Here is a 56,747-nt window from a genome sequence, read left to right as displayed (position 1 = left end):
TTTGGCTTCCGGATCTTCGGTTTGCAGCAGGGGACGGTCATGGCGGGACTGCCGGGTACGTCTGAGCTGGAAGTCCAGGCTGGTTCGCAGGTAGATGACATAGCCACGCTCGGCCAGCAGGCGGCGGTTCTCCGCGGTCACCACGGTGCCACCGCCGGTCGCCAGGACCAGCGGCTCCAGCTGGGTCAGCTCGGCCACGGCCTTGCGCTCCCGTTCCCGAAAACCTTCCTCGCCCTCAAAATCGAAAATGGTGGCGATATCCACCCCGGTGCGTTCCCGCAGATAATCGTCGGTGTCCTGGAATGGATAGCCCAGCCGTCTGGCCAGCTCCCGCCCGATGGATGATTTTCCCGCTCCCATGGGACCAATCAGGAATATCCGCCTCGGTGTTTCCATGCCAAACCTCGAAAGCCTAGGGAAAAGCCGCCCGGGGGCCCTTTCTGTTCATGGGGCTGTGACCAGGCGGGCAATGGCAGCACGGTGCCAAGCGATGATAATGCCGAAAAAAAAACGGCCTGCCCAGTGGGCAGGCCGTTGTCATGGTGACGCGCTTAGCTGTCACTGCCGCAGATGGTCAATTCCTGTTCGAATATGAAGCCTTCGCCACAGCTATTGCCGGGTGTGGTAACGGTAATGGTCCCCACATCGCATTCGGTGGTGTCGTCCTCATTGGACTCCGAGAGAGTGAACTCGACAGCAATGGGACCATCCTGATTGGTATTCCCGATGGTTATCGTGTCCTGTCCCAGAACTCGGCCGTAACCGGTATCAAATGCAACGGTGCTGCCACTGGGCAGCGGCTGCATTTCCGGGCCCCAAAGCTCGATTTCCAGAGGACCACTGCCCACCACATAGGTGGTCGGGAAGGCCATGTTCACAACCCGGTTGTCGGCCAGGACCATGACGCCGGAGACGCCGATGGGCGCCTGCGGAGAACCACAATAGTCGTTCTGGAACGTCTCACGGTCACCATCGTCTTCAATGCCTGCACCGCAAAGGGCGCCATCGAACAGCTCATTGGCCTCGGTATAGCCGCCGCCGTAATAGTTCCAGTGAAAGCCATCCACACCCGGTTCGTACTCACCGCTTTCATTGTCGTCGCGGAAGGGTTCGCCCACATCGATCCAGCCAATATCCGCATTCCCCTCCGGATCATTGGGGTCGAAGTCCCCTTCATGAGGGCCCTCTGCGGCTTCCGCCGGACCAAACAGGCCGTCCCCGGTCCGGTCGATAAAGCTTTCCTCGCCCTCCAGATAGGCGAGTACGGTGGAACGGGCAGGCCAGCTTGCCTGACTGGTCCAGGTCACGACGCAGGTTCCGTCGACCGTCATGCAGTGGGGCTGGATGCGCCCGCCTTCGGTGGAGAAATTGATAACCGTGCCGTCAATCACCGGATTGGAGAAGCGGTCCCGGGCATGAACGGTGATTTCATATTCCTCGCCAACACAGCCCTGGACCGGGGGGTTCAGGCTTTCAAAGGCGATGGATACCCCCTGTTGTTCCGCAATCCCCGTACTGATGCTGAGCAGGGATGACTGGGAAGAAACCGTGGTATCCACCACCTGCGCATTGACCCGGACCGGCGTGGCCACCGTCCCCGAGATGACCTGGGTGCTCACTTCGCCCTGATCATTACTGACGGCAGAATCGTTGGAAAGCTCTATTCCGCCCACGCTGGTACTGAGGGTGAACTGGACTTCCCGCCCGGGCGTTGGGTTACCGTTGACATCCTCCACCCGGAAGCGAACCGTGGATGTTTCGCCGATCTCCGGGACACCCATTCCTCGCAAGCCGATCAGCTGAGGGTCGGCGCTCATGAACACCAATGAGCCCAGGTTGGCCGCTGCAACCTCAACGCTGGCGCTGGCGGACAGCGTGCCAACGCCATCGATGCTTGCCTGGGCGGTAATGGTGTCCTCGCCTTGACAGCCCTCGGCCGTGTAGGTGGAGGAGAACTCGCCGCCATTGGTGGCGACCGGGCTGGTCAGACTGGCCAGACCCTCATCGGCGCAGTTCGAGGTCAGCTCAACTTCAAACTCGTCGTCCGGGACATCACCGTCTTCGGTAAGGATTCGCCCGCTAATGCCGGTGGAGCCTCCGGCTGCGATCGAGCTCATGCCCAGTGTCAGTTGGCCGGCTTCGAAATCCTCACCGTCGCCACTGCCCATGACCAGGCCACCCGCGCTGGGATCGCCGTTATCATCGCCATTGTCATCGCCATTGCCGTTCTCTTCGCCATTGTCGCCACCGGCCTGGGAGATGCTTCCCTCGTCATTGTCACAGGCAACCATGGCCAACGCCCCCGCAAGCAACAGGGCCAACAGAATTCGCTTGATCATCTTCCCTACTCCCCATTCGGATTGCGCTGGCGGTGCATCCGCCAGAAAAAAGGGCGCCACGCGGTTCATATCCCGTTGGCGCCCCTGTCTCTTCGTCTTTCCTCCCACCCACACCGCCCATGGGCGGGGCCGAAACAGGTTTTATCAGTCTAGCCGATTACTCCACCCGAGCGTCATCCTTGAGCAGCTTGGGCGTCACGAAGACCAAGAGCTCGGCCTTGCTGGCACTGCGGGTGGTGGAACGGAACAGCATGCCCAGGCCCGGGATGTCGCCCAGAATGGGCACCCGGGATTCACCTTCCTGGCGCTGGGTCTCGTAAATGCCCCCAAGCACCACGGTCTCGCCGTTGTTCACGGCAGCCTGGGTGCGCACCACCCGGGTATCGATGCTGGGCACGAAGCCACCGGTGGCACTGGGCACCTCTTCACCAATGGTGTCGTTGCTCACTTCCAGGTCCATGATGATGCGCTCATCCGGGGTGATTTGCGGGGTCACGGTCAGTGACAGCACCGCTTCCTTGAATTCCGTGGTGACCGCGCCGGCACCAGTGCCTGCCTGGGCGGACTGGAAGGGAATCTCCACGCCCTGCTGGATGGAGGCTTCCTTCTGGTCGGCGGTGATCACCCGCGGGCTGGAAATCACTTCACCGCGGCCCTGGGATTGCAGCGCGGACAGCTCCAGGTCCACCAGGTAGTCGGAATCCAGGATGGCCATGGAGAAGCGCCCGGCGGGGGATGCCACCGGCAGGTTCACGTTCAGGCGGTCCTGCAGGTTGGGCACGGTCACCGGGAAAGGCTGGCCGGTGTTCTGGATGTTGTCCAGCCCGGACCGCATCATGGTGTCTGCGCCGCTGAGGCCGCCCGAAATGGTGAGCAGGCCATCATCACCACGCTCCCGGGCATGAGTGACGCCAAAGCGCGAACCCAGTTCCCGGTTGAAGTCGCTGGTGGCGACCACGATGCGGGATTCGATCAGCACCTGGCGGACCGGGATGTCCAGGCGGTTGACCATGCGCCGGACGTCGGTCAGGCGGTCATCGGTATCCTGCAGCAGCAGGGTGTTGGTGCGGTCGTCCACGGCCACATTGCCGCGCTCGGACAGCATCTGTGAGCCTTCCGAGCGAATCAGCTGGGCCAGATCCGCGGCTCGGGCGTAGTTCACCTGAATGAACTCGGAGCGCAGCGGTACCAGTTCCTCGCGGGCCTGACGGGCCTGCAACTCCTGCTGCTCACGCTGGGCGATCTCCTGAGCCGGGGCCACCAGGATCACATTGCCGCTCTGGCGGGTATCCAGGCCCTGGGTCTGGAGAATGATGTCCAGAGCCTGGTCCCAGGGCACGTTCTGCAGGCGCAGCGTGACGTTGCCGGTGACCGAGTCGGCCACCACGATGTTGAGATCGGTGAAGTCGGCAATCAGCTGCAATACCGCACGCGTCTCGATGTCCTGGAAATTCAGGGTCAGGCGTTCGCCGGTGTACTCCCGCTCCTCGCGTTCTTCGATTTCCCGCTCGGTCAGTGGCCGGAATTCCAGGGCAAACTGTTTTTCCGACTGATAGGCCAGTTGCTCGTACTCACCGCTCAGGCGGATCTCCATCTCGACCCCATCCGGCCCATGGCGGGTGTCGATGGTCTGCACCGGGGTGGCAAAGTCCAGCACATCCAGTCGGCGCTCCAGTTCCCGCGCCACTTCCGCGCTCTGGAAGGTCACCCGGACCCTGTCGGCGGACTCGTCGATATCAATGGGGATGCGTTCATCGCTGAGCTCGACGAGGATTCGACCTTCGCCCTGTTCACCACGGCGGAAGTCCACATTGCGGACCCGCAGATCCCGGGCTCGACGGTCGTCCAGGCGGGGCTCATCGGCATCATCCTGGACAAAGGGGCTGACATCCGGACCGTCCGGCGCCGCCAGTTGGTCCCGGCTGCGCCGGTCACCGACGGTAATGTGAATGTCATTGCCTTCGGTGGTGACGCTGTAGCCCTGCGGGGCGGAGAGGCCGATCACCACACGGGTCCGGTCCTGGGCCTCGGCAACCATGATATTGCGAGTGGCGCCCACGCCGATATCCTGGCGGCGTTCACGCACACCCACTCGGGTGTCGGCCAGGTCAAGAACGATGCGCGCCGGCTCATCAATGGTGAAGCTCTGCGGCTCGGGGGCCGGTTCGCTCAGCCTGAGGCGAATTTCAACGCGGTCGCCGGGCAGGGTGGAGACAGTGATGTCTTCCAGGCGATTCTGGCCCTGTGCCATCGCCTGGCCGACGAATGCCAGCAGCATCAGGCCAATCAGGCCGACGACGCTGAAGTGTGCAGTCTTGCGTTTGATCCCCATGGTCTTCCTCTCCTGTCCGGTCAATCGCTCAGGCTCAGGCGACGTTCACGTTCATTCCACCCGCCCGTGCCGTCCGGAACCAGTTCTCTCAATGTGACGTGGCTTTCGGTGATGGCGATGATCTCGCCAAAATTCTCGCCCATGTGATTGCCCATACTGACCCGATGCACCACGCCCTCGGGGTCGCGGACGAGTGCGTAAAGCTGTCCACCCATCTCCAGAATCCCCTGCATGCGCAGGCCATCAAGCGGATAGCGCTCGAGGTATTCGCGGCGTCGATCCAGGTCCGGTGTCGGTCCCTCGGCGGTTGCGGTGTCATCCGGGCGCAGGCGGTCATCGGGCTCGAAGGGCGAGCGCTCGCCCGCCACGCCATAGCTGAACCCCTCGTAGGGCTCGATTTGTGGAATCGGCTCGATTTCACCGCCCGGGCGCTGATTGATTTCGTTGATGTAGCGCTCCAGGTCGTCCATATCCCGTTCACAGGCACTCAGGGCGAGGCCGGTCACGGCCATGCCCATGGCCAGCAGGGCACGAGTCTTGGGTGTCCGTTTTTTGCTCACGAGCCACCTCCGTCATCGTCGCCCAGATAGCGATAGGTTCTGGCAATCATTTCCACTTCCAGCTCACCGTCATCCTGTGGCCGGATCTGAATGTTGTGCAGGGTCACGATTCGCGGCAGTTTGGCCACGTCATCGGCAAACTGGCCGAACTCGTGGTAGCTGCCGCGCATGCGCAGGCGATAGGGCAGTTCCGCGTAGAAATCGCGCTCCACCTCCGCCTGGGGCTCGAACAGCTCTGACTCCAGGCCACTGGCGGTCGCGGTCTCCGAGATATCCACCAACAGGCTTTCCACTTCGGCCTCGCTGGGCAGTTGCCGCAGCATGGTGCCGAAGGATTCGCGCATTTCCTCCAGCTGATCCCGGTAGTCGTCAAGATTGGCCGCTCGCTCCTGCCGCAGTTCAAAGCGGGAGCGCAGATCGGTCTCTTCCCGTTCCAGGCGTTCGAGGTTTTCCAGCTGATCCTGAACCAGGAAGAAATAACCACCAACCAGCACGGCGACAATGATGATCCCCACCAGGACCAATCGTCCGGCGACTGGCCATTCCGCCATATCGGCGAAGTCGATGTCCCGGAGGTCATTGATATCGATTTCGTTGAGCTTGCGGAGATCCATGATCAGTTGTCCTCCGTGCCCGGGGTGACCTGGACCGCGCGAATGGTGAAGGTGCGCAATCGTCCTTCACCGTCCCGGCGCGGACGATCCCGCTCGATCACCTGCAGGCGGGGCTGGGCCAGCCAATCGGCCTGGTCGATGTTGCGCATATAGGCCGATACGCGGGCCTGGGATTCTGCTACCCCGCGAATGGTCAGGTTGGCCCCGCTCTGGGTGACCTCGGTCAGGTAGACACCGGATGGCAAGGTCCGCACCAGGTCGTCAAAGAGGCGGACGCCATCGGGCCGGCTCTTCTGCAATTCCTCAATGATCTGCATGCGTGCCAGCAGTCGATCCTTGGTTTCCTGAAGGTCCTCGATCTCGGCAATCTTTTCTTCAAGCTGCCGGATCTCGCTTTGGATGCGGTCATTGCGAGACTGCTGGTGGTCTATCCAGCCACCCACCGTATGGTGGGCGTAGAACAACAGCAGGCCGCCGAGGATGGCGGCGCCCCCCAGTTGGGTTCCAAATTCTTTCTGCTTTTCCCGGCGGGCTTCCTCACGCCAGGGCAGAAGATTGATTCTCGGCATCAGTCAAAACTCCTGAGCGCGAGCCCGCAGGCGATCATGAGCGCCGGGGCGTCTTTCTCGACGTTCTGCGCCCGGGCCCGGGACGAAAGTTTCATCTCCCCAAAGGGGTTACCGATCACGGTCGGCACCTCCAGCCTTTCCTGGATCATCTGATCCACGCCCGGGATGGCGGCGCAACCACCGCAGACGATCACCTGGTCCAGTTGCCCGCCGCCGGCGTGGGAAGACAGATAAAACTGCATGGAGCGGTTGATCTGCTGCGCCATGTCGTCCACGAAGGGTTCGAGGATGTCGGTCTCATAGTTGCCGGGCAGCCCACCTTCCTTCTTGGCCTTGCCGGCCTCTTCAAAGGACAGGCCGTAGGCGCGCATGATTTCCTCGGTCAGCTGTCGGCCACCGAAGTTCTGGTCGCGGGTATAGGCCACCTTGCGGTCGTTGAGAATGCTGAAGGTGGTGGTGGTGGCGCCGAAGTCCACCACCGCAATGGTCTTGTCCAGACCGTTGTCGGGCATCTGGTGAGTCAGCAGGCTACAGGCGTTCTCCATGGCATCCGATTCGATCTCCACCACTTTGGCTTGCAGGCCGGCGGCCTCGAGTACCGCCTGACGGTGTTCAACGTTCTCGCTGCGGGTGGCGGCCAGGAACACGTCCACCATGTCCGGGTCCGCCTCGGAGGGGCCCTGAACCTCAAAATCGTAGGAGACTTCCTCCAGAGGGAAGGGAATGTACTGGTCGGCCTGCAGCTCCACCTGCTCTTCCATCTCCTTGCCGGAGAGATTGGCTGGTAGTGTGATCACCTTGCTGATCACCGAGGCACCGCCAATGGCAACGGCTGCCAGCTTGGTTCGGCTGCCCGAGCGTTTGACGGCTTTGCGCACGGCATCGCCGGTGGCATCCACATCGACAATGACCTTGTCGGTGATGGCATTCTGAGGCATGGGCTCCGCCGCGTAGTGATCCACACGGTAGCCGGCCTTGGTCTGACTCAGCTCAATCACCTTCACCGAGGAGGTGGAGATGTCGAGGCCGAGCATTGGCTTGGCGCGTTTTGAGAACACTGCTTTTTTCCTTTCTCAGACGGCAACTTGGCGGCAGAACATGGCCCAGAACATTAAGACCTGAATTGAACTATATATCAATGTGCCGTCAAATCAAATGCGGGTTTATGCGCTTCTATTCCGCACCCCCTGCTGCCGCAGGCTGCGAAGACCAGGCTTGGGGCTCTTTTAAGAAGCAAATAAGCCCTTGAAAATAAAGGGAAAGAATCCCATATATCGAGGGGGCTGGAAGTCCGCGCCGGGGGCCTATTCGCGCATCCGGGCGTCAGGACTTAAAATATGAATCTTGCGGCAAAATGCCGGATTTCTGGTGATTTTTTCCTTCGGGGACATAGATGCAGCGTTTTCTCAAGATCCTGGTTTTTCTGCTCGGTGCCGGTTTTACCCTGTTCGTGGTGGCCATCGGGGTGGTTGTCGGCACCTATCTCTATATTGCCCCCGATCAGCCTGATGTCGAAGTCCTGCGTGAGGTGGACTTCAAGGAGCCCATGCGGGTCTTTAGCCGTGATGGCCGTCTGATCGCCGAGTTTGGCGAGGAACGGCGCCGTCCGCTTCGCTATGAGGAATTCCCGGAACGCCTCAAGCAGGCGGTGATTGCCGCCGAGGACGAGAATTTCTTCCGCCACCGGGGCGTGGACTTCCGGGCCATGCTGCGGGCCTCCTATTATCTTGTCACCACCCGCTCAATGGCCCATGGCGGTGGCTCCACCATCACCATGCAGGTCGCCCGCAACTTCTTCCTGACCCGAGACCAGACCTTTGGTCGCAAGATCCGGGAGCTCTTTCTCGCCTTTGAAATCGAGCGAGAGCTGAGCAAGGAAGAAATCATGAGTCTTTATCTCAACAAGATCTTTCTGGGGCACCGCGCCTTTGGCGCCGCCGCCGCCGCCGAGGTCTACTACGGCAAGGACGTTTCCGAGCTGACCCTGGCGGAGAAGGCCATGATTGCCGGCCTGCCCCAGGCCCCATCGCGGGCCAACCCGGTCAGCAACCCGGAGCGGGCCGTGGATCGGCGGGCTTATGTGCTGGGTCGGATGCTGACCCTGGACCTCATCAGCCAGGAGGAGTACGCCGAGGCCGTGACGGCGCCGGTTACCGCCGGCCTTCACCGCGCCCAGGTGGAAGTGGATGCACCCTTCGTGGCCGAGATGGTCCGTCAGGAAATGGTCCGTCGCTATGGCGACGCGGCTTACGAAGACGGTTTTCAGGTTGTGACCACCGTGGATGGTCGCAAGCAGCCGGCGGCCGTCCGCGCGCTGCGCAACGGCCTGCTCGCCTATGACCAGCGTCATGGCTGGAGAGGCCCCGTCGGCCAGGTCCAGGTCCCCGACGATCCCTCCGACCAGCAGGCCTGGGCCTCGACCCTGGCTTCCTACTACCGTATCGGTGGTCTCGAGCCGGTGGTGGTTGCGGCCGCCGGGGAGACAGGTTTCGAAGCCGTCCGGCGCAATGCCGACCGGGTCACGGTGGACTTTTCCACCATGGAGTGGGCCCGCCCCTTCATCAATCGTAATCGCCAGGGCTCGGCACCAGAGCGGGCCGATGAAGTGGTCATGCCCGGTGATGTCGTGTTCCTGAGTCAGGATGAGGATGGCTGGGCTCTGTCACAGGTGCCGGAGGCCCAGGGCGCGGTGGTCGCGATCAATCCGGAAGACGGCGCCATCGAGGCGCTGGCCGGCGGTTTCGACTTCCGTCACAGCCAATACAACCGGGCGGTACAGGCCCTGCGTCAGCCGGGTTCTGCCTTCAAGCCCTTCATCTACTCCGCCGCCCTGGACAGCGGCTTTACGCCGGCGACCCTTGTTAATGATGCCCCCGTGGTCGTGGAAGAGGCCGACATTGATCATACCTGGCGGCCCACCAATTACACCGGTCGTTTCTTTGGTCCCACGAGACTTAGAGAGGCACTGGTTCATTCACGCAATCTGGTGTCCGTTCGGGTCCTGCGGGATGTGGGTATTGGCCGGACAGCCGGGCACCTGCGGTCTTTCGGTTTTGATGACCGCGCCCTTCCCCGCGACCTGACTCTGGCACTGGGCACGGGTGAGTTGACCCCCTTGGATCTCACCCGTGGTTATGCGGTTTTTGCCAACGGTGGTCATCGGGTGGAGCCCTGGTTCATTGAGCGCATCATGGATCGCCGGGGCGAGCCCCTGTATCAGGCCCAGCCGGCCGTGGTCTGTCCCGAGTGCAGTGTCCCGGGCCTCGAAAACGGGCTGCCGGAAGAACTGCAAGCCGAGGATGCCAGCGATGCCTGGCAGCCATCCCTGCATGAAGATGAGCTCAACCCGGAATCACCCATCAACCTGGCTGAACGTGTGATCAGCCCGCAGAACGCCTATCTCATTGATAGCATGCTGCAGGATGTGGTCCGCCACGGCACGGGCCGCTTCGCCCGCCAGCAGTTGGGCCGCAATGACCTGGCGGGTAAAACCGGTACCGCCAACGAGTATCGCGATGCCTGGTTCAGCGGTTACACACCGGATCTGGTGGCCACCGCCTGGATCGGTTTCGACCGTTCTCAGCCCCTGGGTAATCGGGAGGGTGGCGCCCGTGCGGCGCTGCCCATCTGGACGGAATTCATGGGCGCGGCCCTGATTGGTGCCCCCGAGCGGACTCTGGATGAGCCGCCGGGTCTGGTGAGAGTCCGCATCTCCCGGGATACCGGTCTGATGGTGGGGGCTGATCATCCCAACGGCATGTTCGAGATTTTCCGCGAGGGGCAACTGCCCGAACGGGAAGATAGCAGTGATGAGGACAGTCCGGGGGCGGATGATCTCTTCTAGGCGCCAGCGCCCGACTGGCCAGGCTTTTTCATGAGTAGACGGCGGCCGCCCGCGCCGCCGTCTCTACCGTTCTTCTGGATTTCTTGCACTCCCGCTTGCTTTTCGGGTGCCGAAACCGGTATTTCTGTAAGCAGTTTCCATCCAGGGAGGTCGTCTCTTCATCCCATCCAGTCGCGTCACCAATCCCGCCCTATTTTTTCGGCCCGATCGAGGGGGTAACGATGACCAGACTCAGCACTGACAAGCGAAGCGAGGAAATCCGTCAGCGCATGGCCCAGGAGGCCGCCCGCATCCTCGCCGAGGAAGGGGTGCGTGATTATCTTCTGGCCAAGCGCAAGGCATCCGAACGTCTTGGTCTGGAGCGCAGCCAGCTTCGACGCATCATGCCCACCAATGTGGAAATCGAATCAGCCCTGAACGAACATCTGCGCCTGTTTCATGGCGAGACCCAGCCGGATCGTCTGCGGGAGCTACGCGAGACAGCGATTGAGGCGATGAAACTGCTGCAGGATTTTTCGCCTCGTCTGGTGGGGGGTGTACTTGATGGCAATGCCACCCTGCACGCCGACGTCAGCCTTCATGCCTTCGCCGACATGCCGGAGTCGGTCTATATGTTCCTGATGGACTCGGGTATCCCGGTGGAAACGGAGGAGCGTCGCCTTCGCCAGTCCAATGGCAAGCACGAAAATTACCCGGTCTACAGCTTCATGGCCGGGGATGTCAGCCTGGAAATCACTGTCTTCGGCCTCCACGAAAAAGGCCACGCCCCCCGCAGCCCCATAGACGGCCGGCCCATGAAGCGGGGCAATCTTGCCGCGGTGGAGGCCTTGCTGGAGGAGTGAGTCATCCTCAGGGCCTCGATTGTTGTATCGCCCTTCGTTAGCGGTGACGGGGTGTGCCGGCTTAGGTTTGGTGGTGGTCACCTGTGCCGTGCTCGGAGAGAGTTTGGTTAAGTCTTATGGCTTAGTCCCTTCCGGTGGCTTTTAGTCGCGAATGAATTCGCTCCCACGGTGCCAATAGCTTATGCCGAGGCCGCCGCGGGAGCGGATTTGTCCGCGAATAAACGGCCTGAATCGAAGGTAATCTGCTCGAATATCTGAATAAGCCTTCAGCAGGCACAGTCCAGGTGACCCCACCACAGGTAGGCCTTGGAGGTGACAGGGCTTTCCAGGACTGTGGGCGACAGGATGTCGCCCACAGAGTCCCCAGGGATGGGTTCACGACGTTCCTGGGAAGCCCTGTCGCCTCCAAGGCCGGGACGCAAACGTCACCGTCATCGAAAGGCACTGCAGCGGTCGAAGCCCTCAGCACAAAAACCTAAGCACAAAAAACGGGCGGCCAATGGCCGCCCGTTCCTGTTCTGCTGTCGGACCGCGATTACTTCCGGCGATCCAGGGGCACGTAATCCCGCTGGGTCTCGCCAACATAAAGCTGACGCGGACGACCAATGCGCATGGCCGGGTCACCGATCATCTCCAGCCAGTGGGCCGTCCAGCCCACCGTGCGGGCAATGGCGAACATCACCGTGAACATGCTGACCGGAATACCCAGGGCCTTGTAGATGATGCCGGAGTAGAAATCCACATTCGGGTACAGCTTCTTCTCGACAAAGTAATCATCGTTGAGCGCGATGTGCTCAAGCTCCATCGCCAGCTCCAGCAGCGGATCATTCTCCTTGCCCAGGCGCTTGAGCACCTTGTGGCACATCTCGCGAATGATCTTGGCGCGGGGGTCATAGTTCTTGTAGACCCGGTGACCGAAGCCCATCAGCCGGAAGGGGTCATTCCTGTCCTTGGCCTTCTCCAGATACTTGGGAATGTTCTTCACATCCCCAATCTCATTGAGCATGTCCAGCACCGCCTCATTGGCGCCGCCATGGGCCGGGCCCCAGAGCGCGGTCACACCCGCCGCGATGGCCGCATAGGGATTGGTGCCGGTGCTGCCGGCAAGGCGCACCGTGGAGGTGGAGGCATTCTGTTCATGATCCGCATGCAGAATGAAGAGCAGGTCCAGCGCTTCCGCCGCTACCGGGTCGGGCGAATAGGCTTCCGCCGGGACCGAGAAGAACATGTGCAGCAGGTTGGAGCAGTAGCCCAGATGGTTCTGGGGATACATGAAGGGCTGACCGATGGAATGCTTGTAGGCCGCCGCCGCGATGGTCGGCATCTTGGCGATGATGCGGTGGGCAAACACATCACGCTGTTCCGGGTCCCGCATGGCATTCTGATCGTGATAGAAGGCGGACAGGGAGCCGACCACGCCGGTCATCATGGCCATGGGGTGGGCATCATAATGGAAGCCGTTGAAGAAGCGCAGCAGCGATTCATTCAGCATGGTGTGATAGAGAATGGACTGCTTGAAGCCCTCCAGTGTTTCCCGGCTGGGCAGTTCCCCGTACATGAGGAGGTAGGAGACCTCAAGGAAGCTGGACTGCTCCGCCAGCTGCTCAATGGGGTAGCCACGATAGAGGAGTTGGCCCTTCTCGCCATCGATATAGGTGATGGCGCTCTTGCAGCTGGCAGTGGAGGTGAAACCGGGGTCGTAGGTGAACACGCCTTGCTGACGATACAGCTGGCCAATGTCCACGGTGGCTGGCCCCAGGCTGCCTTCCCGGATGGGCAGATCAACGCTGTCCTCGTTGTCCGGCATGCCCAGCTTGCAGGTCTTCTCGCTCATGGTTCTCTCGCTCCTGTGGAATCCTGGTACCCGATCCTGGGCGCGGTCAGGCCGCCCGGCGTGCAGGCATTCAGCACGCAAACGCAAGAAGAAGGCGGCTTGCTGGTTCGAGCCCGGATCGATTGTCGGGTGCACGCATGGAGAAAGACGCAGAGGCGTCCAGTGTGCCACCCCCGCGACCCGGCCGAAATCGATGACGAAGGGGAACCACGTCGGCAGTGCGGAACCCTCGGGCGTCAGCGTCTGCGCGACTGGCGCGCAGGTCTCCCCGGGTCGGGCGCCCGATTATAGGGCAGATGAGCTGGGAATGACAGGCAGGAAGCAACCACCGGGCGGCTGGCGCCCGGTGGTCAAAAGGATCAGGCGGACTTGCGACCGTACTTGCGGCGGAACTTGTCCACGCGGCCGGCGGTGTCCATGATCTTCTGCTTGCCGGTGTAGAAGGGGTGGCAGGCGGAGCACACTTCGACCTGGAGGTCCTTGCCGAGCGTGGACCGGGTCTTGAAGGTGTTGCCGCAACTGCAAGTCACCGTCACTTCGTTGTATTCGGGATGGATATCCGCTTTCATGGCGTTGAAACCCTGGCTGAATCAGGGGCACAGACCGTTGTCGGCACCCGGAAAACTGGAAACGCGGCATTCTAAACCTCCCGACGTTCCGCCGCAAGGCCTGTGGCTATATACGGTCCCCGGGCGCTTAGCGTCACTAGCTTGAGTGGTGTTTGACTTATTGCGGGCAAGTCCACGGCAAGGCAGGGAAAATCCGGTTTTCCACAAAAGCTGTGGATAACTGTGTGGAAGAACTGGGTCAAACCGTCGCAAATGCCCGTGCGGGCAAGCCCTTCCTTATTTCGGTCACTAAATGGCCACCAGAAAAAACACTGATATTTCAGTCAGTTGGCATTCCCGAGTGAATGCAGTCTGCACAGGCTGCGCAGGATCTTCAGGCCGCCGGAATGGACGATAAGGATGTGAATAAAATGCCAAGGCTGGACCTAATGGGCCCGCTCGGCCGTCACTTGCCAGCCCCCGCTGCCGTCCGGCTGAGCCTCCAGGTTCATGGGGTGGCAGCAAACCGGGCAGTCTTCCATCCATTGACCGGCTTCCGCATCCGCATCAATGAATATTTCCACCGCTTCCAGGCACCAGGGGCATTGCAGGCTGACGGTGGCGAACTTGCTGCTCATGGGCTTATGTCCCTTTCGGCAGAAAACGGGCCTGACATTCATTGAGCAAATCCAGACCCCGTTCACTGGGCCGCCAGTGCTCACCGGAGGCATCTGTCTCCATCAGGCCGTCGGCCGCCAAGGAGCGCAGACCCGGGCGGGCCAGATCGGGATCGAGCCCGGTTCGCTCCCGGAACAGCTCGAGACTGAAGCCGTCAACCAGACGCAGGGCATTGAGCATGAACTCGAACAAGCGGTTGTCGGTGGACAGGGCGTGGCGAGATACCTCGGCCCCCGCGCCCGCAGTCAGACTCATGAAGCGTTGTGGTACCCGGTGCTTGCGATAACGCCATATCTCGTGACCATCACTGACCTTGCCGTGGGCGCCGGCGCCAATGGCGAGATAGTCGCCGAACTGCCAGTAATTGAGGTTGTGCCGGCAGGCCGAGCCGGGGCGGGCCCAGGCGGAGATCTCGTAGCGCTCCAGGCCGGCGGACTTCATCCGCTCGCTGCAGGCCTGCAGCATGTCCCAGCGCTGATCTTCATCCGGCAGGGCCGGCGGCTGGCTGTGGAAGATGGTGTTGGGTTCAAGGGTGAGCTCATAATGGGACAGGTGGTCCGGCGCCAGTGCCAGGGCGGCTTCCAGGTCGGCCACCGCCGCCTCCGGGCTCTGTGCCGGCAAGCCGTACATCAGATCGAGATTCAACCGCTCGATACCGGCCGCGCGGGCGGCGTCTACCGCTTTCCGCGCCTGCTCGGCGGAATGGATTCGGCCGATGGCTTGCAGTTGCTGATCATTGAAGCTCTGCACACCGATGGACAGGCGATTGACCCCCACCTGGCGAAAATCGCGAAAGCGGGCGGCTTCGGCACTGCCCGGATTGGCTTCAAGGGTGATTTCCGCCGACTGCGCCAGACCGATTCGTCGGTCCACCGCTTCAAGCACGCTGCCGATCGCCTTGCCCGAAAACAGGCTGGGCGTGCCGCCGCCAATGAAAACACTCTCGATTCGCCGCCCACCGGCTCGGTCGGCCTCCAGGCCAAGGTCCGCTTCAAGTGCCGCGACATAGTCCGCTTCCGGCACCGGGCCGCTCAAGGCGTGGGAATTGAAATCGCAATAGGGACATTTGCGCTCACACCAGGGCAGGTGAATGTAGAGGCCCAGGGGCGGATTGAAAGGCGCCGTCATATCGTTGGCACGCTGGGGGGCAGAAATATTACTCATTCAGTTTCGCTGCGCAGCAGGCGCTGAAGCAGGGCCAGGGCCTGGCCCCGGTGGCTGAGCCGGTTCTTTTCCGCCGCCGGCAGCTCCGCCGCGGTGCGATCCTCGCCGTCGGGGAGAAAGACCGGATCATAGCCGAAGCCACCATCCCCCCGCGGCTGCTCGATGATTCGCCCCTGCCATTCCGCCTGGGCAATCAGCGGCAGCGGGTCGTTCACATCTCGGAGCAGGGCCATCACGCAGACAAATCGTGCCTGTCGGCCATCGGCGGGGACCCCGTCCAGGGCCTGGAGCAGCCGCTGGACATTGTCGCTGTCGCTGGCATCGGGGCCGGCATAGCGGGCGGAACGGACGCCGGGCGCGCCGTCCAGGCAATCCACGCACAGCCCGGAGTCATCGGCGAGCGCCGGTCGACCACTGTAGGCGGTGGCATTGCGCGCCTTGATCAGGGCGTTTTCCAGGAAGGTAGCGGCGGTCTCGTCGGCCTCGGGTGTCTGAAAGTCCGATTGCGCCATGACCTGGATGCCGAAGCCTTCCAGCATCCCCTTCAGCTCACCCAGTTTGCCCTGATTGTTGCTGGCCAGGACCAGTTCACGAATCGCCATGAAAAACCTCGTCCACCCTTGCTTGTCAGGAGGCCTGTTCCAGCGCCTGGCGCTGGTGTTCCTGCAGTTCTCGAATCCCCTTGTCGGCCAGGTCGAGCATGGCGTCCAGCTCGCCGCGGCGAAAGGCGTGGCCTTCGGCCGTGCCCTGCACTTCGATGAAGGCACCGGCCTCGTTCATGACCACATTGAGATCGGTTTCCGCGCCGGAATCTTCCGGGTAGTCCAGGTCCAGCACCGGGTGGCCGTCAACGATGCCGGTGGATACGGCGGCAACCTGGCCGTGCATGGGGTTTCGCTTCAGCGCCCCGTTTTCCAGCAGTGTGTTGACGGCGTCTTTCAATGCCACCCAGGCGCCTGTTATGGCGGCGGTACGGGTGCCACCATCGGCCTGCAGCACATCGCAGTCGAGGATGATGGCCCGCTCACCCAGGGCCTCCAGGTCCATGACCGCCCGCAGGGAACGCCCGATCAGGCGCTGAATCTCCAGGGTGCGCCCGCCCTGCTTGCCACGGGCCGCCTCCCGGTAACTGCGGCTGCCGGTGGCGCGGGGCAGCATGCCGTACTCAGCGGTGACCCAGCCGCGACCGCTGCCCCGGAGAAAGCCCGGAACCCGCTCGCTGACACTGGCGGTGCAGATGACCTGCGTGTTACCGAATGTGGACAGTACCGAGCCTTCGGCGTGCATGGTGAAATGGCGTGTCAGACTGATGGGCCTGAGCTGATCGGCTGTGCGGCCGTCATGTCGCATTGACTACTCCTGGTGATTGCGTGTGTCCATTACGTTGATGCTTCACGTGCTTATTCGCCGTGCCAGCGCACAGCGACGGCGGTGATATTGTCGCTTTCCGGGGCCGCGTTGGCTTCCGCCTCCGCTGCCAATTCGTTCAGGCAGGCATCCAGATCCTCCGCCGCGCACAGGCGGTCGGCGACCATCTCCATGTCCAGCGCCCCCCAGAAGCCGTCACTGCAGAGCAGCACCACATCCTGGGGCCTGAGCCGCAGGCGGCGCCTCAGTCGCAAGGCCGGTTCCCCTTCGGGGCCGCCCAGGCAGGAGTCCACCAGATGACGCATGGGGTGGGCCTGGGCTTCTTCATCGCTGATCTGCCCCCGGGTCAGCAGTTCGTCAACCACGCTATGGTCCCGGCTGCGTCTGCGGATCCGGCCGTCCCGGAACAGATAGGCGCGGCTGTCCCCGGCGTGCACCCAGCGCACCGTGTCGCGACTGAGCAGGGCCAATACGCCGGTGGTCCGCGGGGCCTGATCAATGCTGAGGCCCGCGGCCAGCTCTTCCACCTTGCGATGGGCCCGGTGCATGGCGTTCTCCAGAAACTTGACCGGTGCACGCACCAGTTTCCCGGAAGACTTGAATGCCGCTGTCCAGGCGCGCACGGCCGTTTCGGCCGCCAGGGCGCCGTCCTGGTGGCCGCCCATGCCGTCGGCCACGCCCAGCATGACCGCCCGGTCACCCACCATCAGGGTGTAGCGGTCCTGATTGCTCTTGCGATGCCCGGTTCGGGTCACATCGGCGGTCTCGATTTCCAAGGACATTGCCCTTTCTGCTGATACTGGCCGCAGGCCCCGGATCCATCAGGCCACTCCGCCCCGGCGGAGCGCATGGTCTGGCCGCCCGCGCTGGCGTATAATGCCCGGTTTCTCCACGAAATTGCCTATTGTATCAAGCCCGCCGCGCCGGGCTGTTACGTTCGGTGCCCAGGGGGCCTGTCCATGCTCAACAGTATGACCGGTTTTGCGCGCAGCGAAACCCGCAGTGACGCGGGTTTGCTGGTATGGGAGCTGCGCAGCGTCAATCATCGCTACCTGGAAACCAGCTTTCGCCTGCCGGAGGCGCTACGGGCTGCGGAGGGGGAGTTCCGCAAGCAAGTGGAAGCGGCCCTTGCCCGTGGCAAGCTGGATGCGGTCTTGCGCCTGGAGACGGGTGAAGCCGAGACTGCCGGTCTGGAGCTGGATACGGCGGTTGCGGACGATCTGACCCGGGCGGTGGCGGCCATGGCCGAGCGCCTGCCAACGGCCCGCCCCCCCAGTCTGGGGGAATTGCTCAAGTGGCCGGGCCTGGTACGACGGCCGAGCCCGGATCCCGAGGGCTTGAGCCGTGATGCCCAGACGGGCCTTGCCGCCGCCCTGGAGGAGCTCAAGGCCTACCGCGCCCGGGAAGGCGCTCGCACCGCCGAGATGCTGGAAAGCCGCTGTCAGGTGGTGGAGGCCCAGGTGGATCGGGCGCGTGAACGGGTGCCGGCGGTGCTGGCCGGGCTGCGGGAACGCTACCGTCGCCGCCTGGAGACCCTGGACATCGAGGCCGATGAGCAGCGACTGGAACAGGAGCTGGCACTGGTGGCGCAGAAACTGGACGTGGACGAAGAGCTGGATCGGCTTGGCAGTCACGTGGCCGAGTTGCGCGAGGCCATGCAACGCAGCGAGCCGGTGGGCCGGCGTCTGGACTTTCTGATGCAGGAATTCAACCGGGAGGCCAACACCCTGGCCTCCAAGAGTCAGGATAGCGAAGCCACGGCGGCAGCGGTGGAGATGAAGGTCGCCATCGAGCAGATGCGTGAGCAAATTCAGAATGTGGAGTGAACGCGGGCATGGCTAGGGGCAATCTCTGGGTAGTGAGCGCCCCCTCGGGGGCGGGCAAGACCTCCTTGGTGCGGGCGCTGATGGACCGCGAAGCCGGGCTGCGTTTTTCCATTTCCTACACCACCCGCCCGCCGCGGGAAGGGGAAGTGGATGGTGAGGACTACTGCTTTGTTGACGAGGCCCGATTCCGGGAGATGATCGAGGGCGGTGAATTTCTGGAGCATGCCCAGGTCTTCGGCAATCGCTATGGCACCGCCCGCGCCCAGGTGGAGCGTGAGCTGGAGAGTGGTTGCAGCGTCCTGCTGGAGATCGACTGGCAGGGTGCGGAGCAGGTCCGGCGCATGATGCCCGAAGCTCGTAGCATTTTTATCCTGCCGCCGTCCCGCGAAGAGCTGGAAAGTCGGCTGCGGGGACGCGGGACTGACAGCGATGCGGTTATCGAACGGCGTCTGCGCGAGGCTCATGCCGAATTATTGCAATGGTCGAATTTCGATTATGCGATCATCAACGATGATTTTGATCGTGCCCTGCAAGACCTGCGCGGCCTGATTCATGGCCGTGGGGAGGGTCTGGAGGCGGATCGTGAGGCCGTGCGGTCGCTGGCCGACCGCCTGCTGGCGGACACGCCAGCCTGAATCCGGGCGGCCGCCGCGCCGCCCATCTGTCGCGGCAGACTTGGTTTCATCCGGGACTGCCCTAAACTTTTAGTGTAGACACAGAGTCTTAGCATCATGGATGCTTGGATTGACCTGAGGGCTCTGACAATCAGCCGAGAGAAGAGGACGACATGGCTCGAGTAACCATTGAAGATTGTATTGAGAAGTGCAGCAACCAATTCGAACTGGTGCTGCTGGCCACCAAGCGTGCCCGTCAGCTGGAGCGGGGCGCCGATGCCCTGTTGCCGTTGGAAAATGACAAGCCCACGGTAGTCGCCCTGCGCGAGATTGCCGACGGCCTGGTGGATCGGGAAATGCTGGAAGAGCAGGAAGCCCGCGAGGCCAGTGAGGCCATGGCCGCCGAAGCCGCCGCAGCCGCCGAGGAAGCCAGTGAGGCGGCAGCCAAGCAGGGGGACCAGGACGCCAGTCACTGATCCATCTGCCGACAGGAGTGCCGGAATGAGTGATGCCGCCGCCAAATATGTCTCGAGTCGCCGGGCTCGGCGGGCGGTGGGCATCGACGATCTGCTGGGCCGCCTGCGAAGCTATCTGCCCGAGGATCAGGTGGAAACGGTGGAGCAGGCCTTCCAGTTCGGTGCCGAGGCCCATGAGGGGCAGCGGCGCCTGACCGGCGAGCCTTATATCTCCCATCCGGTGGCGGTGGCGGGGATTCTGTCCGAACTGCGGATGGACTATAAGACCCTGATCGCCGCCATTCTCCACGACGTCATCGAGGATACCCCCACCGCCAAGGAAGAAATCGCCGAGCGATTCGGTGAGGACGTGGCCCAGTTGGTGGATGGGGTCAGCAAACTGACCCAGATCCGTTTCCGCTCCAAGGCCGAGGCGCAGGCGGAGAATTTCCGCAAGATGCTCCTGGCCATGGTGGAGGATATCCGCGTCATTCTGGTCAAGCTGGCCGACCGCCTCCACAACATGCGCACCCTGGGCGTCATGCCGCCGGCCAAGCGTCGCCGCATCGCCCGGGAAACGCTGGAAATCTATGCCCCCATTGCCGGGCGACTGGGCATCAATGCCATCCGCCTGGAACTGGAAGATCTGGGTTTCAAATCCTTTCATCCCACCCGCTACCGTGTCATCAGCCGACATCTGCGGCGGGTGCGGGGAAACCAGAAAGAAATCTTCCGACGCATCAATCGCGCTTTTGGCGAGGCCCTGGTTGCCGAGAATATTTCCGCCGAGGTGGGAAGCCGCGAGAAGCATATCTACAGCATCTATCAAAAGATGCGGAAGAAGCGTCTGTCATTGACGGATGTGCTGGATGTCTACGGCTTTCGGGTAACGGTGGACAAGGTGGATACCTGTTATCGGGTGCTCGGTATTGTCCACAACGTCTACAAGCCGGTGCCGGGGCGCTTCAAGGACTATATCGCCATCCCCAAGGCCAACGGTTATCAGTCCCTTCACACCACGCTGTTCGGTCCTCACGGTGTGCCCATCGAGGTTCAGATCCGCACCCATGAGATGGATCGCATTGCCGAATCCGGGATTGCCGCTCACTGGCTCTACAAGGGGGCCGACAAGGAGGGGCTTTCCGCGCCGGAGGAAATCCGGGCCCGGGAGTGGCTCAAGGGCGTGCTGGAAATGCAGAAGGGTTCCGGCAACTCCATGGAGTTTCTGGAAAACGTCAAGGTCGACCTGTTCCCCGACGAGGTCTATGTGTTCACGCCCCGGGGTGATATCCGGCGTCTGCCGCGGGGTGCCACGGCAGTGGACTTCGCCTATGCCGTGCATACCGATGTGGGTAATGCCTGTGTGGCTGTCAAGATCAACCGCCGTCTGGCACCGCTGCGGACCCGGCTGGTGAATGGTCAGACCGTGGAGATCATTACCGCCGAGAATGCCCGACCCAATCCGGCCTGGCTCAACTTTGTGGTGAGCGCCAAGGCGCGGGCCGCCATCCGTCATTACTTGAAAAATGTCCATCAGGAAGAAGCGGTGGAGATGGGACGGCGTCTGCTTGAGCGGGCCCTGGGCGAACTGGGCTTCAAGTTGCGCCAGATCCCCCGTTCCCGCTTCAATGCCTTGCTGAAAGAGTTTCACATGGAAGATGCCGAAGAGCTCTATGAGCAAATCGGCCTGGGCCAGCGGGTCGGGCCCATCGTCGCCCGTCGACTGCTCCCGGACGAAGAACTGGGTGAAGCGCCGGCGGGCAGCAGTGGCCCCCTGACCATCAGCGGTACCGAGGGCATGGTGGTGACACTGGCCCGCTGTTGCTATCCCATTCCCGGTGACCCCATCGTCGGCTATCTCAGTCAGGGCCGTGGCATCGTGGTGCATCGGGATGATTGCACCAACCTCAATGAATACAGCAACGATCCCGACAAGTGGGTCGAGATCCAGTGGGAGAAGGGACTGGCGCGGGACTTCTCCGTGGATGTGAAAGTGGACGTGGAGAACAAGCGCGGCGTTCTGGCCTCGGTTGCCGCCACCATGTCGGAAGAAGGCTCCAATATCGAGCATGTGGACGTTCAGGAGCGCGATGGCGCTCATACGACCCTGCATTTCGTGTTCAACGTTCGTGACCGCAAGCACCTGGCCACCATCATGCGCTCCATCCGCGCCATGCCCGAGGTCCTGCGCATCGTTCGCACGCATGCGTGAGCTACGAGCTGCGAGCTACGAGCCAGGCACTCAGAACTCAGTACTCAGAACTCAGCACCCAGAATTCCCCTTCCCCTTGCAGTCCGTCCTGCCAGCACCGAAACTTGAGACTTCCCCATTTGCTGAAAAAACGGAGTCCCCATGTCGCGTGAGGTGATTCATTCGGACAAGGCGCCGGAAGCCATCGGACCTTATTCTCAGGCCATCCGGGTTGGTGAAACGGTCTATCTCTCCGGGCAGATTCCCCTGGACCCGGCCACCGGCAGTCTGATCGAGGGCGATATCGAGGCACAGGTCCGGCGGGTGTTCGATAATCTTTCTGCGGTCTGCGAAGCGGCCGGTGGCAGCCTTGCCGATGTGGCCAAGCTGCAGATTTATCTCGTCGACCTGTCCCATTTCGGCACCGTCAACGAGATCATGCAGGAATATTTTCAGCAGCCCTACCCCGCCCGCGCCGCCCTCGGTGTGGCCCAGCTACCCAAGGGGGCGGAGGTGGAGATGGATGGCGTGCTGGTGTTGCAGCGCTGAACTCATGAGCCAGCCGGAGGCAAAGCCCGATAGCGCGGTTTCCGATCTGGTCCGGCTCAAGGGCGTTGGGCCCAAGCTGGCGGAAAAACTTGGCAAGCTTGGCATCCACGGCGTTCGGGATCTGCTCTTTCATCTACCGCTGCGTTGGGAGGACCGAACCCGGGTCGTGCCCATGGGCAGTCTCCGCCCGGGTGACCGGGTGGTGGTGGAGGGCCGTGTTCAGCATGTGGAGACGGTCTATCGCCGTCGCCGCAGTCTGCTGGTTTCCATTGCCGATGGCAGCGGCAGTCTGCTGCTGCGGTTCTTCCATTTCTCCCGTGCCCAGCAAGAGCGCCTGAAACGCGGTGTGCAACTGCGTTGCTTTGGTGAGGCCCGGCGGGGCAGGCGGGGCCTGGAAATGGTCCATCCCGAGTATCGGGAGGTGTCGGCGGATACCCCGGTGGAGGAAGCCCTCACTCCGGTCTATCCCACCACCGAGGGGCTGAATCAGAATCGTTTGCGTGCGCTCATCGATCAGGCCCTGGCCTTGCTGGACAATGACCCGGCCCTGCTCCGCGACCTTCTCCCTGAAAGCATGCTCCCGGCCAATCTGCGCATGGACCTGCGTGAGGCCCTGCGGGTCATTCATCGGCCGCCGCCCTCCATTTCCTTGCAGGCCCTGACCGAGGGCGAGCATCCGGCCCGACGCCGACTGGCATTCGAGGAACTGCTCGCCCAGCGCCTGAGTCTGCGTCTGGCCCGTGCCCGTTTTCGTCAGGATCCGGCGCGCGCGCTGCACGGTGATGATCGCCTGGTGCCGACTTTTCTGGAGTCACTCGATTTCACCCTGACCCCGGCCCAGCAGCGAGTGCAGGCAGAAGTCTTCAAGGACCTGTCCCGGGAAGAGCCCATGCTGCGCCTGGTGCAGGGGGATGTGGGCTCGGGCAAGACCGTGATTGCGGTCCTCGCCGCGCTTCGGGCGGTGGAGGCCGGTGGTCAGGTGGCGGTCATGGCGCCCACCGAAATCCTGGCCGAACAGCATTTGCAGAATTTTCGCGAATGGCTGGAACCCCTGGGTCTGCGGGTGGGCTGGCTATCCGGCAAACAGGCCGCTGCCGAGCGGCGCTGGACACTGAAGGCGGTGGCCCACGGCGAGATTGATGTGGTGGTGGGTACCCATGCCCTGTTTCAGGCGCAGGTCCGTTTCCGGGATCTGGCTCTGGCGGTGGTGGACGAGCAGCATCGCTTCGGTGTCCATCAACGCCTCGCCCTGCGTGAAAAGGGCGAGCAGGACGGTCGTCAGCCCCACCAGCTGATCATGACCGCCACGCCCATTCCGCGCACCCTGGCCATGACCGCCTACGCCGACCTGGATGTGTCGGTGATCGATGAGTTGCCGCCGGGCCGAACGCCGGTGAAGACCGTGGCCCTGCCCGAGTCCCGCCGTGCCGAGGTGGTGGCGCGTGTCGCTGATAATTGTGCCGAAGGCCGCCAGGTCTACTGGGTCTGTCCGTTGGTGGAAGAATCAGAGCTATTGCAATGTCAGGCCGCTGAAGACAGTGCCCTGGCCCTGCGTGAAGCCTTGCCGGGGATTGAAGTGGGTCTGGTCCATGGTCGCATGAAGGCGGTGGACAAGGAATCGGTCATGCAGCGCTTCAAGGCCGGCGAAATCCGATTGCTGGTGGCGACCACGGTCATCGAGGTGGGCGTCAATGTTCCCAACGCCAGCTTGATGATCATCGAGAATGCCGAGCGCCTGGGTCTGTCCCAGCTACACCAGCTTCGGGGGCGAGTGGGCCGGGGGAGCGCGGCCAGCAGTTGTGTCCTGCTTTACCGGCCGCCCTTGAACGAGATTGCCCGTGCCCGGCTGGAAATCATGCGCGAGACCAATGACGGTTTTCAGGTGGCGCACCGCGATCTGGATCTGCGGGGGCCCGGCGAAGTGCTTGGCACCCGCCAGACCGGTGCCGCCGAACTGCGCATTGCCGATCTCATGCGCGACCGGGACCTGCTTCCTGAGGTGGCCGAGGTCGCTGATCCCTTGCTCCGCGACCATCCTGAGGCAGCCCACGCCCTCATGGCTCGCTGGGTGGGCGAGGCCGGGCGTTATGTCGGCGTTTGATCGTCTCTAACTGCTGACGGCCAGACCCGGTTTCGGCCCTTTTCCTTGGCCTGGTAGAGGGCCTGGTCCGCTTTCCGCAGCAGCTCGTTTGAGCGCTCATCGGCACCCGGATGCACGCTCGCCCGACCAATGGACAGGGTGACGCAGCGGGCTACCGGTGAGGCGCGATGGGCAATGCCCAGATCACTTACCCGCCGCCGCAGGCGTTCGGCAATCGTTGTGGCCTCAGTTCCGTCCACGCCGGGCAGGAGGATGACGAACTCCTCGCCGCCGAAGCGAACCAGGGTGTCTTGCGGTCGCAGCAGCCCCTGCAGGGCGTCCACGATCTGGCACAGACAGTGATCGCCGGTGAGATGGCCGTGGGCATCGTTATATTCCTTGAAATGATCGATATCCAGTATCAGCAGACTGAGGGGCTGGCCCCTTTCGGCGCAGTCTCGCCAGTTGGACTTGAGGCGGTCACGCAGCTGGCGCCGGTTGCCGGCCCCGGTGAGGCCGTCCCGCGATGCCTGGGTGCTGAGTTGGGCATTGGCCTGCTCCAGGGCCGCGGTTCTCTCCTCAACCAGGCGTTCCAGCTGACGGCGGCGACTGCGGGCTCGGTAAAGACCCAGGGCGGAAAGCCCGCCGAGGCCGATCATTGCCGCAGTGACCAGCAGCAGAGGAAACCAGATGGTCTCGCGAAAGGGTGCCTTGACTTGCAAAGCCAGCCTTGCAGTCTGCTCACTCCAGATACCATCTTCGTTGGCGGCAAGTATCTCCAGGGTGTATTCGCCTGCTGGCGGATGAGCCAGCAAGAGGCTGCGGCGATTGCCCACATCCACCCAGGGGCTGGTCTCACCCAGGCGATAACGAAATCGCATGCGTTCGGGTGCGATGAAGCTCAAGCCCGTGTACCGGACCTCCAGCTCCCGACGGTCAGCGGGTATGGTGACCGTGTCATCGACAGGGACCGGCTCCCCGCCAACCCGTACGGATTCGATATGCACCGGTGGCGGTCGCAGCTTGAGGGTGTCTTCCTCTCCGCCCAATTGGACAATGCCATCCACGGTGGGGAACCAGTAACGCCCTTGTGCATCGCGCAGTCCGGCGGGCTGACCGCCGCCATTGGTTTCTGCCACCCGCATCCCATCCCGCGTTCCCAGCAGTTGTACATCGGCGCGTGAACGCTCCCCTCGGATCACTTCCAACAGTTCACTGCGCGAGACACGAGAGATACCCCGGTTGCCGCTCATGATCAGTCCCTCCCGATCATCGCGAAGGATACGGGATATCACCGATTCCTTGAGGCCATGACGCTGGTCCAGGACATGCAACGCCTCGCCGTCGAAGAACTGCAGGCCGGCCCCATAGGTGCCCATCCAGATACCGGCGTCATCCCGATGGATTTCCCGCACCCGCGCCCCGCGCAGTCGTGGATCATCACTGATGGGGCTTGCCTGAAGTGGTCCGTCGCCATCCGGGACCGGTGCCTGGTAGGCGCCTTCGTTGGTGGCCAGCCACAGTCTGTCGTCCTCAAGACGGATCTGGACGATGAAATGTGTTTCGCTGCCTTCAAGCCGGCGAAACTGGTCATTGTCTGCGTGGTAGCGGAACAGGCCCTGATTGCTGCCCAGCCAGATACTGCCGTCAGGACCCTGGTGAAGGGCCGTGACCACAATGTCATCGGCCTGATCCTCGCTGCTCCCTGCCGCCGCGGCCAGGGCGATCTGCCTGAAATCCTGCTCCCCGTCCCGCCGGAAAACCCCACCGCCATAGCTGCCTGCCCAGAGTCTGTTCTGGTCGTCGAGCAGCAGGCTGTAGATGCAGCTGTTGGCCAGCCCATGGTTCTCATTGAAGCGCTCGATCACCTCGCCATCCCGGAAGCGATGAACCCCGGAGCAGACGCCGCCGAGCCACAGATCGCCGCGGCTGTCCGCAACCATTGGCAGGATGGAATGATCCAGGGGGCTGCCGTCGCCGCCATGGGCAATGACGGATCCGTCGCGGAGACGGTTCAGGCCGCCGCCATCGGTGCCAATCCAGAGACTGCCTTCCGGATCCTGAAAAAAGGCGCTGATACTGTGGTGACTGAGACCGTCGTCACGGGTGAATAGCTGGTGGCCGCCGGCGTTCACCCGTCCGACCCCCAGCCCCTGGATGCCGGCCCACAGATTGCCCTGAGTGTCTCGGTGCAGGGCACGGATGGAATAGCCATCCCTGTCCGACCAGTGCCACTCGGTGCTCTCAAGACGCTGATCACCCGCCTCATTCAGACGGAGATGAAAAAGGCCCCGGTCGCCTCCGATCCAGAGTCCGTCCTTCTCACCCACCAGACTGTAGACATGCATGCCGGCGGCCTCGCCCACGGACAGCGGTTGAAAGCGACCGTCAGACTGCTCCAGAAACACCCCGTCCAGGCCGGCAACGGCAAGCCGTTGCCGGGGGCCGAAGCGGGCCAGGCTCATCATCGCCGAGCCCTCGGGCAGACCGTTCTCCACTGCTTCCAATGACTCGCCCTGGAGTCGGAATAGCCCATTGTTGGCGGCAATCCAGGCCCGGTTCTCGTCCCCGATGGCCGCGGACAGCGGCCATCGCATCTCGTTGTCGTGATTGGCGATGGGGTGGGCCTTCTCGCCGTCAAAAAACACCAGTCCCCGCAGCTCGCCGCTGACCCAGAATCCATGCGAATGGGCGCCAATGATGCGCAGTCGCCGGCCCGGCAGCCGCTCATCTTCCAGGCGGTGGAAGCGTTCGCCGTCGAAGCGAATCAATCCGTCATAGGTGGCCAGCCAGAGATAGCCCCGGGGGCCGAGGGTGAGGCCGTTGATGGAGTTCTGGGGGAGTCCGTCCTGGCTGGTCCAGACCTCATGGATGTACTGATCGACATCGCGCTTGGGATCCAGGGCGGTCACCGGGCCGGCCATCAGCGAGGTAATCAGGAGCAACACGCTCATTGCGGGCCATTGCCGATGCACTCCCTGCCGTATCACCTATTGCTCCCTTCGGGCATCCGCCCGGCATTCTGAAATCTTGATCTGTCGTCAGTATAGCGAAAGCCGTCGCCACTGCCTGCGGGGCTGCCGGCGGCCATCCGCGGCGATGCTACAATGACCGCCGCCATGAGCCAGAGCAGCCCACAGCCGGAAATCCAGACCCACGCCAAATGGTGCCCGCCCGACTCGGTGGCAGCGGCGCTGCGCCCGGCGATCTGGCCCTGGCTAACGGAAACCGGCTCCCTGACCAACCGTCTGCAGTCCGAGTTCGGTCAAGCGGTGGAAGTGGAGCGCTTGAGCGAGGCCAATGACGGTGATGGGGCCCTGCGCCGGGAAGTACGGCTGCATGTGGGCGGTAGACCCCTGGTCTACGCGGTCAGCCATATCCCTGCCGCCATGCTGGACAGCCTGGATTGGATGACGTCCCTGGGTGACCAGCCCCTGGGCACGCGTCTGTTCTCGCAGGGCCAGACCAGGCGAGAAGATCTCAGGGTTGCCCGTCTGGAAGCCGATGACCCCCTGGCAGAGCGGGCTCGCCAGGGACTGGAAAATGGAGCCCCGGTGCTCTGGGCTCGTCGGTCTCGTTTGCTGGTGGGCAATCAGGCCATGGTTGTTGTTGAATGTTTTCTGCAGGGAGAGTCGGAATGAGGGAGCGGTTCTCGGACCAACTCGCCCGTAAACTGCGCCGCCTGCGCCGCAGCAAGCTGGTGCAACAGCAGTTGCCCGCCGCCGCGACCCGGGTTGGTCATTACATCCGGCTCATGCGGGTGGATCGCCCCATCGGAACATTTCTGCTCCTCTGGCCCACCCTCTGGGCCCTGTGGCTCGCGGGCGAAGGCCATCCCGATGCCAGGGTCTTCGTGGTTTTCGTGCTCGGGGTCTTTGTAATGCGGGCCGCCGGTTGTGTGATCAATGACTTCGCGGATCGCAATATTGACGGTCATGTGAAAAGAACCAGGGAAAGGCCCCTGGCCACCGGCGCCATCAGGCCCTGGGAGGCACTGGCCCTGTTCGCCGTGCTCGGCCTGGTGGCCTTCGGGCTGGTGCTGACCATGAACCCCCTCACCATCAAGCTGGCTTTCGTCGGTATTTTTCTCGCCGCCAGCTACCCCTTCATGAAGCGCTACACCTATCTGCCCCAGGCCTATCTTGGCATCGCCTTTGGCTGGGCCGCGCCCATGGTCTGGGCTGCCCAGACCGGCGGACTCAGTGAACTGGCCTGGCTGATATTCATCGCCGTCATCCTCTGGGCATTGGCCTATGACACCATTTACGGCATGGTGGATCGTGACGATGATCTCAAGATCGGGGTCAAATCAGCCGCCATCCTCTTCGGTGATCTCGACCGACTCATCATCGGCCTGATTCAACTGGCCTTCCTCTTCACGCTTTATCTCATTGGCCAGCAGGCCGAGCTGGGTGTCACCTATCTCTGGGCCCTGGCCTTCGCCGCCGCCAATATCGTCTGGCAGCAATACCTCATCTACCATCGCCGCCGAGACGACTGTTTCCGTGCTTTCCTTTCCAATAACTGGCTTGGTTTCTTCGTCTTCGCCGGCATCCTCCTGGATTACACTTTCACCGCTTGAGGCCGTACCGCCATTCGCGGCCCTCTCAGTCATCAATCAGTCCGGTGTGGATCTCGCCAGCTATCGGCCATGGCGGCGCCGCGGGCTTCATTGACGGGAATGGCGGCGAGGAAGGCCGCCACGAACAGGGCCAGACAGAAGAGGATGGCATCGGCCAGACCCAAATAGGCCTGGATGATGCCCAGGCCAAGGATGCCGAAGATGGCCGCGGCCTTGCCTGCCAGGCCCCAGAAGCCGAAGAATTCGGCCGACTTGCCGCGTGGCGTGAGCACCCCCACCAGGGCACGCCCGGCCGACTGGCTGGAGCCCAGGCTGAGGCCAGCCAGGGAGCCGGCGAAGAGGAAGACGTACTGGGCCTCCCAGTTCACGTCCAGCCAGCGCTCGGCGAGGGCGGTCAGACCCGGGGTTTGCCAGATGGCAATGATGGCCGCCATCCACAGGACCAGCGTGATCATATAGGTCAGGCGGGCGCCAATCCGGGACTGGATCCAGCCGAAGCCGATGGCGCCAATGGCGGCGGTAATCTGCACGGTTACAAACATCATCGCCCGCACATGTTCTTCCCAGCCAATGACCTGGGCGCCGTAGATGAAAGAAAAACTGATGATGATGTAGATCCCGGCCATGACGAAAAAGACCGACACCAGCAGGATGCTCAGATCCCGGAAGCCGCGCAGATTGGAGACCGTATGCCCCAGGCGTCGGAAGCCGATGCGAAGGTAACTCTCCCCCACTGGCGGCGGTCGGCGCCGGCCCCGCTCCTTCAGCCAGATGAAGGTGGGCAGGGCGGCGAGCAGGAAGAAGGCCGCCGCAAATGGCCCGACCCAGCGAATGCGGTCGAAATTGGCTTCGCTGACTTCGCCCAGGATCAGCAGGGTGAAGGCTGTCGCCACCAGGCCGCCGATATAGCCAAGGCCCCAGCCGAGGCCGGATATCCACCCCAGGGCCTTCTTCGGGCCCAGGTCCGGCAGGAAGCTGGCAATGAAGTTTTCCCCGATCGCATAGGCGAAATTGGAGATAATGATCAGGACCACTGCCAGCGTGATCCAGCCCGGTTCCACGAAGTAGAGCAGGGCGGTGGCAATGATGGTGAGCAGGTAGCTGGCGAAGAGGAAGCGTTTGCGGGAGCGGGAGTAATCGGTCAGGGCGCCACAGACCGGCCCGGCGGTCACCACCAGGAAATAGCTGGCCGCCAGGGCCAGGCTCCAGAGCAGGTTGCCGAGGCGATAATCCGGCCCGTCGCCGACAATGATCCGGGTGAACAGGTCGCCGAACACCACCGTGATGATCAGCAGGGTGTAGGCCTGATTGGCGAAGTCGAACATCGCCCAGCCGAAGATTTCCCGTTTCGGTGCCAGTTTTCTGCTGACCACTGTGGCAACTCCCGCGTGCTGACCTGTGTCGCATCCTAACAGCTTGAAGGCCCGTGCTTACCCGAGACAGTCCGGAATCAGGGGGCATTGCGTGGCGTGGCGGGGTGCGATCCGCTAGCATCACCCATTTGGGGTATGTGCAAGGCGGCCGGGATATGTCAGATTAAGTCCATTGTCGGGACGATGGGTCCTGGATCCGGACCGGTCGGCGATTGCAGGGAGAGGGGATAATGAGAAAGGCAATGCCCGCGGGGGGATACCGAGAAAGCCTGGCGCGAGCCCGGGCCCTGGGCCTGATTCTGACGGCAATCATCCTGTCAGGGTGCGCCACCTATGGCCAGGAAGTGGGGGAAGCTCTCACTCTGGCCGATGCCGGTTACTACGAAGCCGCCCAGGAAGGTCTGGAACAGGTTCTGGACGCGGATGGCAACGATCGCCTGCTCTATCACCTGGAGCGGGGCGCGGTCGCCCACCTGGCCGGGGATTTTGAGCAAAGCATCGTCCTGCTGGCCGAGGCGGAGATGATTGGCGAGGATCTCTACACCCGCTATTTCCGCGATGGCCTGCGTTCGGCAATGAGCAATCCCCGCAACGCGCCCTATCGCGGCACCGTCTATGAACTGGCCTACATTCATTATTATCAGGCGCTGAATTTCGCGGCCCTGGCCCAGGCCAGCGACAACTGGCGTGACCGCCGTGATCATCTCGACAGTGCCCTGGTGGAAACCCGCAAGCTGGATGCCCGCCTGCATGAGCTCTCCATCCTGGAGGGCAGCTACGAGGAAGTCAGCGAGGGTGGCCGGCGGAACACCATCATGTCCTCCCTGCTGGTGGGCTTTCACGGCATGAGCGAGGAGATCGCCGATCGCGACAGCCTGCGCTTCAGGGACGCGGCCTGGCTGCGTTACCTCACCGGCGTTCTCTACGAGATGGCCGGCGAGCTGGACAATGCCCGCATCGCCTATACCCAGGCGGCGCAAATCTACGAGGACGGCTATGCCGCCCAGTATCTGCTGGGCGAGGATTTCCTTCGCCAGGCCTGGTTCGATGCCTATCGACTGCAGCACCGCACCGACGGCTGGCGGGGGCGGGAAGACGAGGCCCGGCAGCGAATCGGAGCCGATGGGGTGGAGCGGATCAGCAACAGCAGTGGCGAGGAGGCACATCTGCTGGTGATTCAGCATGTGGACCGCCTGCCTCCCAGGGGCGAGCTCAACCTGATCATGTATGCCGACCCCCGTCGCCGTTCCATTACCCTGCAACCCTGGACCGGTGGCACCCATGATGAGCGGCTCGCCCAGTCGGCCTGGTTTCAGACCATGTATGCCGATACCGGTCCCCTGGCAATGATGGTTCATTACAGCCAGGGTGGTCTGGAAGGGGCCTTCCGGGGCGTCTTCGAAAAGAGTTTCTATGTGGGCCCGCTCTGGGGCCAGTTGGAGTCCTGGGGCATCATTCGTGCCCTGCAGGGCGGGGTTCGGGTCACCGTGCCCTATCCGGGGCCGCCCCGCCCGGAAGTGAGTCCCAGTTTCCTGGAAATCGATGGCCAGCGCGAAGTCCTTGCCCGGGCCGATAATCTGACCATGATGGCCTACCAGGACATGCTGCTCAGTGCGGGCGATGAACTGCGTCGCGAGGTTGCCCGTCGCTTGCTGCAGAACGCCCTGGCCGAGCTGGCGGCCCAGGAAATGGAAGAACGCGGCGGTCTGCTCGGGCAGCTGGGCGGATTGGCCGCCCGCACTGGCACCGCCGCGGCCAGTCGTGCCGACACCCGTGCCTGGCAGACTCTGCCGGCCGAGGTGCGCGTGGCGCGGATTCCGGTGGAGCCGGGCACCAGCCGGGTGCGCTTGCGACAGGGCGAGTTTCTGGGTGGCGAGAAAGGTCTGGCGCCGGCCGTGGAAGTGTCGCTGGAGCCCGGGGAAATCCGCCTGCTGATGTCCCGACGGCTCAGCAACCCACCCTCGATTGAGTTGCCGGGCGACAGTGAGGGCGCCCCGCGGCTGGAAGTGCTGACCTTGAACTGATTATCCGGGCCTGTCCGTGAGGTGCCCCATTCGGGTAGGGGCGGGCAGGCCGGAAATGCACTAGTCTATGGACATCAATTGACTGTTTGCCTGAATGGGAGGGAGAAAGAATGAAAGTCTTTGCACGCTGGATCTTGTTGGCCCTGGTGGCTGTTGCTGTCAGTGGTTGTGGTGGAACCCAGGTTGAACGGGTGGGCGCCGATGAGCAGGTGGACCTGACCGATCGCTGGAACATCACCGATTCCCGCAATGTTGCCTCGGTAATGATCGATGACATGCTCACGTTTCCGTGGTTGGAGCGTTTCCGGGCGGATAACCCGGATCGTGATCGTCCCCGGGTGATCATCCAGTCCGTTCGCAACCGCTCCCACGAGCATATCCCGGTGGATACCTTCATCAACGAGCTGCGCCGGGAAATGATTCGCTCCGGCCGGGTGGATTTCGTGGCCGGCGGGGCCGAGCGGGATGAAATTCGAGACGAGCGCCGTGATCAGGAGTTTCATGCCGACCCCGAAACCGCCGCCCGCATGGGCCGTGAGCTGGGGGCGGATTACGCCCTGGTGGGTTCAATCGACTCCACCATTGATCGCCTGGACGGAACCCGGGTCACTTCCTACCAGGTGGACCTGCGTCTGGTGGATGTGGAAACCAATGTGGACGTCTGGCACGGGCAGCACCAGGAACAGAAGGTGATGCGACGGGCCCGGCGCGGTCTCTGAGGTAAGCAGCCATGATGCTTCGCAAACTGTTCAGCCTGGGCCTGTTGCTGCCATTGGTGGTGGCCTGCGCCGCGGGCCCTGCCGGCGACGCCAATGCGGACACCGGCGTTCCCGACTGGGTGCTCAACACCCCGGATGACCCCCGTTATGTCCATGGCGTGGGTTCGGCTCCGCTGCGCGGTGACCCTGCCGAGGCTCGCCGTGCGGCGGCGGACCGGGCCCGCAGTGACCTGATCTCCAATATGCGGGTCACGGTGGCCGGCGAGACCACCGCCTGGGTGGAGCGGGTCCGGGAAGGGGCCACCGGGCCGGTCACCCGCGGTTTTGCCCAGGAAGTTCGTGCCAGTGTGCCGGAGACGACTCTGGACGAAATCGAAATCGTGGAAGCAGTGCCGGATGGGGCGGAAGAAACGCTCTATGTCCTGGCCCGCCTTGATCGTCCGGCCGCCACCATGCGGCTGGGCAATCAGCTTCGCGATATCCGTGAGCAGCTGGACCTGTTCAGGGAACGGGAGATACCGACTGGAGACCGTATCCGGGCGGTCCGTGCCCTGAAGCCGGCGGCTGAGTTGATTGGCCGTGCCGATAGCATTGAACAGCAGTTATCCATGGTGTCCACCACGGGTCTGCCCAATCGGCCGGTGGCGGACGACTATGCCGATGTGCTGGAGCGGCTTTGGGAAGCGCTCAATTCACTGCGCCTGGATATTGATGACAGCGGCATGGAGTCCCGCTTGCGCTCGGGCTTGCGCGAAGGTCTGATACGCGAAGGCCTGCGAGTCGGCGGCGACGGCAGCCCGGACCTGATCATTGGTGGCGAGCTTCGCTTGCGCAATGTTCAGCGGGGACAGGATCACTTTGCCTTCGCCGAGGGTGAGGTGGTCATTCGTGAACCGGATGGCCGGGTGATCGGGCAGTTCCGTCAGGAGCTGCGCGAAGCATCCAGTGATCCCGGCCTGGCCCAGGATCGTGTCATTGGCAATCTGGCCGACTCTCTCGGGCAGTCCCTGGGTGAGCGCCTGTTCCAGTTTCTTTGATTGTGATTATTGAGAGGAGGGAAGAGTCCCATGCTGAAAAGAAGTCTAGTGCTGCTTGCTGCAGCGAGTTTCCTGGCCGCCTGTGGCGGTACCCCCGAACGCGCCCCCGAGGATCGCATCCCGGAATGGGTGGCTGATCCTCAAGGTCAGATCAGTGACGGCATTGCCGCCACCAACTGTGTGCCGGCGTCCGACCAGTTCGCCATTGATCGCAGTGAGGCGGTGGCCCTGACCCGTCAGGCCCTGGCCAATCAGATCGAAGTGGCGGTGGAGTCCATGGAGGAGACCTATCAGCAGCGGACCCGTACGGCCGAGGGGGACACCGTGACCGGTTCCACCTTCCAGAGCGTGTCCCGTCAGCTGGCCGATGTGACTCTCCAGGGGTCTCGGGTTAACCGCACCGACTACGAGACCATCAATGAGCAGCGCCAGCTCTGCACCATGGTGGTGGTGGGCGAGCGCTCCATGCGGGAATTGTTCGACAATATCCTCGCCGCCAGTGACCGACCCGTCGCCGGTCAGGATGAGGCTGTGCTGTGGGAGCAGTTCCGTCACGCCCAGGCCCGTGATGAGATGGACGAGGCTCTGGAGCGTCGCCGCGGTCAGTAAGCTCTGAGTGCTGCCGGGGCCGGCAACGTGCCGGCCCCGGCATGGCCCGCTGCATGGGGGATCTGTCATGTTTATCGTGGTGCCGTCCAATCTCCGGCGGGGCGGGCTGGTTCTTGTTGTCGCCCTGATACTCGCTTCCTTCCTCACCGTGGCCCTGGCGCAATCCGATTTCGAGCGCTGGCGCCAGCAGCAAGAGTCCAGCTATCAGGAATTTCGCGATGCCCGGGATCGGGCCTTCATGGATTATCTGGAGCAGCAATGGGCGGCCTTCGAGTCGCGGCCGGCGCGCCAGGAACACGAGGCCCCCAAGATCGATGAACCGCCGACGGTAAGCGAGAAGCCCGAGCCCCCCAGGGAAAGACCGGCCCCGCCCCCCATTGAGATCACCATTCCCGAGCCGGAAGAAGAAGCCGTGGTCGAGGTGGAGCCGGAGCCGGAAACCCCGGCGGGCGAATCACTGCGCCTGGCCTTTTATCTGGCTGAAGTCGGGCTGCGCAAGGACCCCGACACCCCGACCTTTCGACTCAACAGTGTCGATGAAGAGGGCATCAGTGCCTTCTGGGCTCACATGAGCCAAAGCGACTATCAGATCTTTCTGGATGCCGCCGAGGCAGCCAATCGGGAGCTTGGCCTGAATGACTGGGGCCTTGCCCGCCTGCACTACAAGGCCGGGCGCGCCCTGTTCAATGACGACGTCAACATGGGGCGCCTGTTTGCCTGGTACATGCTGTCCAAGTCCGGCTTCGATGCCCGGGTGGGTCATGACGGACGTCGTGTGCATCTCATGTTGCCGGTCCGGCAGCGTCTTTATGCCACCAATTACTTCACTCTCGATGGCCAGGAATATTACGTGGTCAATCCCGCCGGTCTGCCCTATCAGGTGGATCGTCTCTATACCTACGAGGGCAGCTATCCGGATGCCGATAGTCGTCTCGGCATGGAAGTGGAATCCCCCTGGGGGCTGCCGCGCAAGGAAATCCGGCGTGATCTCGGCTTCCGTTATGCCGGCGAGGAATATGACGTTCCGGTTCTGGTCAACCGCAGTATCATCGAGTTCTACCGCGATTACCCCCAGACGGAACTGGAAGTCTATTTCAATGCGCCGGTGTACGACCGCACCGCCAAGAGCCTGATCTCGGGGCTGGCGCCCCTGCTCGACGAGCGGGACCCGGTGGACCAGGTCAACCTTCTGCTGCGTTTCGTGCAGACGGCCTTCGATTACAAGATCGATCCGGAGAATTTCGGTCGCGAGAAACCGCTGTTTCCGGAAGAGACGATCTATTATGACTATTCCGACTGCGAAGACCGGGCCATTCTGTTTGCCTGGCTGGTGCGGGAACTCACCGATCTCGAGGTAGTCGGATTGCGTTATCCCGGGCACATCGCCGCCGCCGTGGCCTTCCCGGAAGAAATTGGTGGCGACAGCGTCCGCTTTAATGGCACAATCTACGCCGTCACGGACCCGACCTATATCCACGCGGACGCCGGTATGGAAATGCCCCAGTTCGCGGACGTGACCCCGGAAGTGATTGAACTGGCAGCTCACTGAGGATCGACATGCGTTTCATCAGCAAATGCAAACCGGCAATCAAGGAGGCAGGCAGCGACGTGCTGTTCATTGCCCGGTGAGCCCATGCCGGAAAGAAATTTCGCGAGAAAAGCCGGCCCTGGGGCCGGCTTTTTTTTGAGGAACCTCTGCTGGGCCGATTCGCGGCCACAGTAGACACTGAGAGTCGCTGCTTCTGCGTTACAGCGCTTGCCCGTAGCCCAACTACTGTGCTGCGCGCTGCGCCTTGAATCAGCGACTCTCACTGCCAACTGAGGCCGCGAATGGGCCCAGCAGAGGTTCCGGGCCTGGCCCATTAACGCCCGGGTAAAGTTTTGATTTCTTGGCGTCTTCGCGCCTTTGCGCGAGGCGTCTTTTCATGAAGCAACGACAAAACAGGAGAAAACGGAATGGCTTCAGACAGTCCCCTGGTCGTCCTAAAGTTTGGTGGAACCAGCGTGTCGTCGGTGGAGAACTGGAAATCCATTGAGGCGGTGGTGGCCAAACGAAAACAGGACGGCTATCGGGTGCTGATGGTCCATTCCGCCCTGGCCGGGGTCTCCGATGCCATTGCCGGCGCCCTCGACCGGATTGCCGAGCTCCAGCTCGAGTCTCTGATCGATAAGCTTCGTGAACAGCACCTGGCCCTGGCCGCCGCCATGGACCTGGAGGGCATCGACGGCCCGCTGGAGGAACAGCTCGGGGAACTGGGCCGACTATTGGAGGGTGCGCGCCTGATCGGCGAGGTCACACCGCGGGTGCGCGCCCGGGCCATGGTCTGCGGTGAGCGCATGGCCGGCATCCTTGCCCGGGCCCGACTGGCAGTGGCCGGGCACGGCCCGGTCGCCATCGATCCCACAGAGTTGCTCACCATCCAGCCGCGCAATCTCGATGCTGCCGACTACTTGTCCGCCGTCTGTGATGACGCTCATGACCCGGAGGCCGCCAGCGCGGCGGCGCAACAGGGCGCGCTGCTGCTCACCCAGGGTTTCTTTGCCCGTCATCCCGAGGGTGGACCGGCTCTGCTGGGCCGGGGCGGGTCCGACACGTCGGCCGCCTATCTTGCCGCCCGCCTGGGCGCCGAGCGACTGGAAATCTGGACCGACGTCCCGGGCTTGTTCAGTGCCAACCCCCGTGATTTGCCCAGTGCCCGCCTGCTACGGCGTCTGGACTATGACGAGGCCCAGGAGATTGCCACCACCGGTGCCAAGGTCCTCCATCCCCGCTGCATCGCACCGGTGCGGCGCCACGGCATTCCCCTACAGGTCCGCTATACCCCCGACCCGGACATGGCCGGCACCGAGATCGGTCCCGGCAGTGGCGACACCGAGGCCAGGGTCAAGGCCATTTCCAGCCGCGCCGGGGTGGTTCTGGTCTCCATGGAAACCCTGGGCATGTGGCAGGAGGTGGGCTTCCTGGCCCGGGCCTTTGATGCCTTCAAGCGTCATGGATTGTCCGTGGATCTGGTGTCCACTTCCGAGACCAATGTCACCGTCTCCCTGGATGCCGATGCCAATGATCTGGGCGAAGCGGTACTGGACGAGCTGGTGGATGATCTGTCCGGATTCTGCCGGGCGCGGTTGATCCGGGATTGCGCCACGGTCAGCGTGGTTGGTCAGCGCATTCGCTCCATCCTCCATCAACTGGGCCCCGCCCTGGAGGTATTCGAGGAACGGCGCATTCATCTGCTCAGCCAGGCCGCCAACGACCTCAACTTCACCGCCGTGATCGAGGCCGCTGAGGCCCCACGGCTGGTGGAGCAACTCCATCGCAGTCTCATTCACACCGTGCCCGATGACCCGGTCCTGGGGCCCACCTGGCAGCAACTGTTCGAGCCCGGCCCGGATCTGGCACCCGCCCAGCGCCGGGTGGGTTGGTGGTGGCAGGACCGCGACCGCCTGATCAGCTTGGCCACCGAACACGGCCCGGCCTTTGTCTATCACCTGCCTTCCCTGCAGACGGCCATCGATGAACTGGAGCAGCTCAAGTCAGTGGATCGGGTGCTGTATGCGGTCAAGGCCAATGCCCACCCCGACATCCTGGCCCGGGTGGATGCGGCCGGTTTCGGATTTGAATGTGTTTCCCCGGGCGAGGTCAGGCACGTCTTGAGCGAGCGCCCCGGGATCGATCCCGAACGCATCCTCTTCACCCCCAATTTCGCACCCCGCGAGGAATATGCCTTTGGCCTGGAGGCGGGAGTAAGAGTGACCCTGGATAACCTCCATCCCCTGCAGCACTGGCCGGAGCTGTTCAAGGACCGCGACATCTTTCTGCGCCTGGACCCGGGGCAGGGCCGGGGGCACCACAAGCACGTGCGCACCGCCGGTACCCAGTCCAAATTCGGCATTCCCCTGTTTGAACTGGAAGAGGCCGCCCGCCTGGTCGCCGCCGCCGGTGCCCGCGTGGTGGGTCTTCATGCTCATAGCGGCAGCGGCATTCGCAATCCCGACAACTGGCGCCAGATCGCTCTGGTTCTGGGTGAAGCCGCCGAGCACTTTCCCGATGTGGAGATCCTCGATCTTGGTGGTGGCCTGGGCGTGGTGGAGAAGGCCGGCGACGAGCCGCTGGACACCCAGGCCATGGATGCTTCCCTGCGCTCCATGGCAACCGCCTTCCCGGGACGCCAGCTCTGGATTGAGCCGGGACGTTACGTGGTCGCCCGGGCCGGCGTGCTGATCGCCCGGGTGACCCAGACCAAGGGCAAGGGCGAAGCCCGCTACGTGGGTATCGAGACCGGCATGAACTCACTCATCCGGCCATCCCTGTATGGCGCCTGGCATGAGATCGTCAATCTCTCCCGCCCCGATGAACCGGCCACCACCCCGGCCACCGTGGTGGGGCCCATCTGCGAGACCGGGGATGTGCTCGGCAACGACCGCCTCCTGCCCGACTGCTTTGAGGGCGACGTCATCGCCATCGCCAACGCCGGCGCCTACGGCCGCGTCATGAGCTCCAGCTACAACCTCCGCCAACCGGCCCGGGAGGTGGTAATCGAGTAGTTTGCTGGTGGTTCGGTGCTGGATTCCGGTGTTGAGTCTTAGACACAGAGGGCGCAGAGAATCCGCAGAGGAGCGCAGAGGGTTGATCAGGGTGGGGCCGTAATGCCTTTCTGAAAGTCCGTGGCCCTCTGCGGGACCCTCTGTGACCTCTGTGTCTAACACTCAAGGCCCGAATCCGGCACCGAGCGATCAGGGTGTCCGGGCAATCGCCCAGACATCGACCCGGCTGGCCCCGGCCTGTTTCAGGGCCTGGGCCAGTTCGGCGACGGTGCTGGCGGAGGTGACCACGTCGTCGACGATGGCGACGTGGTTCGGGACGGGGCCGCTGACCCGGAACAGGCCGTGGACGTTACGGCGGCGCTGGTCCAGGGGCAGTTCCGACTGGGGGCGGGCGCTGCGCTGGCGTTTCAGCCCGCGAGTCAATATCGGCACCCCCAGTTGTCGACTGAGCGGCCGGGCCAGTTCCACCGCCTGATTGAATCCCCGCTGTCGCCAGCGCGCCGGATGCAGGGGAACGGGCACCAGCCCCTGCGGTGGTTCGATGCCCTCGGCGGCCAGGGCATGGGCGCAGAGGCTCCCCAGCAGTCGTCCCGGCGCCAGTTCATGCTGGAATTTCAGCGCCAGAATCAGGCGATCCACCGGAAAGTCATAGAGCAGCGGGGCCATGATCTGGTCGAAGCCTTTCGGGGTTCGACCGCTCTGGCAGTCCCCGCAGAGTTGTGTCCGGGTGCCCGGCGGCAGGGGGTTGGCGCAACGCTGGCAGGGCCGCCGATTCCAGGGCAGGTCCTGCCCGCAGCCCTGGCAAATGTCCATGCCGTCCTCGCCCACCGCGCCGCACAGCAGGCATCGATGGGGCAGGAGTAGCCCCTCCAGCCGCCGCAGCCATCGGTAAACCATTACTTCCCCTTTTCGGTTGACGGGCTTTTGGTTAGACTCCCCAGCCTGTTCTTTCAAGCCAGCTTACAACTCGCGCCCACGCGACGATTGGGGAATTGCCATGTCTGCCGCCGACCAAAACCTGGATCCCACCGCCGTGCTGGCGCGTGCCCGTGACGGTCAGCCCCGTCATGACTGGACCGCCGCCGAGTCTCGGGCACTGTTCGAAGTGCCCTTCAACGACCTGATTTTTGCCGCTCAGACCGTCCATCGCAAGCATTTCGATGCCAATGAAGTCCAGGTCAGTACGCTGCTGTCGATCAAGACCGGCGCCTGCCCGGAAGACTGCGCCTATTGCCCGCAGAGCGCGCGCTACGACACCGGCCTGGAAAAGGAAAAACTCATGGACGTGGACCTGGTCCTGGCCCAGGCCAGGGCGGCCAGGGAGAAGGGGGCCACCCGCTTCTGCATGGGCGCGGCCTACCGCAGCCCCACCGACAAGCATCTGGACCGCATCATCGACATGATTCGCGGTGTCCGTGAGCTGGGCATGGAAACCTGCGCCACCCTCGGCATGGTGAGCCGGGAACAGGCCGAGCGCATGGCCGAAGCCGGGCTGGACTACTACAACCACAACATCGATACCGCTGAGGAATTCTACGGCGACATCATCACCACCCGAACCTTCCAGGACCGCCTCGACACCCTGGAAAACGTCCGCGAGGCCGGGCTCAATGTCTGCTGCGGCGGCATCATCGGCATGGGCGAGGAAACCGCCCACCGCGCCGACATGCTCCGGACCCTGGCCAATCTTGATCAGCACCCGGAAAGCGTACCCATCAATCAATTGGTCCAGGTGCCTGGCACGCCCCTCCATGGCGAGGAAGCGGTCCATCCGCTGGAATTCGTTCGCAGCATCGCCGCCGCCCGCCTGATGATGCCCGCCTCCCACGTGCGTCTGTCCGCCGGGCGGACCGAGATGAGCGAGGAAACCCAGGCCCTGTGTTTCCTTGCCGGCGCCAACTCCATCTTCTACGGCGACAAACTCCTGACCACCGACAACCCCGAGGCCGACCGCGATCGCGCCCTGTTCCGGCGCCTGGGCATCCGGCCGGAGCAGGCCGAACGGGTTGAAGAACGTCGCAGCCGCTGTGGATCCGCTTGCGCGAGCACGGATGACGAGCAGGATCATGCCGCGGCCGGCTAAGTCCGGCCACAACCTGGACGCCACCCTCGAAGCGGGCCTAGCCGAGCGCGAAGCTGCCGGGCTTTACCGCCGCCGCCGGACCATACAGCGCCGGCCTGGCGGCCGTGCGCGCCTGGCCGGGCGTGACTTTCTCGACTTTTCCAGCAACGACTACCTGGGCCTCGCCTGCGACCCCCGCCCGGCCGAAGCCGCCGCCCAGGCCCTGCGTGATTACGGCAGCGGCAGCGGCGCCGCCCACCTGATCACCGGCCACGGCCCCGAGCATGAAGCCCTCGAACAGGAACTGGCCGACTTCACCGGCCGCGATCGGGCGCTGCTCTTCTCCACCGGCTACATGGCCAACATCGGCATCGCCCAAGCCCTGGCCGGTCGCGGCGACACCATCCTCGAGGACCGCCTCAACCACGCCTCCCTGCTGGATGCCGCCCTTAGCAGTCGGGCCCGCCTCAAGCGCTACGCCCATGCCGACCCCGCCGCCCTCGCCGAACGTCTGAGCACTGCCGATGGCCGGCGACTGGTCATGACCGACAGCGTCTTCAGCATGGATGGCGACATCGCCCCCCTGGCCGAAATTGCCGAACTCTGCGCGGACCAGGGCGGCTGGCTGATGGTCGACGAGGCCCATGGCCTGGGCGTGCTCGGCCCCGAAGGCCAGGGCGCGGCAGCCGCCGCCGGCCTTGGCCAGAGCGAAGCCCCCATTCTCATGGGTACCCTCGGCAAGGCCCTGGGCGGCTTCGGCGCCTTCGTCGCCGGCAGCGAAACCCTGATCGAACACCTGATCCAGCACGCCCGCACCTACGTCTACACCACCGCCACCCCGCCGGCCATGGCCGCGGCGGTCCGGCGGGCCCTGGCAGTCAGCCGCGAGGAAGTCTGGCGCCGCGAACGCCTGGCGGAAAACACCCGGACCTTCCGCGAAGCCGCCGAGGCCCAAGGCATCCCCCTGATGCCCTCGAGCACCCCCATACAGCCAGTCCCCCTCGGCGACCCGACCCGCGCCGTGGTTTTGTCCCGCGCCCTAGAATCAAAGGGCTACCTCGCCCAGGCCATCCGCCCCCCCACCGTCCCGGACGGCACCGCACGCCTGCGTATCACCCTGTCGGCGGCTCATTCGGTGGAGGATGTGCGGGGATTGGTTCGGGTGTTGGCGGAATTGATGTGAGACTGGGGGGGTCGGAGTGTACTCTTACGTTTTTCTGGGCAGAAAATAACGAACGATGCGATGAAGGCCGCTAAAAGTCTGCCCCATTGTGTTGGGAGCACACGGATCGAGGACTGTGATTTAGCGAAGAGTAGACTCCTAGCTGCCGATAGAGGCCGAGGTCTGGAACGGGCTTACTTGAAAAATCAAAAACATCCTACCCATAATATTTGGGCGCATTGGCACACTATTAGTGCCCGTTAGTGAAATCCAGAGGCGGGAGTGAACGTCTAAGTAGATAAACATTAGGGAGGGAGAATGAGTAAGACTAGCTTTCGTATTGGCAGTTGTTTTCCCAAATTTCTGTTATTTTTCTTAACCGTGAGCGCCGCTAGTGTTGGACATTCTGCTGAAGAGCCGGTAATCGTCTGTCAGGAATGTGCTACCAGTCAGGTTGCTCAAGCGGCGGCTGAAAATTACGGCCATAGTTTGGGGCTGGACTGTGACCATGGTGGTGGGGCAGGGCCGGACCCAATTATCGGACCGGATCCACTCGACTGTACACCCCCCGAGGACCGGACTGTATATGTAATCCATCCGGAGTCGGAAACTGTCTATGGTTTTAACCTAGATTGGACCGATGAAGTGCCTTGGGTATTGATGGTGAGTCAGAAGACACCATCCAATGCATGGATTGATAAAGTTCAATCCAATTTTGCGGCTGTAAAGGGGTGGCAGCAAGACATCAAGGAGGCGCAGGACAGGCTTCGCGTCTTGCTGACCACGCTTAATCTAGGTAATACCACTGCGTTCAGTCAGACGATGAGGCAGCCATCCACAAGTCGTTCCAGGGCTCTGCTCGCCTCTATCCAAGAAGACGAAGGTTCCGATTGTCCCGATGGTACCGCGCTACATGCACTGACGGACGAGGACTTCCGTTCGCTACTTGAGCAGGAAATCCGTACAGAAATTGGCTGGATCGTTAATGATAGAGGGATCATAGAGTTTGATGGTCTTACTATCGGTATCAAAGGTGCTGGCGTGAGCTTTTCCGTACCGCCTGAATTTCCTACTACCAACGCCTTTCGGGCATTTTTCAGTGTCCACGAACTCGGAGACGGGGCGTATGAGATTCCAGAGGGTGGTCAGGAGGATTTTATACGCTTTGAGTTCGATGTTGACATGGATGGGCATGTCAATTTGACGGTGGACTACGAGAACAGCCGGATTCAGGGTAGGGAGAACTACTTCTCCACTCATTCGGTAAGCGACTCTGAAACCTGCGCTATCGAGCGTTTGAGGGACTATCGTGGACGTTATTTGATTGAAGACGGGGTAAGCGGTGCTAGGCTGGTGTTCTCCGACGGCGGATATGGTTGGAATGCCACGCCCCAGCCCATCGGCGGCACCAGTGGTGGCACGCCGATCTGCCAGCACCGCTTCTACAGTGGTGACCATTTAGTTAGGGTCGTGAACGGCCCCTGTGACATGTTCGACGATTGGGGGTCGGGGGACGACTGATCTTCTTGAGCTCCTCAAGACCGGTTCCTTTTTCTAACGATTTTGTAGCCCATGCGCAGGCCGTATGGCCAACTAATTGGCCATACGGCCTGTTGATTTCGGCGCCAACTTCGTACCGCCGACTGGAAGGGCGCTTAGCCAATCTGGAGACTGGTTTTCAGCTAGCTATGCTCGCTCCTATTAGAGCGCCAACCAACATCTCTGGTGGGACGGCTCCAGTGACTCCATGTCCAAAGTAGACTTAGGTGGCGACAAGCCTACCATTGGTGGGGACACCTGGGCCGTGTTTGCTGATGTCAAATTCAGATTGATGAGCAGATTGCCTTCGATTCGGCTGGTGAAATCGCGGACAAATCCGCTCCCACGGCGGCTTCGGCATACGCTGATGGCACCGTGGGAGCGAATTTATTCGCGATTAAAAGCCTCCGGATGGCACCAAAGCATAAGACAGAACCAAACCCTCCATTAGCACTGCCCAGGTGACCACCACCCAAGGTAGGCTTTGGTCCTGGTGGGCTTGCTCAGGGCTGTGTGAGCCAGGATGGCGAACCCAGAGCCCCCAGGGATGGGTTCACGGCGTCCCTGAGCAAGGCCACCGGGACCAAAGCCGGGACGCCCCCGTCACCGGCATCGAAGGGCACCAACGCAACCAAAGCCCAAAGCCACAAACAGACCGGAAAAACAACGATGAACCTCTGGCACGAAACAAAAGGCGAAGGCCCCAACCTGGTCATGGTCCATGGCTGGGGGCTGCACGCCGATGTCTGGGGGCCCGCGCTCGACGAACTCCAGACCCACTACCGCGTTACCCGCGTGGACCTGCCCGGCCATGGTCGCAGCCGGGACGCCGAGATCGGTGAAAGCCTGGGTGACTGGGCCGAAGCCGTACTCGCCGTCGCCCCCGACAGGGCCACCTGGCTCGGCTGGTCACTCGGCGGCATGGTCGCCACCCGCGCCGCCCTCGACGCACCCGACAGAGTCGAGCGCCTGATCGCCGTCGCCACCACCCCGCGTTTCGTCACAGCCAACGACTGGCCCCACGCCATGGCCCCCAACACCCTGGCCCAGTTTGCGGACGAATTGCGAAACGATTTCAGGGCCACAGTGCAGCAATTCCTCGCCCTCCAGACACAAGGCGACCCCGAAGCCCGGCGCCTGTTGAGAGCCCTGCGCAAGGATGTTTTCCGTCACGGCGAGCCCCATCACCGAGTACTCGAGCACGGCCTCGACCTGCTCGGCGATGTCGACCTGCGCGCCGAGCTGGCCCACCTGACCATGCCCGTGCGGGTCATCAGCGGGCGGCTGGATCGTCTCACCCATCCCGAAGCCGGGCGCGCCATGGCTGAATCCATTCCCCGGGCGGATTATCATTGTCTGCCCAGGACGGCGCATGCCCCCTTTCTCTCTGATCCCGAGCAATTCCTGGAGCTGATCCATGACTTCACCCAAGCGGGTTGATCCCAACCTGCCCAGGCTCGAACCCGAGCCTGACGACCATCCGGCGCTGCCCGAACGGGACGCCGTGCGGCGCTCATTTGATCGCGCCGCCGACAGCTACGACGAACATGCCGTGCTGCAGCGCGAAGTCTGCGACCGTCTGCTCGAGCGCCTCGATCTCACCACCATCGAGCCTCGCACCATCCTCGACCTGGCCGCCGGCACCGGGCAGGGCAGTGCCGCCCTGCGCCAGCGCTATCCCAAGGCGCGGGTTCATCCCCTGGATCTCTCCGAGGCCATGCTCCGGCGCGCCCGGCAGCACGGCAGCTGGTGGCGACCGCTGCCGCCCATCTGTGCCGATATCAGCCGCCTGCCCATCGCCGATGACAGTGTGGATCTGATTTTCTCCAGCCTTGGCCTGCAATGGGTGGATGATCTCGACCGCGCCTTTCGCGAGATCCGCCGGGTACTCAAGCCCCAGGGCCTGTTCCTGTTCACCACCTTCGGCCCGGACACCCTGACCGAGCTGCGTCAGGCCTGGTCGGCGGTGGACGAGCGTACCCATGTCAACGTCTTCGCCGACATGCACGACATCGGTGACGGCCTGATTCGTGCCGGCCTGGCCGAGCCGGTGATGGATGCGGAACATTTCACCCTGACCTACGAGACGGCCGATGCGCTCATGCGCGACATCAAGCGTATCGGTGCCCACAACGTCACCGCCGACCGTCCCCGCGGCCTCACCGGTCCCAGGAAAATGGCCCGCTTTCGCCAGGCCTACGAGCAATTCCGCACCGAAGACCGCCTCCCTGCCACCTACGAAGTCGTCTACGGCACAGTCTGGAAACCGAAATGAACCTCTTCATCACCGGCACCGACACCGAAGTCGGAAAAACCTTGGTCACCTGCGCCCTGCTGCATGCCATCCGCGCGCGGGGGGAGACGGCGGTGGGCTTGAAGCCGGTGGCATCCGGTTCACGCCCCACCCCGGACGGTCTGCGCAACGAGGACGGGGAGGCCCTGTTGGCGGCCTCAAGCCCGGGGCCTGCCTATGCAGCGATCAACCCACTGGCCTTCGAGCCGGCCATTGCCCCGCACATTGCCGCCGAGGAGGCCGGCGAGGCGCTCACCGTGGCGCGGCTTCTTCAGGGCATCACCCCGGGGCCGGTGGCGGACTGGCGGCTGGTGGAAGGGGTCGGCGGCTGGCGCGTGCCCCTGAGCGGGCGGGAAACCATGGAGGACCTGGCCCTGGCCCTGGATTACCCGGTGATTCTGGTGGTCGCCCTGCGCCTGGGTTGCATCAACCACGCCCTGCTCACCGCCGACCGGATTGCGCAGGTGGGCCTGCCCCTGGCCAGCTGGGTCGCCACCGAGCCTGACCCCGAGCAATCCCATCGGCAAGAAAACTTCCAGACCCTGGCCCGCCTGCTGCCCGCCCCCTGCCTCGGCCGCCTCCGCCACAACCCTCGCCCCGACCCCGCAGAACTGGCCCCCGATCTGGATCTCAATCGCCTCCCCACGCCCCCCTGACCCCTAACCCCTAACCCCTCACCCCTGACCCGAAAAAATATTGACCCCAATCATGGATTTCCCCGACCCAGCCGCCATTGCGCCCCGCAGGGCCTTGAAGTACCATTTCCGCCTCCGGAAACCCGGGTCGAATCCATGAGGCATGAGGAAGGATCACCGGGGCAGGCGCCGCATCGAATCGTGGTCAGCCCCAATGACTCCCTCGGTTCACGGGGCCGGGTGATCTTTTTTCTTGTGGTTGCCCTTGCCGTGCTGCTGGTCAGCGCCAGCGTGGCGGCACGCGGATTATGGCCGGTTCTGCCTTTCGCCGGGCTGGAGTTGCTGGTCCTGGCGATATGCCTCTACGTCGTGGAGCGGCGAACCCGCTATCGCGAGGTCATCACCCTGGAGGGAGATTCCCTTCGGGTTGAGCAGGGCCGCGGACGTCCGGAGACAGAGCAGCGGTTTCATCGAGCCTGGGTGAGGGTCGAGCTGGAGCCCGCCGCTCATCGCAACTATCCCGCCCGCCTGTTTTTGCGCGAAGGGCATCGGCAGTGCGAGATCGGGCGTTGTTTGACAGAATCGGAGCGCAGTTCGCTTGGCGAGCGGCTCAGGGGCCTGCTGGCCACCGGAAAATGAAATCTCCGTCCTCTTAAGCCGGGCGGAGCCGGTAGACCGCCACGCCTTGCTCGGGTGGTCTGCTTGATCCATCACGCAGGAGAAGTGAAAGCATGTTCAAAGCGAAGCTTTCAGGCGCCATTCGCCACACCGTCTTGCTCGGCCTGTTCTTGCTTCCCGGGTCGGCACTGGCCTTCCGTGAAGGCATTAACTTGCCCCGTGGCGTGACATCCATCAGTTCCGACATTTATGACCTGCACATGCTGATCTTCTGGATCTGCGTTGCCATCGGGGTCATCGTGTTCGGGGCGATGATCATTTCCATTTTCCTGCACCGCAAATCCCGGGGCGTGGAACCGGCCAAGTGGCACCACAATACCGCCGTTGAAGTGGTGTGGACCGCCGTGCCTTTCCTGATTCTTGTGGGCATGGCCATTCCTTCCGCGCGGGCACTCATCGATATCGAGGACTATCGCGATTACGACATGAGTATCCAGGTCACTGGTTATCAGTGGTTCTGGCATTACGAATATCGTGGCGAGGATGTGTCCTTCTACAGCCGTCTGGACGATGACAGCAATCGTGCCCGCCAGCTTCGCGCCCATCGCGAGATCGACCCCCTCGACGTGGACAACTATCTGCTGGAAGTGGATAACCGCGTGGTTGTTCCCGTGGACCAGAAAGTCCTTTTGCTGTTGACCGCCAATGATGTCATTCACGCCTGGTGGGTGCCTGAGTTGGGTGGTAAGAAAGACGCCATTCCCGGTTTCGTCAACGAACTCTGGTTCGAGATTTCCGAACCCGGTGTGTATCGCGGTCAGTGCGCTGAACTCTGTGGCCGTGACCATGGCTTCATGCCCATCGTCGTCGAGGCGGTGGAACAGGAAGAGTACGAGGCCTGGTTGGAAGAGATGCGCGATCGCAACGCCGAGAACGAAGACGCAACCCAGGTTTCCGCCATTGACGTGGCCCGGTAAAGACTGAGCCGGAGGTCGAGAGAAAAAATGAGCACTGCTACCGATACCCATCACGACGAGCATCACGGCCCGGCCAAGGGCATGCGTCGCTGGCTGTTTACCACCAATCACAAGGACATTGGCACGCTGTACCTCTGGTTCAGCCTGATCATGTTCTTCGTGGGCGGGGCCATGGCCATGGTCATCCGTGCCGAGCTGATCCAGCCCGGCATGAATCTGGTTGACCCCATGTTCTACAACCAGATGGTCACCATGCACGCGCTGATCATGATCTTCGGCGCCGTCATGCCGGCTTTCGTGGGTCTGGCCAACTGGATGATCCCCATGATGGTGGGGGCGCCGGACATGGCCCTGCCGCGCATGAACAACTGGAGCTTCTGGATCCTGCCCATCGGCTTCACGCTTCTGCTGATGACCTTCTTCGTGCCGGGCGGTGCGCCGGCCGCGGGCTGGACCATCTATCCGCCGCTCTCATTGCAGACGGGGGATGCCTTCCCGCTCCTGGTATTCGGCATTCACGTTCTGGGTATCTCCTCCATCATGGGCGCGATCAACATCATCGTGACCATCATGAACATGCGGGCCCCGGGCATGGGGCTTCTGAAGATGCCCATCTTCGTGTGGAGCTGGCTGATTACCGCCTATCTGCTCATCGCGGTGATGCCGGTGCTGGCCGGTGCGGTGACCATGCTGCTCACCGACAAGTACTTCGGTACCGCCTTCTTTGATGCCGCCGGCGGCGGTGACCCGGTCCTGTTCCAGCACATCTTCTGGTTCTTCGGGCACCCCGAGGTCTACATCATGATCCTGCCGGCCTTCGGGATCATCTCCGAGATCATCCCGACCTTTGCCCGCAAGAAGCTCTTCGGCTACAGCGCCATGGTCTACGCCATTGCCGCCATTGCCTTCTTGAGCTTCATTGTCTGGGCTCACCACATGTTCACCGTGGGCATGCCGGTGGCCGGGCTGCTGTTCTTCATGTTCACCACCATGCTGATTGCCGTGCCCACGGGCGTGAAGATCTTCAACTGGGTGGCGACCATGTGGCGTGGGGCCATGACCTTCGAAACCCCGATGCTGTATGCCCTGGCCTTCCTCTTCCTGTTCACCATTGGTGGCTTCTCCGGCCTGATGCTCGCCATCGTGCCGGCGGATTTCCAGTACCATGACTCCTACTTCGTGGTGGCCCATTTCCACTACGTGCTGGTGCCGGGTGCGGTCTTCGCCATCATGGCTGCCGTGTATTACTGGCTGCCCAAGTGGACCGGCTACATGTACAGCGAGTTCTGGGGCAAGACCCATTTCTGGCTGTCCACGATTTCCATTAACGTGACCTTCTTCCCGCAGCACTTCCTGGGCCTGGCCGGCATGCCGCGCCGGATCCCGGACTATGCGGTCCAGTTCACGGACTTCAACTTCATCTCCAGTATCGGGGCCTTTGTCTTCGGTCTTTCCCAGCTGATCTTTGTCTACGTGATCATCCACTGCATCCGCGGTGGTGTGGGTCGCGCGACTGATCGGGTCTGGGAAGGCTCCCATGGTCTTGAGTGGACAGTGCCCTCGCCGGCGCCTTACCACACCTTCGAGACCGCCCCGGAAGTGAAGTGAGGTGAGTGTGTCCGAGCAAGACGATGATCGCACCAAACAAAACCGACGCCGGGCCCGCTTCTGGGCCCTGGTGATCGGGGCCGTTGCGGTCACCTTCTATGTGGGCATCTTTCTGTTGATCAGCACCCGCTATTGAGTCAGCGAGCAAGTCTGACTCGGGAGGCGCGAGAATGAGTTCGGAACAAGACGGCAAGCCTGGCAAGGGCAACAGGGGGCTGGTGGCCCGGTTGACCCTGGCTTCCGTGGCCATGTTTGGTTTCGGCTTTGCCCTGGTGCCGCTCTACGACGTGTTCTGCGAGGTAACCGGGATCAGCAGTTCCTCCACCACCCGCGCGGCCGCCGAACCGGTTGCGCTGGAAGTGGATTATGACCGCAAGGTCACGGTGGAGTTTGTCGCTACGACCAATCAGAGGGACATCTGGCGCTTCACCCCGGAAGAAACCCGCATGCGGGTCCATCCGGGCAAGCTCTACACCACCCACTATCTCGCCACCAATCTGGATGAGCGAGATCGAATGGGACACGCCGTGCCGGATGTTTCGCCAGCGGGTGCCACCCGCTATGTGCAGAAAGTGGAGTGCTTCTGCTTTGAAGAGCAGCTTTTTGCCGGTGAGGAAAGCCAGCGCATGCCGGTGCTCTTCTACGTGGATCCGGAACTGCCGCGCAACATTGGCACCGTGACCCTGAATTATTCCTTCTTCGCCCAGGACGTGGTGGGCGAGAAGTAGGACCCTGACCGGAGGGCCGGCCCTTCGGACCAATAACCATTGCAGGATTGAGGAAGAACGAGATGGCTCAGGAAAAGGGTAGTTACTACGTCCCGCATGAAAGCCACTGGCCCGTGGTGGGCACCATCGGGATGTTCGTGGCCGTGCTGGGTGCGGCTGCTCTGCTGAACGGCCTCCTGTGGGGCACGCCGGTGATGTTCATTGGTGGTGCCATCATTCTCTACATGGTCTGGGGCTGGTTCCGTGATGTGATCAACGAGAGCGTGAGCGGCGCCTTCGGTCCTCAGGAGGATCGCAGCTTCCGCCAGGGCATGGCCTGGTTCATCCTCTCCGAGGTCTTCTTCTTTGCGGCCTTCTTCGGCGCCCTGTTCTACGCCCGGATCTACTCGGTGCCGTGGCTGGGTGGTGAAGGTGCCAACTTCTTTACCGGCCTGCTGCTCTGGGATGGCTTCGAGGCTTCCTGGCCCACCGACGGCCCGGCGCCGCGCCATGACGCATTCAGCACCATGGGTGCCTGGGGCCTGCCGGCCCTGAACACCGCCATCCTGCTGACCTCGGGCGTGACCCTGACCATTGCTCACCACGCCATCAAGGACAACAACCGCAAGGTGCTCAACTGGGGCCTGGGTGCCACCATTGCCCTCGGCCTGCTCTTCCTTGGCATTCAGAGCTACGAATACGTCCACGCCTATGTGGATCTGAACCTGCGGCTGGATTCCGGCATCTACGGTTCCACCTTCTTCATGCTCACCGGTTTCCACGGCATGCACGTGATACTCGGGGCATTGATGCTGCTGGTGGTCTTCTTCCGCTGCCTCAAGGGCCATTTCACACCCGAAAACCACTTCGCATTCGAAGCCGCCGCCTGGTACTGGCACTTCGTGGACGTGGTCTGGATTCTGGTGTTCATCTTCGTGTATTGGCTCTGAGCCTGTTACACCCAACCGCGAGCCTGTTCCAGTCGGAATTGGCTACGAGCTACGAGCTACGAGCTACGAGCTACGAGCAACGAGCTGCGAGCCGGCACTGCCAGCTCGTCGCTCGCAGCTCGCAGCTACTTAACCGGCGGCCCGGTGGGTTCGATGATGCCGAGGGCGAAGCCCAGCATGAGGAGCAGGAAGAGGGCGACGGACAGCCCCACCCGGATGGTCAGTGCCCAGACGGCCCGCTTCGACTGGCCGGCATCCTTCAGCAAATAGCGCAGGGCGGAGCCCAGGCTGATCAGGATGGCCACGATGATGATGAGTATCAAAAGCCGCATTGCGTGATACCTGGCAGGGGCGCCGCCTCAGTGGGCGCCGGAATGGATTCGGCCGGGCCATCGGCCCGAGCCGGGAGGCAGTATGAGACAACAGACCGGCTGGCAGTTCAAGCCGCCCTGGTGGGCCTGGGTCCTGCTGCTCGCTGGCGTTCTCATCTTTTCCAGCCTTTCCGCCTGGCAATTGGGCCGGGCAGAGGAAAAGCGCGAGTTGCTGGAGCTGTTTGAAGCCGGTACCGAAACCCGCGTTGTGGAAAGCGCTGAACACTGGCAGGAACTCGAGCGTTATGCCCCCGTCCGTCTCAAGGGCCGTTTTCTGCCGGAACGGGAATTCCTCCTGGAAAGCATGCTGCGTGAGGGTGCGCCGGGTTTTCACGTCTGGACACCCTTTCGCCTGAAAGCAGACGGCAGCCTGATTGTGGTCGATCGGGGCTGGATCGCGGATGAGGATGTCGAGGCCCGACTGGCCGAGCAGAGACCATCGACCGAGTCCCTGACGGTCGCGGGGCGGGTGGACAGTCTGCCCCGGCCGGGTTTCCGTCTCAGTGCCCCCAGCCCCGAAGGTGACTGGCCCCGGCGCATTTATTTTCCGGAGGCGGAGGATTTGCAGTCGCAACTGGGTGAGCCGGTCATCGATGGCCGCCTCTTGATGGATGCCGAGGCCAGTCCCGGCTTTCGCCGTGACTGGGACCCCATCAACATGCCGCCAGAGCGACATCTGGGCTATGCCTTTCAGTGGGCCGCCGTCACCCTGGCCGTGATTATTCTTTTCATCGTCGTCAATCTGAAACGAGTGCACCGCAATGAGTGAGCTTGATCCCCGCACCCGACGTTTCCGCATCACTCTGGTGTTGGTATTTTTGGTCTGTGCCGGTCCCTTCATCCTTGCCTGGCTGTGGTGGGCTTTCCAGGGGCCGATGGAGCCGGCAAGCACCACCAACAAGGGTGAGCTGGTCCATCCCGCCCAGCCCATCGACGATGCCGATCTCAATGCCCTGGCCGGGCGCGCCGGAGAAGGCGAGCGCAGTGTGCTGGGAGACCGTCGCTGGACGGTGATCTATATCGCCGCCGACGGCTGTGGCGCCGACTGTCAGGAAGTGATCTGGGCAACCCGACAGATCCGGCTGTCCCTGGGCCGCGACATGGGCCGGGTGCGCCGGGTCCTGTTCGAGCCGGCCAGCGCGGCGGACCTGGCGCATTATCGTGAAGCGCACCCGGACCTGAGTGTTTTCGACCTGAGTGATTCCCGCGCCGGGGATTTTCTCGAGCAGTTCGAGCTCGATGACGGCCAGGCTGCGCCGGAAACGGGGCGCCTGTACATTGTCGATCCGCTGGGTAATCTGATGATGTACTTCCCGGCAGGATTTGACCCGGACGATTTCATGGACGACATGAAACGCCTGCTTCGTGTTTCACAGATTGGTTAACCAGCCCGGAACCCGAACATGACTCGCTTGCAGATCTTCAACCGCGGCTCCCTGGCCGCCACCATCCTGACCCTGGTGGTGGTTGTCCTGGGTGCCTTTGTCCGCCTCAATGACGCCGGTCTTGGCTGTCCCGACTGGCCCGGCTGTTACGGCGTGATGACCGTGCCCCAGACCGAGCAGCAATTGGACTTTGCTCTGGAGCAGTGGGATGACACCCCCCTGGCCCGGGGCGACGAACAGTGGTTGGCCAAGGCCTGGAAAGAGATGGCCCATCGCTACGTCGCCGGCCTGCTGGGTCTGATGATTCTGGGCCTGGCGATCCTTGCCTGGTTCAACCGCACTGACAAGCGGCAGCCGGTGAAGCTGCCCTGGCTGCTGGTGGGGCTGGTGATCTTCCAGTCACTGCTGGGGATGTGGACGGTGACCCTGCTGGTCAAGCCGGCCATTGTCCTGGCCCATCTCTTTGGGGGCCTGGCCACCCTGTCCCTGCTCTGGCTGCAGTATTTGCGTACCCGCGATCAGGGTGCCCCCGATGAAGCCGCGTCCCTGCCAAGCCGGCCGCGCCGTCGCCTGCGTCGGGCCGGCATCGCCGCCACCGTTGTTCTGATTCTCCAGATCGGCCTCGGCGGATGGGTCAGCACCAACTATGCGGCCCTGGCCTGTCCGGATTTCCCCACCTGCCACGGTGAATACTGGCCGGAGATGGACTTTCGAGACGGCTTCACGCTGTGGCGTGAGCTGGGCAAGAACTATGAGTATGGAGTCCTCGACAATGAGGCCCGGACCGCCATCCATTATACCCATCGCCTGGGTGCCATTATTGCCCTGGCGGTGATCGCGGCCTTCGCCTGGAAGCTCTGGCAGGTGGGCGGCCTGGTACTGCGAAGGATGGCCATCGCGGTCAGCGGCCTGTTGCTGATCCAGCTCGCCATTGGTGTCTTTGTGGTGGTACTGAGTCTGCCCTTGTGGCTGGCCACCGCCCACAACGCCGGGGCGGCGCTGCTCATGCTGGCAATGGTCACCGCGCTCTGGGCGCTGTATGGTAGGCGCCCCGGTACGGATAGCTGAGGACAGGCAGGACCATGACCCAGGCAAGCCCCGACTTTCGCACCCTGGCGGCGGACTATCTTGATCTCTGCAAGCCCAAGGTGGTGGCGCTGATCGTATTTACCGCCATTGTCGGCATGTTGCTGGCGGTGCCGGGTGCCGTGCCCCTGGATTTGTTCATCTTCGGCACCGTGGGCATCGGCCTGGCGGCGGCCTCGGCGGCGGCCATCAACCATTTCATTGATCGGCGCATCGACGCCGAAATGGCGCGTACCCGCAAGCGGCCCCTGCCCACCGGCCACCTCAAGGGCTGGCAGGTCCTGAGCTTCGCCGCCGTTCTCGGCATCACCGCGATGGCGCTGTTGTGGTTTCTGGTCAATCCCCTCGCCGCCGTGCTGACCCTGGCCTCGCTGGTTGGCTACGCCATCATCTACACCGTCTTTCTCAAGCGGGCGACGCCACAGAACATCGTCATTGGCGGGGCCGCCGGCGCGGCGCCGCCGGTGCTTGGCTGGGTGGCCATTACCGGCGAGATTCACCCCCACGCTCTGTTGCTGTTCCTGATCATCTTCACCTGGACGCCGCCTCATTTCTGGGCCCTGGCCATTCACCGCCGGGAAGAGTACGCCAAGGTGGACATGCCCATGCTGCCGGTCACCCACGGTGTCGATTTCACCGGTTGGCATATCATTTTCTACACCATCCTGTTGTTACTGGTGACCCTGCTACCCTGGCTGACCGGCATGTCCGGTCTGCTTTATCTCGTTGTGGCCGTGGTCCTTGGTATAGCCTTTCTGGCCTATACCATCGCCCTCAAGCGTGACCCGGACAGCCGCTGGCCCATGAAGACCTTCGGCTTCTCCATCACCTATCTCATCGGTGTCTTTGCGGCCCTGCTCATCGACCATTATCTGGCCGTTTGGCTGGCCTAGGCGTTCCGTTTTTGCCACAGGGGCGGCGCGCATCGTGGCCGGCTGTCGGTCGCCGGGGAATCACGTCGGCCGTCTCCTTCCCATCACCCGCAAGCCTTTGACTTCAAAGTAAACCCATCCGAATCAAGGGCATTGGAGTGCGTGGTGCCCCGTCCCCATCCGTCTGCTCATTTTGACCCCGCCGTTGTGAGCGTGCTACTTCTGAAGGCTCAAATCTGACGGGGGGGAACTGTCTGCGCCAGCGTGTTGCGGTCGGTCGCCCGTCTTTGTGTTAACACGGGAGGGGTAGCATGCCTGGCAAGATCCTTCGCAAGACCTTCATCATGGCCATCGTGGCCGCACTCACCCTGGGCAGTGCCAATGGCCTGGCCAGCGAAGATATGGCAGCGGACAGCCAGTGGCGGGACTGGAGTGGCAAACAGGCCATTCAGGACGGTCTCGACAGTGATGAGATTCAAACATGGATCGTACGCCTGCATGACGCCCCGGTCGTTCGTTACACCGGTGGCATCCCCGGCCTGGAGGCCACCAGCCCCCGTGTGACCGGCCAGGAGCGCTTCTCCACCAGCCAGCCTGGCGTTGCCGAGTATCGGCAGTATCTGCGCGACCGCCAGCAGGAAGTGCTGGCCGGCATCGCCCAGCACACCGGCCAGGTATTCGATCCCGATCGCCGTTGGCAGGTTGCCGCCAACGGTTTTGTCATCGAGACCGATGCCCGCACGGCCAAGGCCATCGCCTCCATGCCCGAGATCCGCTCGATCAAGCGTGAGATTGTTTATGAGCCGCTGACCTTTGCCGGGCCCCAGCAAATTGGTGCCCCGGCCATTTGGGAGGGCACTGCCACCGGTGTGGAGAGCAAGGGCGAAGACATGGTGGTGGCCATCGTCGACAGTGGCATCAACCCCGACCACGAATCCTTTGCCGAAGTCACCGATGACGGCTATGAGCACGTCAACCCTCTCGGTGATGGCGTGTTCATTGGCGCTTGTGATCCGGATCATGAGCAGTACGAGCCCGGTTACAACTGTAACAACAAGTTGATTGGCGCTTTCTACTTCAACCCCAGCGACAATACGGCCTTCGACGACAACGGCCACGGCACCCACGTAGCTGGCACCGCCGCCGGGAATGAGGTCACCACCCCCGATGGGCTTGAGATTTCCGG

General features: G+C 62.7%; 51 protein-coding genes (1 of these 51 running past the window's edge). 33 read left to right on the top strand and 18 right to left on the bottom strand.

All coding sequences use genetic code 11. The annotated features are described in order from the left end of the window. The 7 genes from aroK to VCB98_RS07965 form a co-directional block, all read right to left on the bottom strand. Positions 1–396: the 5' portion of a shikimate kinase AroK gene (gene aroK, locus VCB98_RS07995; RefSeq protein ID WP_346051504.1), read on the bottom strand. The gene continues 123 nt to the left of window position 1, outside the view; the window shows 396 of its 519 coding nt (coding positions 1–396); its start codon is at positions 394–396; the stop codon falls past the left edge of the window. Positions 397–551: 155 nt separating this feature from the next. Next, the gene (locus VCB98_RS07990; RefSeq protein ID WP_346051502.1) at positions 552–2,339 is read right to left on the bottom strand and encodes an Ig-like domain-containing protein; all 1,788 of its coding nucleotides are present in this window, start codon (positions 2,337–2,339) and stop codon (positions 552–554) included. Between the two features lie 157 nt (positions 2,340–2,496). Continuing rightward, complete coding sequence (locus VCB98_RS07985) at positions 2,497–4,671, bottom strand: type IV pilus secretin PilQ (RefSeq protein ID WP_346051501.1); 2,175 nt, start codon at positions 4,669–4,671, stop codon at positions 2,497–2,499. A 20-nt stretch (positions 4,672–4,691) separates the two neighbouring features. Beyond that, the gene (locus tag VCB98_RS07980; RefSeq protein ID WP_346051499.1) at positions 4,692–5,231 is read right to left on the bottom strand and encodes a pilus assembly protein PilP; all 540 of its coding nucleotides are present in this window, start codon (positions 5,229–5,231) and stop codon (positions 4,692–4,694) included. Then, positions 5,228–5,845 carry a type IV pilus inner membrane component PilO gene (locus VCB98_RS07975; protein WP_346051497.1) on the bottom strand — a complete coding sequence of 206 codons (618 nt, stop codon included), beginning with the start codon at positions 5,843–5,845 and terminating at the stop codon, positions 5,228–5,230. The genes VCB98_RS07980 and VCB98_RS07975 overlap by 4 nt, the downstream gene beginning before the upstream one ends. 2 nt (positions 5,846–5,847) lie before the next feature. Then, positions 5,848–6,414 carry a PilN domain-containing protein gene (locus VCB98_RS07970; RefSeq protein WP_346051496.1) on the bottom strand — a complete coding sequence of 189 codons (567 nt, stop codon included), beginning with the start codon at positions 6,412–6,414 and terminating at the stop codon, positions 5,848–5,850. After that, on the bottom strand, positions 6,414–7,472 hold the full coding sequence (locus tag VCB98_RS07965) for a pilus assembly protein PilM (RefSeq protein WP_346051495.1): 1,059 nt from the start codon (positions 7,470–7,472) through the stop codon (positions 6,414–6,416). The genes VCB98_RS07970 and VCB98_RS07965 overlap by 1 nt, the downstream gene beginning before the upstream one ends. Positions 7,473–7,807: 335 nt before the next feature. On the opposite strand from VCB98_RS07965, the gene VCB98_RS07960 reads away from it, so the two are divergent. After that, complete coding sequence (locus tag VCB98_RS07960) at positions 7,808–10,258, top strand: penicillin-binding protein 1A (protein ID WP_346051494.1); 2,451 nt, start codon at positions 7,808–7,810, stop codon at positions 10,256–10,258. A 221-nt stretch (positions 10,259–10,479) separates the two neighbouring features. Beyond that, a complete protein-coding gene (locus VCB98_RS07955; RefSeq protein ID WP_346051492.1) occupies positions 10,480–11,100 on the top strand; it encodes a hypothetical protein in 621 nt (206 codons plus the stop codon). A gap of 535 nt (positions 11,101–11,635) precedes the next feature. Here the strand turns inward: VCB98_RS07955 and VCB98_RS07950 are convergent. The 7 genes from VCB98_RS07950 to VCB98_RS07920 all read right to left on the bottom strand — a co-directional run bounded on the left by VCB98_RS07950 (position 11,636) and on the right by VCB98_RS07920 (position 17,474). Continuing rightward, complete coding sequence (locus tag VCB98_RS07950; protein WP_346051491.1) at positions 11,636–12,934, bottom strand: citrate synthase; 1,299 nt, start codon at positions 12,932–12,934, stop codon at positions 11,636–11,638. A gap of 359 nt (positions 12,935–13,293) precedes the next feature. Next, a complete protein-coding gene (rpmE, locus tag VCB98_RS07945; protein WP_346051489.1) occupies positions 13,294–13,503 on the bottom strand; it encodes a 50S ribosomal protein L31 in 210 nt (69 codons plus the stop codon). 425 nt (positions 13,504–13,928) lie between these two features. Next, on the bottom strand, positions 13,929–14,120 hold the full coding sequence (locus tag VCB98_RS07940) for a zinc ribbon domain-containing protein (RefSeq protein WP_346051487.1): 192 nt from the start codon (positions 14,118–14,120) through the stop codon (positions 13,929–13,931). Between the two features lie 4 nt (positions 14,121–14,124). Then, a complete protein-coding gene (hemW, locus tag VCB98_RS07935; protein ID WP_346051485.1) occupies positions 14,125–15,324 on the bottom strand; it encodes a radical SAM family heme chaperone HemW in 1,200 nt (399 codons plus the stop codon). Continuing rightward, positions 15,321–15,926, bottom strand: a complete 606-nt coding sequence (rdgB, locus tag VCB98_RS07930) for an RdgB/HAM1 family non-canonical purine NTP pyrophosphatase (RefSeq protein ID WP_346051483.1) — start codon at positions 15,924–15,926, stop codon at positions 15,321–15,323. The genes hemW and rdgB overlap by 4 nt, the downstream gene beginning before the upstream one ends. A 25-nt stretch (positions 15,927–15,951) precedes the next feature. Beyond that, positions 15,952–16,674 carry a ribonuclease PH gene (rph, locus tag VCB98_RS07925; protein WP_346051481.1) on the bottom strand — a complete coding sequence of 241 codons (723 nt, stop codon included), beginning with the start codon at positions 16,672–16,674 and terminating at the stop codon, positions 15,952–15,954. A 50-nt stretch (positions 16,675–16,724) separates the two neighbouring features. Continuing rightward, complete coding sequence (locus VCB98_RS07920) at positions 16,725–17,474, bottom strand: PP2C family protein-serine/threonine phosphatase (protein WP_346051479.1); 750 nt, start codon at positions 17,472–17,474, stop codon at positions 16,725–16,727. A gap of 177 nt (positions 17,475–17,651) precedes the next feature. On the opposite strand from VCB98_RS07920, the gene VCB98_RS07915 reads away from it, so the two are divergent. From VCB98_RS07915 to recG, 6 genes are all read left to right on the top strand, one after another. Next, positions 17,652–18,518, top strand: a complete 867-nt coding sequence (locus VCB98_RS07915) for a YicC/YloC family endoribonuclease (RefSeq protein WP_346051477.1) — start codon at positions 17,652–17,654, stop codon at positions 18,516–18,518. An 8-nt stretch (positions 18,519–18,526) separates the two neighbouring features. After that, positions 18,527–19,153 carry a guanylate kinase gene (gmk, locus tag VCB98_RS07910; protein ID WP_346051475.1) on the top strand — a complete coding sequence of 209 codons (627 nt, stop codon included), beginning with the start codon at positions 18,527–18,529 and terminating at the stop codon, positions 19,151–19,153. Positions 19,154–19,305: 152 nt separating this feature from the next. Next, positions 19,306–19,608 carry a DNA-directed RNA polymerase subunit omega gene (gene rpoZ / locus VCB98_RS07905; RefSeq protein WP_346051473.1) on the top strand — a complete coding sequence of 101 codons (303 nt, stop codon included), beginning with the start codon at positions 19,306–19,308 and terminating at the stop codon, positions 19,606–19,608. Positions 19,609–19,633: 25 nt separating this feature from the next. Further along, the gene (gene spoT / locus VCB98_RS07900) at positions 19,634–21,799 is read left to right on the top strand and encodes a bifunctional GTP diphosphokinase/guanosine-3',5'-bis pyrophosphate 3'-pyrophosphohydrolase (RefSeq protein WP_346051471.1); all 2,166 of its coding nucleotides are present in this window, start codon (positions 19,634–19,636) and stop codon (positions 21,797–21,799) included. 141 nt (positions 21,800–21,940) lie between these two features. Next, entirely contained in the window at positions 21,941–22,327 is a 387-nt protein-coding gene (ridA, locus tag VCB98_RS07895; RefSeq protein WP_346051469.1) for a deaminase RidA, read from the top strand. A gap of 4 nt (positions 22,328–22,331) precedes the next feature. Then, positions 22,332–24,428 (top strand): ATP-dependent DNA helicase RecG, encoded by a 2,097-nt coding sequence (recG, locus tag VCB98_RS07890; RefSeq protein ID WP_346051468.1) that lies wholly within the window; start codon positions 22,332–22,334, stop codon positions 24,426–24,428. On the opposite strand, the gene VCB98_RS07885 is transcribed toward recG, so the two are convergent. Continuing rightward, a complete protein-coding gene (locus VCB98_RS07885; RefSeq protein ID WP_346051467.1) occupies positions 24,413–27,361 on the bottom strand; it encodes a ligand-binding sensor domain-containing diguanylate cyclase in 2,949 nt (982 codons plus the stop codon). The genes recG and VCB98_RS07885 overlap by 16 nt on opposite strands. Before the next feature lie 153 nt (positions 27,362–27,514). Here VCB98_RS07885 and VCB98_RS07880 point away from each other — a divergent pair, with 153 nt between their 5' ends. Together VCB98_RS07880 and ubiA are read left to right on the top strand one after the other, a co-directional pair. Further along, positions 27,515–28,048 carry a chorismate--pyruvate lyase family protein gene (locus VCB98_RS07880; protein ID WP_346051465.1) on the top strand — a complete coding sequence of 178 codons (534 nt, stop codon included), beginning with the start codon at positions 27,515–27,517 and terminating at the stop codon, positions 28,046–28,048. Next, complete coding sequence (gene ubiA / locus VCB98_RS07875; protein ID WP_346051462.1) at positions 28,045–28,989, top strand: 4-hydroxybenzoate octaprenyltransferase; 945 nt, start codon at positions 28,045–28,047, stop codon at positions 28,987–28,989. Before VCB98_RS07880 ends, ubiA begins: the two co-directional genes overlap by 4 nt. Positions 28,990–29,021: 32 nt before the next feature. Here the strand turns inward: ubiA and VCB98_RS07870 are convergent, their stop codons facing one another. Beyond that, positions 29,022–30,314, bottom strand: a complete 1,293-nt coding sequence (locus tag VCB98_RS07870) for an MFS transporter (RefSeq protein ID WP_346051539.1) — start codon at positions 30,312–30,314, stop codon at positions 29,022–29,024. Between the two features lie 278 nt (positions 30,315–30,592). Here VCB98_RS07870 and VCB98_RS07865 point away from each other — a divergent pair, with 278 nt between their 5' ends. The 6 genes from VCB98_RS07865 to VCB98_RS07840 all read left to right on the top strand — a co-directional run bounded on the left by VCB98_RS07865 (position 30,593) and on the right by VCB98_RS07840 (position 39,296). Next, on the top strand, positions 30,593–32,386 hold the full coding sequence (locus tag VCB98_RS07865; RefSeq protein WP_346051460.1) for a COG3014 family protein: 1,794 nt from the start codon (positions 30,593–30,595) through the stop codon (positions 32,384–32,386). 110 nt (positions 32,387–32,496) lie between these two features. Then, the gene (locus VCB98_RS07860) at positions 32,497–33,105 is read left to right on the top strand and encodes a penicillin-binding protein activator LpoB (RefSeq protein ID WP_346051458.1); all 609 of its coding nucleotides are present in this window, start codon (positions 32,497–32,499) and stop codon (positions 33,103–33,105) included. An 11-nt stretch (positions 33,106–33,116) separates the two neighbouring features. Then, positions 33,117–34,142, top strand: coding sequence for a hypothetical protein (locus VCB98_RS07855; RefSeq protein WP_346051457.1), 1,026 nt, complete (start codon positions 33,117–33,119; stop codon positions 34,140–34,142). A 30-nt stretch (positions 34,143–34,172) separates the two neighbouring features. After that, positions 34,173–34,751, top strand: a complete 579-nt coding sequence (locus tag VCB98_RS07850; protein ID WP_346051455.1) for a hypothetical protein — start codon at positions 34,173–34,175, stop codon at positions 34,749–34,751. Positions 34,752–34,818: 67 nt separating this feature from the next. Then, complete coding sequence (locus tag VCB98_RS07845; RefSeq protein WP_346051453.1) at positions 34,819–36,300, top strand: hypothetical protein; 1,482 nt, start codon at positions 34,819–34,821, stop codon at positions 36,298–36,300. Positions 36,301–36,707: 407 nt separating this feature from the next. Further along, complete coding sequence (locus VCB98_RS07840) at positions 36,708–39,296, top strand: bifunctional aspartate kinase/diaminopimelate decarboxylase (protein ID WP_346051451.1); 2,589 nt, start codon at positions 36,708–36,710, stop codon at positions 39,294–39,296. A gap of 189 nt (positions 39,297–39,485) precedes the next feature. On the opposite strand, the gene VCB98_RS07835 is transcribed toward VCB98_RS07840, so the two are convergent. Beyond that, positions 39,486–40,193: a ComF family protein gene (locus tag VCB98_RS07835; protein ID WP_346051449.1), complete on the bottom strand. Its 708-nt coding sequence runs from the start codon at positions 40,191–40,193 to the stop codon at positions 39,486–39,488. Positions 40,194–40,293: 100 nt separating this feature from the next. Between VCB98_RS07835 and bioB the strand changes: the two genes are divergently transcribed. From bioB to VCB98_RS07775, 12 genes are all read left to right on the top strand, one after another. Further along, a complete protein-coding gene (gene bioB, locus VCB98_RS07830) occupies positions 40,294–41,379 on the top strand; it encodes a biotin synthase BioB (RefSeq protein WP_346051447.1) in 1,086 nt (361 codons plus the stop codon). Continuing rightward, positions 41,363–42,541 carry an 8-amino-7-oxononanoate synthase gene (gene bioF / locus VCB98_RS07825; RefSeq protein WP_346051445.1) on the top strand — a complete coding sequence of 393 codons (1,179 nt, stop codon included), beginning with the start codon at positions 41,363–41,365 and terminating at the stop codon, positions 42,539–42,541. Before bioB ends, bioF begins: the two co-directional genes overlap by 17 nt. Before the next feature lie 297 nt (positions 42,542–42,838). Next, positions 42,839–44,041: a hypothetical protein gene (locus tag VCB98_RS07820; protein ID WP_346051444.1), complete on the top strand. Its 1,203-nt coding sequence runs from the start codon at positions 42,839–42,841 to the stop codon at positions 44,039–44,041. A 687-nt stretch (positions 44,042–44,728) separates the two neighbouring features. Then, entirely contained in the window at positions 44,729–45,499 is a 771-nt protein-coding gene (bioH, locus tag VCB98_RS07815) for a pimeloyl-ACP methyl ester esterase BioH (RefSeq protein WP_346051442.1), read from the top strand. Then, positions 45,477–46,334, top strand: a complete 858-nt coding sequence (bioC, locus tag VCB98_RS07810) for a malonyl-ACP O-methyltransferase BioC (protein WP_346051440.1) — start codon at positions 45,477–45,479, stop codon at positions 46,332–46,334. Before bioH ends, bioC begins: the two co-directional genes overlap by 23 nt. Next, positions 46,331–47,008: a dethiobiotin synthase gene (bioD, locus tag VCB98_RS07805; protein ID WP_346051438.1), complete on the top strand. Its 678-nt coding sequence runs from the start codon at positions 46,331–46,333 to the stop codon at positions 47,006–47,008. Before bioC ends, bioD begins: the two co-directional genes overlap by 4 nt. A gap of 135 nt (positions 47,009–47,143) precedes the next feature. Further along, a complete protein-coding gene (locus VCB98_RS07800) occupies positions 47,144–47,626 on the top strand; it encodes a DUF2244 domain-containing protein (protein WP_346051436.1) in 483 nt (160 codons plus the stop codon). 92 nt (positions 47,627–47,718) lie between these two features. Continuing rightward, the gene (coxB, locus tag VCB98_RS07795; protein ID WP_346051434.1) at positions 47,719–48,582 is read left to right on the top strand and encodes a cytochrome c oxidase subunit II; all 864 of its coding nucleotides are present in this window, start codon (positions 47,719–47,721) and stop codon (positions 48,580–48,582) included. Positions 48,583–48,609: 27 nt separating this feature from the next. Then, complete coding sequence (ctaD, locus tag VCB98_RS07790; protein WP_346051432.1) at positions 48,610–50,190, top strand: cytochrome c oxidase subunit I; 1,581 nt, start codon at positions 48,610–48,612, stop codon at positions 50,188–50,190. Positions 50,191–50,197: 7 nt separating this feature from the next. Further along, positions 50,198–50,326 (top strand): hypothetical protein, encoded by a 129-nt coding sequence (locus VCB98_RS07785; RefSeq protein ID WP_346051430.1) that lies wholly within the window; start codon positions 50,198–50,200, stop codon positions 50,324–50,326. Between the two features lie 34 nt (positions 50,327–50,360). Then, the gene (locus VCB98_RS07780) at positions 50,361–50,918 is read left to right on the top strand and encodes a cytochrome c oxidase assembly protein (protein WP_346051428.1); all 558 of its coding nucleotides are present in this window, start codon (positions 50,361–50,363) and stop codon (positions 50,916–50,918) included. 62 nt (positions 50,919–50,980) lie between these two features. Next, positions 50,981–51,847: a cytochrome c oxidase subunit 3 gene (locus VCB98_RS07775; RefSeq protein ID WP_346051426.1), complete on the top strand. Its 867-nt coding sequence runs from the start codon at positions 50,981–50,983 to the stop codon at positions 51,845–51,847. Between the two features lie 125 nt (positions 51,848–51,972). Here VCB98_RS07775 and VCB98_RS07770 read toward each other — a convergent pair whose 3' ends face one another. After that, entirely contained in the window at positions 51,973–52,179 is a 207-nt protein-coding gene (locus tag VCB98_RS07770) for a twin transmembrane helix small protein (RefSeq protein WP_346051424.1), read from the bottom strand. A gap of 82 nt (positions 52,180–52,261) precedes the next feature. Here VCB98_RS07770 and VCB98_RS07765 point away from each other — a divergent pair, with 82 nt between their 5' ends. From VCB98_RS07765 to VCB98_RS07745, 5 genes are all read left to right on the top strand, one after another. Then, positions 52,262–52,987 (top strand): SURF1 family protein, encoded by a 726-nt coding sequence (locus VCB98_RS07765; RefSeq protein WP_346051422.1) that lies wholly within the window; start codon positions 52,262–52,264, stop codon positions 52,985–52,987. Beyond that, positions 52,980–53,603 (top strand): redox-active disulfide-containing membrane protein, encoded by a 624-nt coding sequence (locus VCB98_RS07760; RefSeq protein ID WP_346051421.1) that lies wholly within the window; start codon positions 52,980–52,982, stop codon positions 53,601–53,603. Before VCB98_RS07765 ends, VCB98_RS07760 begins: the two co-directional genes overlap by 8 nt. Positions 53,604–53,621: 18 nt before the next feature. Continuing rightward, a complete protein-coding gene (locus VCB98_RS07755) occupies positions 53,622–54,671 on the top strand; it encodes a COX15/CtaA family protein (RefSeq protein WP_346051419.1) in 1,050 nt (349 codons plus the stop codon). 14 nt (positions 54,672–54,685) lie between these two features. Next, positions 54,686–55,582, top strand: a complete 897-nt coding sequence (gene cyoE, locus VCB98_RS07750; protein ID WP_346051417.1) for a heme o synthase — start codon at positions 54,686–54,688, stop codon at positions 55,580–55,582. A gap of 290 nt (positions 55,583–55,872) precedes the next feature. Continuing rightward, positions 55,873–56,747: S8 family serine peptidase (locus VCB98_RS07745; protein WP_346051415.1), on the top strand; the 875-nt coding region annotated here is incomplete at its 3' end.

The sequence above is a fragment of the Natronospira elongata genome (assembly GCF_034931365.1).
GTDB lineage: Bacteria > Pseudomonadota > Gammaproteobacteria > Natronospirales > Natronospiraceae > Natronospira > Natronospira elongata.
The sequence above is the reverse complement of the archived record's forward strand: the minus strand, read 5'-3'. Positions and strand labels throughout refer to the sequence as shown.

Excerpts from the sequence above, each read along its gene's own strand:
- VCB98_RS07990 (WP_346051502.1), bottom strand. The coding sequence starts at position 2,339 with ATGATCAAGCGAATTCTGTTGGCCCTGTTGCTTGCGGGGGCGTTGGCC.
- VCB98_RS07985 (WP_346051501.1), bottom strand. The coding sequence starts at position 4,671 with ATGGGGATCAAACGCAAGACTGCACACTTCAGCGTCGTCGGCCTGATT.
- VCB98_RS07975 (WP_346051497.1), bottom strand. The coding sequence starts at position 5,845 with ATGGATCTCCGCAAGCTCAACGAAATCGATATCAATGACCTCCGGGAC.
- VCB98_RS07970 (WP_346051496.1), bottom strand. The coding sequence starts at position 6,414 with ATGCCGAGAATCAATCTTCTGCCCTGGCGTGAGGAAGCCCGCCGGGAA.
- VCB98_RS07960 (WP_346051494.1), top strand. The coding sequence starts at position 7,808 with ATGCAGCGTTTTCTCAAGATCCTGGTTTTTCTGCTCGGTGCCGGTTTT.
- VCB98_RS07955 (WP_346051492.1), top strand. The coding sequence starts at position 10,480 with ATGACCAGACTCAGCACTGACAAGCGAAGCGAGGAAATCCGTCAGCGC.
- VCB98_RS07950 (WP_346051491.1), bottom strand. The coding sequence starts at position 12,934 with ATGAGCGAGAAGACCTGCAAGCTGGGCATGCCGGACAACGAGGACAGC.
- rpmE (WP_346051489.1), bottom strand. The coding sequence starts at position 13,503 with ATGAAAGCGGATATCCATCCCGAATACAACGAAGTGACGGTGACTTGC.
- VCB98_RS07940 (WP_346051487.1), bottom strand. The coding sequence starts at position 14,120 with ATGAGCAGCAAGTTCGCCACCGTCAGCCTGCAATGCCCCTGGTGCCTG.
- hemW (WP_346051485.1), bottom strand. The coding sequence starts at position 15,324 with ATGAGTAATATTTCTGCCCCCCAGCGTGCCAACGATATGACGGCGCCT.
- rdgB (WP_346051483.1), bottom strand. The coding sequence starts at position 15,926 with ATGGCGATTCGTGAACTGGTCCTGGCCAGCAACAATCAGGGCAAACTG.
- rph (WP_346051481.1), bottom strand. The coding sequence starts at position 16,674 with ATGCGACATGACGGCCGCACAGCCGATCAGCTCAGGCCCATCAGTCTG.
- VCB98_RS07920 (WP_346051479.1), bottom strand. The coding sequence starts at position 17,474 with ATGTCCTTGGAAATCGAGACCGCCGATGTGACCCGAACCGGGCATCGC.
- VCB98_RS07915 (WP_346051477.1), top strand. The coding sequence starts at position 17,652 with ATGCTCAACAGTATGACCGGTTTTGCGCGCAGCGAAACCCGCAGTGAC.
- gmk (WP_346051475.1), top strand. The coding sequence starts at position 18,527 with ATGGCTAGGGGCAATCTCTGGGTAGTGAGCGCCCCCTCGGGGGCGGGC.
- rpoZ (WP_346051473.1), top strand. The coding sequence starts at position 19,306 with ATGGCTCGAGTAACCATTGAAGATTGTATTGAGAAGTGCAGCAACCAA.
- spoT (WP_346051471.1), top strand. The coding sequence starts at position 19,634 with ATGAGTGATGCCGCCGCCAAATATGTCTCGAGTCGCCGGGCTCGGCGG.
- ridA (WP_346051469.1), top strand. The coding sequence starts at position 21,941 with ATGTCGCGTGAGGTGATTCATTCGGACAAGGCGCCGGAAGCCATCGGA.
- recG (WP_346051468.1), top strand. The coding sequence starts at position 22,332 with ATGAGCCAGCCGGAGGCAAAGCCCGATAGCGCGGTTTCCGATCTGGTC.
- VCB98_RS07885 (WP_346051467.1), bottom strand. The coding sequence starts at position 27,361 with ATGAGCGTGTTGCTCCTGATTACCTCGCTGATGGCCGGCCCGGTGACC.
- VCB98_RS07880 (WP_346051465.1), top strand. The coding sequence starts at position 27,515 with ATGACCGCCGCCATGAGCCAGAGCAGCCCACAGCCGGAAATCCAGACC.
- ubiA (WP_346051462.1), top strand. The coding sequence starts at position 28,045 with ATGAGGGAGCGGTTCTCGGACCAACTCGCCCGTAAACTGCGCCGCCTG.
- VCB98_RS07870 (WP_346051539.1), bottom strand. The coding sequence starts at position 30,314 with ATGTTCGACTTCGCCAATCAGGCCTACACCCTGCTGATCATCACGGTG.
- VCB98_RS07865 (WP_346051460.1), top strand. The coding sequence starts at position 30,593 with ATGAGAAAGGCAATGCCCGCGGGGGGATACCGAGAAAGCCTGGCGCGA.
- VCB98_RS07860 (WP_346051458.1), top strand. The coding sequence starts at position 32,497 with ATGAAAGTCTTTGCACGCTGGATCTTGTTGGCCCTGGTGGCTGTTGCT.
- VCB98_RS07855 (WP_346051457.1), top strand. The coding sequence starts at position 33,117 with ATGATGCTTCGCAAACTGTTCAGCCTGGGCCTGTTGCTGCCATTGGTG.
- VCB98_RS07850 (WP_346051455.1), top strand. The coding sequence starts at position 34,173 with ATGCTGAAAAGAAGTCTAGTGCTGCTTGCTGCAGCGAGTTTCCTGGCC.
- VCB98_RS07845 (WP_346051453.1), top strand. The coding sequence starts at position 34,819 with ATGTTTATCGTGGTGCCGTCCAATCTCCGGCGGGGCGGGCTGGTTCTT.
- VCB98_RS07840 (WP_346051451.1), top strand. The coding sequence starts at position 36,708 with ATGGCTTCAGACAGTCCCCTGGTCGTCCTAAAGTTTGGTGGAACCAGC.
- VCB98_RS07835 (WP_346051449.1), bottom strand. The coding sequence starts at position 40,193 with ATGGTTTACCGATGGCTGCGGCGGCTGGAGGGGCTACTCCTGCCCCAT.
- bioB (WP_346051447.1), top strand. The coding sequence starts at position 40,294 with ATGTCTGCCGCCGACCAAAACCTGGATCCCACCGCCGTGCTGGCGCGT.
- bioF (WP_346051445.1), top strand. The coding sequence starts at position 41,363 with ATGCCGCGGCCGGCTAAGTCCGGCCACAACCTGGACGCCACCCTCGAA.
- VCB98_RS07820 (WP_346051444.1), top strand. The coding sequence starts at position 42,839 with ATGAGTAAGACTAGCTTTCGTATTGGCAGTTGTTTTCCCAAATTTCTG.
- bioH (WP_346051442.1), top strand. The coding sequence starts at position 44,729 with ATGAACCTCTGGCACGAAACAAAAGGCGAAGGCCCCAACCTGGTCATG.
- bioC (WP_346051440.1), top strand. The coding sequence starts at position 45,477 with ATGACTTCACCCAAGCGGGTTGATCCCAACCTGCCCAGGCTCGAACCC.
- bioD (WP_346051438.1), top strand. The coding sequence starts at position 46,331 with ATGAACCTCTTCATCACCGGCACCGACACCGAAGTCGGAAAAACCTTG.
- VCB98_RS07800 (WP_346051436.1), top strand. The coding sequence starts at position 47,144 with ATGAGGCATGAGGAAGGATCACCGGGGCAGGCGCCGCATCGAATCGTG.
- coxB (WP_346051434.1), top strand. The coding sequence starts at position 47,719 with ATGTTCAAAGCGAAGCTTTCAGGCGCCATTCGCCACACCGTCTTGCTC.
- ctaD (WP_346051432.1), top strand. The coding sequence starts at position 48,610 with ATGAGCACTGCTACCGATACCCATCACGACGAGCATCACGGCCCGGCC.
- VCB98_RS07780 (WP_346051428.1), top strand. The coding sequence starts at position 50,361 with ATGAGTTCGGAACAAGACGGCAAGCCTGGCAAGGGCAACAGGGGGCTG.
- VCB98_RS07775 (WP_346051426.1), top strand. The coding sequence starts at position 50,981 with ATGGCTCAGGAAAAGGGTAGTTACTACGTCCCGCATGAAAGCCACTGG.
- VCB98_RS07770 (WP_346051424.1), bottom strand. The coding sequence starts at position 52,179 with ATGCGGCTTTTGATACTCATCATCATCGTGGCCATCCTGATCAGCCTG.
- VCB98_RS07765 (WP_346051422.1), top strand. The coding sequence starts at position 52,262 with ATGAGACAACAGACCGGCTGGCAGTTCAAGCCGCCCTGGTGGGCCTGG.
- VCB98_RS07760 (WP_346051421.1), top strand. The coding sequence starts at position 52,980 with ATGAGTGAGCTTGATCCCCGCACCCGACGTTTCCGCATCACTCTGGTG.
- VCB98_RS07755 (WP_346051419.1), top strand. The coding sequence starts at position 53,622 with ATGACTCGCTTGCAGATCTTCAACCGCGGCTCCCTGGCCGCCACCATC.
- cyoE (WP_346051417.1), top strand. The coding sequence starts at position 54,686 with ATGACCCAGGCAAGCCCCGACTTTCGCACCCTGGCGGCGGACTATCTT.